Origin of the sequence: Imhoffiella purpurea, assembly GCF_000585215.1 — a bacterium.
GTDB lineage: Bacteria > Pseudomonadota > Gammaproteobacteria > Chromatiales > Chromatiaceae > Imhoffiella > Imhoffiella purpurea.
This window is the reverse complement of the sequence record NZ_AONC01000071.1, coordinates 1-47,736: the sequence shown is the minus strand read 5'-3', so window position 1 is coordinate 47,736 and position 47,736 is coordinate 1. Positions and strand designations below refer to the sequence as shown.

The window sequence follows — 47,736 nt, the reverse complement described above, 5'->3', positions numbered from 1 at the left end:
TGGTAGCTGGTAGCTGGTAGCTGGTAGCTGGTAGCTGGTAGCTGGTAGCTGGTAGCTGGTAGCTGGTAGCTGGTAGCTGGTAGCTGGTAGCTGGTCTCAGCCGCCGAAGGCGAGTTCGGTGGCGATCATCAGCAGCAGGACGCCGAACAGTCGCTTGAGCGTCTTGACCGGGAGGCTGTGGGCCAGTTGCGCGCCCACGGGGGCCGAGGGCATGCTGGCGAGCAGCATGGCCAGGACCGCCGGCCAGTAGACGAAGCCGGTGCTGAGCGAAGGCAGTCCTTCCCTATCCCACCCGGCCAGGACGAATCCGATGGCCCCGGCGATGGCGATCGGCAGTCCGCAGGCGGCGGATGTACCGACCGCCTGTCGCATCTCGACCCCACGGCTGCTGAGGAAAGGGACCGTCAAGGTCCCCCCCCCGATGCCGACCAGGGCCGAGAGCAGGCCGATCCCGCCGCCCGCCGCGATCATTCCCGGAGTTCCCGGGAGTTCGCCCGTGCTGGTCTGTCGCGGCCTGCTCACGAGCATGCGCGTCCCGACCACCGCGAGGAAGACGGCGAACATTCGCTTGAGCCATTCGGCCGGGATCCAGCCGATGACGGCCGCGCCGGCCCAGGCGCCGAGCACGATGCCCGGGACCAGCCGCACGAAGATCTCCCAGCGCACGCCGCCGCGCCGATGATGGGCGAGGGCGGAGGCCGCCCCCGTTCCGATGATGGTCGCGAGCGAGGTGCCGATCGCCAGATGGGGAATCCAGTCGCCTCCGATGGCGATCTGACCGAAGACGAGGATCAGGGCTGGAACGATGACCGCGCCTCCGCCGACCCCGAAGAGACCCGCGAGCAGGCCGGACAGTGCCCCGATGAGAAGATAGGCGGAGAGTTCGAGCGGAGACATGATGCGAACAACCTGCTGCTGTAAAGGAGATGCCTGAAGGGCGGTATGCCCTGGGTATCATAAGCGACGAGGATCGGCCGGAAGGCTGGCGATGGAGACGTCCTCAGTGCGGACCGCCGCTTTCTTCCTCTGCCTCGGAGGTGTCGTCGCTGAAGGATCGGCTGAAACGGATGATGAGGATGGCGAGGCTCACCAGGACGATGGCGCCGCTCTCATAGAGCAGGTTTTCCGGGGCGATGTTCTTGCCCTGGAGCACGATGAGTCTGGAAAGCGCCGTGACCGCGATGAACATGGGATAGGTGAAGGGCACGGCGCGGCGAACGAAATAGACGTTCGCCATCGCCATGATCTCGATGAAGATGAACATCAGCAGCAGGTCTTCGAGCAGGACCTCCTGGTTGAGATAGATGCCGTAGATGAGCTGGCCGATGCCGATGAGCGCCAGACCGCCGACCCCGACCAGGACGATTTTCTCGATGTAGTGGAAGAGGATGGACAGCCAGCGGTCGATTCGAGTTCTCGGGGTCATCGCTCGGTCTCCTTGGATATCCTGTCGGCCGGATGTCGTTGCGCCACGCACGCCTGCTGTCGCGAGGCGCGACCGTTTCTACGCAAAGGTAGGCGCGAGATGGTGGCTCCTCAATCGGATCCTTGGGGCTGAGGTTCCGCTTTCGGGGGGATCGGCTTCTCTTCTGCCTTGGTCGAGCGCATCTCGCTCGGCGAGAGCAGCATATAGAAGGCAGGAACCACGAAGAGCGTGAAGAGGGTCCCGATCCCCAGTCCGGTGACGATCACCAGCCCGATGTCGAACCGGCTCACCGCGCCCGGACCGCTCGCGGTGAGCAGCGGGATCATGGCGACCAGCATGGCGACCGTCGTCATGAGGATGGGGCGCAGCCGGATCGCCGATGCCTGCTCGATCGCCTCGCGCTTGGACAGACCCTCCTTCTCCCGCAACTGGTTGGAGAACTCGACGATGAGGATGCCGTTCTTGGCGATGAGTCCGATGAGCGTGATGAGCCCGACCTGGGTGTAGATGTTGACGCTCGCCAGCCCGAGGAAGAGGAAGGCCATGGCCCCGGCGATGGAGAGCGGCACCGACATGAGGATGACGAAGGGGTCGCGCCAGCTCTCGAACTGGGCGGCGAGCACCAGATAGATGACCAGGATGGAGAGGAAGAAGGTCACCTCCAGGGCCGCCCCCTCGGTCCGATACTGGCGCGACTCGCCCTTGTAGTCGAGCCGCGTGCCGCGCGGGAAGATGTCCCTGGCCTCCCGCTCCAGATAGTCGAGCGCGTCGCCGAGGGTCATGCCCGGCGTCATGACTCCGGAGAGGGTCACCGCGTTGAGCTGCTGGAACTGGGTGCGCTTGGAGGGCTCGACCAGATCATGGGTGTCGATCAGTGCGCTGAGCGGGACCAGCTCGCCGCTGGCGGTGCGGATCTGGTAGTCGAGGATCCGCGCGATGTCGCCTCGTTGGTCCTGGTGCACCTGCGGGATTACTTTATAGCTGCGTCCCTGCAGGCTGAACCAGTTGACGTAGTCGCCGTTGAGCATGGACGCGAGACTGTTGCCCAGGCTCTGCATCTCGATTCCGAGATCGCCCGCCAGATCGCGGTTCACCTCCAGGACGGTCCGGGGCCGCTCCAGCTTGACGTCCTTCATCAGGAACATGAACTTGCCGCTTCCCATCGCCTTGCCGAGCAGTTGATCCGAGAGCGCCGCGAGCTCCTCGAATCCGCGGTCGGACAGAATCACGAACTCGATCGGCATGCCGCTTCCGGGCGTCGGCAGGCTCGGGAGGGGAAAGACGACCGTATCGAGTCCGGTGATCCGGGACAGAGCCCCCTGCAGCTGGGGCTGGACCTCCATCTGCGAGCGTTCGCGCTCGTTGGAGGGTGGCATCTTGAAGCCGCCGAAGGTGGTGGTGGAGTCGCCGAATCCGATGAGGATGAAGCTCTCGTAGTATTCGGGGAAGGACTCGAAGATCGGGCGCATCTGGCCGACGTAGCGATCGTTGTAATCGATGGTGGCCGTCTGCGGCGATGTCGCCATGAAGAAGAGGATGCTCTGGTCCTCGGTCGGCGCCAGCTCCTTCTGGGTCATGGAGTACATGGCATAGATGGACGCCAGCACCACGACCGCGACCAGGATGGTGGCGCTCGGATATCTGAGCCAGCCATGCAGCAGGCGCCGATAGCCGCTGGCGAGCCCGTGGAAGAAGCCTTCGACCATTCGCTCGAAGCGGCCCTGCTGACCGCCGGCGCGCAGCGCCGTGGCCGAGAGCATGGGGGAGAGCGTGAGCGCGACGATCCCCGAGACCAGTACGGCCCCGGCCAGGGTGAAGGCGAACTCGATGAAGAGCGATCCCACCAGACCGCCCATGAAGCCGATGGGGGCATAGACCGCGATCAATGTGGAGGTCATGGCGAGGATGGGCAGCGCCAGCTCGCGTGCCGCCTCCACGGCGGCCTGGCGCTTGGATTCGCCCATCTCCAGATGGCGATGCACGTTCTCGACCACCACGATGGCGTCGTCCACCACCAGCCCGATCGCCAGCACCATCGCCAGCAGGGTCAGGAGGTTGATGGAGAAGCCCATCAGCAGCATCAGGAACCCGGCGCCGATGATGGACAGGGGCACCGCGACCGAGGGGATGAGCGCCGCCCGCAGCGAGCCGAGCGAGAGAAAGATCACCAGGAGCACGATGAGCACCGCCTCGGCGAGCGTCTTGAAGACCTCATCGATGGATTGGCTGATGAACTCGCTGGCGTCGTAGGCGATGGATGCCTCGAGCCCCTCCGGGAAGCCCGCCTCGAGCGTCGGGACGAGTGCATGCACGCGTTTGGCGACGTCGAGCGGATTGGACCCGGGGGCCTGCTCGATGCCGATGAAGATGGCAGGGATGCTCTTGTAGAGCGTGGTCGAGTCATAGTCGGCGGCGCCCAGCTCGATCTCGGCGATGTCCTCGAGCCTGATCAGTGCGCCGGCCTCCTCGCGGATCACCAGGCGCTTGAAGTCCTCGACCCGGCCGATGTCGGTGGTCGCCGAGAGGTCGATCTGGACCAGATCGCTCTGGGTGTGGCCGAGACCCGCCAGGTAGTTGTTGGCCTGGAGAACCTGGGCGACCTCCCGTCCGGTGACCTCGAGCGCGGCCATGCGCACCGGATCCAGCCAGACCCGCATGGCGTAGGTCTTGTTGCCGTAGAGTTCGGCCTTGGCCACGCCCTCGGCCGCCTGCAGCTGAGGCTGGACCACCCGCAGCAGATAATCCGTGACCTGCGGCAGGCTCATCTCCTTGCTGTAGAAGGCCAGGTACATGAGCGCCGTGCTGTCGCCCGTGGTGGAATCGATCACCGGGTTCTGCGCCGCCTCGGGCAGCACGTTGAGCTGACTGGCGACCTTGGCCTGGATCTCGGCGACGGCGGCGTTGGGGTCGAAATTGAGGCGCATGTTGGCCTCGATGACCGACACCCCTGCCGAGCTGGTGGAGGAGAGGAAGTCGATGCCGTCGGCCTGGGCGATGGCCTGCTGCAGCGGCTGGGTGATGAAGCCCTGGACCAGATCGCTGCTGGCGCCCGGATAGGCCGTGGTGACGGTGACGACCGTGTTCTTGGTCTCCGGGTACTGGCGGACCTCGAGGTCGAGGATCGAGCGGATGCCGAGCACCAGGATGAGCAGGCTGACCACGCTCGCCAGCACCGGGCGATAGACGAAGATATCGGTGAATTTCATGGCGCGCGGCTAGGGTTGCTGCTGTGTCTGCGGTTCGGCGGCTTCGGGCTTGTCCGCGTCCTCGTCCTTGATCTGAATCTCCTGGCCGTTGGTCAGCTTGACCTGGCCGGCGAGTACGATGCGATCGCCCTCGGCGAGTCCCTGGAGGATCACGACCTCGTCGTCGCGTGCCGCGCCGGTTCGGATCTGGCGGCGCTGTACCTTGGGCTTGCCCTCGACCTCCTGGATCAGGAACACCGAGTCGCCGTAGGTGTTGAAGGTCACCGCCTGGCGCGGGATGACGAGGGTGCGTTCCTCGACCGGCAGCACCGTGGTGGTGCGGGCGAACATGCCCGGACGCAGCAGGTGTTCGGGATTGTCGAAGCGGGCGCGGATCGAGAGATTGCGGGTCCTCTTGTCGAGGCTCGGGCTGATCGCCTCGATGCGTCCGTCGAAGGTTCGGTCCGGATGGGCGGCGACCCGGATGCGCACGCCCTGTCCGAGCTGGAGCTGGGACAGGTCGCGCTCGGGCAAGGCGTAATCGACATAGACGACGTCGAGCGAGACCAGCGTCACGATCGCCGCGCCCTCCGCGAGATACTGGCCGAGGTCGACCTGGCGGATCCCGAGCTGGCCGGCGAAGGGCGCCCGAATCTGTTTCTTGTCGATGGTCGCCTGCTTGGCCTTGACCAGTGCGCGCGCCTGGTCGAGCTGGGCGGTGGTCTCGTCCACGTCGCCCTGGGCCACGGCGCGGTCGCGGAGCAGGGTGCGGTTGCGCTTGAGCTTGATCTCGGCGAGCCGTTCGGCGGCGACCAGTCCCTCGAGATCGGCCCGGTCGACCTGATCGTCGAGCTGAACCAAGAGCTCGCCCTGTTCGACCTCGGCGCCGGAGGAGAAATGGATGGACGCGACCTGTCCGGCGACCTCGTTGCTCACATCGACGCCCTGAACGGCGCTGACCGTTCCGACGGCGCTCAATGTCGGCTCCCAGGTCTTGGCCACGACCCTCGTGGCGGATACCGTGGGGGGCGGCGGCGAGGTCGAGTACATCGCCATCTCTTTCTGGATCTGGGTGTATTTCAGAAAGGCCAGACCGCCGATGATTGCGGCGAGCGCCAAGAGAACGAGCGAAAGGCGTGCGAACATCTGTGCTCTGTATCCCTGTCTGCGAGATAGATGGATGGGCGCGAGAACGGCTGGATTCGCGCGTATCGAGTCGCTGCGAATGGCCGCCATAGCAGGTGAGCTCCCGCTGAACGAGGCGTAAGTATAGCTGCCTATGCTTCGGGTGTCTTGGGCGCCAGCATACCTTAAATCAATGGAGACGTATCCGATGCGTATCAACGATCCGACGGCCTATCGCCGATGCGGGGAACTGGAGGCGATCGAGGAGCTGGTGGATGTTGCGGGCCGCGAGGTGCTCGAGCTCGGCTGTGGTGCGGCCCGGATGACGCGGGCCTTGGCGACCCGGTTCGGTGCCGCCCATGTGACCGCGACCGAGGTCGACCGTATCCAGCTCGACAAGAATCTCGCCATCGCCGATCTGCCCGGTGTGACCTTCCGCTACGGCGGCGCCGAGTCGATCGAGGATCCGGACGGCACCTACGATCTGGTGTTCATGTTCAAATCCCTGCATCACGTTCCCGGCCAACTCATGCCGCGCGCGCTCGCCGAGATCCACCGGGTGCTGGCTCCAGGCGGGCGGCTCTATGTCTCGGAGCCCGTCTACTGGGGCGAGTTCAACGACCTGATGCGGCTGATCAACGACGAGCGCGAGGTGCGCCAGGCGGCTTTCTCGGCGCTGCGGGATGCGGTCGATTCAGGTCTCTTCCAGGTCGAGCGGGAGGTCTTCTACGAGGACGAGGGCGTCTATGCGGACTGGGAGGGTTTCGCCGCCCGCTTCATCCAGGTCACGCACACCGCTCTGGATTTCGACGAAAAGCGGATCGCCGCGATACGCGCCGCCTTCGAGCGGCATCTCACACCCGATGGGGCGCGATTCCTCAAGCCCCATCGGGTGGATCTGCTGCGTCGGATCGATTGAGCCCAGCTACCAGCTACCAGCTGGCGGCTCAAATCTCAGCCGTTCATGAGCATTCGTTTGGCCTCGTTGACCTTGGCGGCGAGGTAGTCCGAGCCGCCGCGGTCCGGATGGATCCGCTGGATCAGACGGCGGTGGGCGGTCTGGATCTCCTCCGGTCCGGCGTTGCTCTCGATGCCGAGGATGGCGCGGGCCTCGCTCTCGGTCATGGGTGCGGAGTCTTGCCGGGGAGGGGCCTCGGGGCGCTGGCGTGGCGGTGGCTCGGGAACCTGATGTCCGCGTTCGCGCTCCAGATAGACCTCCAGCGCCTCGGCCGATTCGGCGTCCGTGTGGTAGCAGGTGTTCAGCAGGTCCAGCAACTGGTCGGTCGGGATGCGTTCGAGCGACTGTCCCCGCAGTGGGCCGAGCAGGATCTCGCCGCTCATGGAACCTGAGAGATGGTCGATCGCCAGCATCACGTAGCGGGTCGCGACCCGCGACTGGTTGGCGCCCTGGTAGTTGCTGGTGTTGCGGAACTCACGCACCCACATGGCCGTGGCGCCGGCGACCGCGCTCGGCATCATGATGAAATTGACCACGGGAATCATGCCGAACCCGGCGGCGGTCGCGCCGAAGCTGAGGCTCAGGGTGCGGCGACTGCGAAGCTTCTGGCGCATCTCGCGGAATTTGATCCCGTGATTGCCCATCGGATAGTCGGAATATTCGACCGCGAGCATCCAGGCCGTGTAGAGGAACCAGATCGCCGGGCCCACGACCGGTACGAACAGCAATATCAGGAAGGGGATGGCCCAGAGGGCGGCATAGAGGATCTTGCGCAGCTCGTCGAAGAGGGTGGGAAGCAGCTCGGCCAGCAATCGGCGGAAATCGCCCTCCTGTTCGATCGGGCGTCCGGTCAGCATCAGCTCGACCTTTTCGGCCAGCAGGCTGTTGAAGGGCGAGGCGATGAGGTTGGCGATCATGCCGAAGGTGTAGAAAACGACTACCAGCAGCAGCACGATGAAGATGGGCCAGAGGATCCAGTCCAGCCAGCCGAGCCATTCGGGGACGCGCGACTGCATGGTCGTCATGAGGGCGTCGAACTGGGCGACGCCGAAATAGATTCCGGCCGAGAAGATGAGGATGTTGATCAGGAGCGGGATGAGCACGAATCGCCTGAGCCCGGGACGCGTGATGAGGCGCATGCCCTGCAACAGGTATCCGGCACCAGATACGGGATTGGTGACCATAGATGACTCTGAATGAATGTTGTCGATCATGAATCAGCGCCTGCTCCGGATCGGGCGGCGCGACGTGCCGACGCGCGCCTGGCTGGTTGCCTGGCGCGGCGCGGGCGATGGGTTGGCGAGCGAGCTGAATCCTGATGCTGAGGCACGATGCGGAACGGCTGGAGCCGCTTGGAATGGAACCCAGTATACCCGTCGAATTTGGCTAAATCAGGATTTGAATGGTCAGCTTTTCAGCCGCCAGCCGCCAGCCGCCAGCCGCCAGCCGCCAGCTCGAGGATCAGGCGGATAGGAGTCGGTTCAGACGCTCCGGCGCCTCGAGTAATGGATTGTGCCCGATGCCCTCGATCAGTCGGACGCGGGTCGATGGGCGGAGTTCGGCGACCTGGCGCGCGATCTGGACGAATTTTCGGTCCTCTCCGCCGACGATCCAGGTCAGGTCTCCGCGATAGCGGGCGAGTGCGTCCCAGGTGCTCGGCATCTCGCCCAGACCGAGAGAGGTAAGGCAGTGCGCCAGTCCCTCGGGGCGATGGGTGAGGCGGATACGTCGCTGGCGCTCCAGAGCGGCTGGATGCAGGACACTCTGACTGGCGAACAGCGGCTGGCGCTCCCAGGCATGGACGAAGGGTTCCATTCCCTCGTTGCGCAGCAGCCGAATCCAGATCTGGTCCGCCGCGCGTCTCTGTCTCTTCAGATCCGGATCGGTCAGCCCCGGATGCGAGGAGATGATGGTCGCCGAGCCGAATCGGTCGGGCGCGGCCTGTATGAGGCCCAAGGCGATGCGTCCGCCCTGGGAATAGCCGATCAGGGTGTCGATGCTCGGCGGGATAGCGTCCAGGAGCCTGCCGATCTCCTCGGCGAAGCTCCCGGTCGGATCCGGCGCCTCGCGGTGCCCCGGCAGGTCGATGGCGATCCGCGAGGCATCCTCCGGCAAGCAGGACTCCCAGTCCTCCGCGCAGCCGGTGAAGCCATGCAGCAGCAGCGTGCGCGGCACGGAGGGGCTGGGCTTCAGAGCGATGCCTCGGCCATGCGGGCCTCGCTCTGCTTATCCCTTTCGATCAGGGCATAGGCCGAGTGGTTGTGGATGGACTCGAAGTTCTCCGCCTCGACCACGTAGGAGAGGATGCGCTCGTCCTGGTTGAGCCGCTTGGCGACGTCGCGCACCAGATCCTCCACGAACTTGGGGTTGTCGTAGGCGTGCTCGGTGACATATTTTTCGTCCGGACGCTTGAGCAGTCCGAAGAGCTCGGACGACGCCTCGCGCTCGATCAGCTCAATGAGTTCCTCCAGCCACATGAATCCCTGCATGCGCACCTGGACCGTGACGTGCGAGCGCTGATTGTGGGCGCCGTAGGCCGAGATCTTCTTCGAGCAGGGACAGAGGCTGGTCACCGGCACCGCTACCTTGAGCTGCAGGCGCGGCTCGCCGTGGCGGATCTCGCCGATGAAGGTCACCTCGTAGTCGAGCAGGCTCTCCACGCCCGAGACGGGCGCCTTCTTGGAGATGAAATAGGGAAAGCGCATCTCGATGTGACCAGCCTCGGACTCCAGGCGGTCGGACATCTCGACCAGCATCTCCTTGAAGGAGGAGACGCTGATCTCGCGCTCGTGGTTGTTGAGCACCTGCACGAACCGGGACATGTGCGTCCCCTTGAAATCGTGTGGCAGATAGACGTACATGTTGAAGGTGGCGACCGTATGCTGTTCGCTGCCGCCACGCTCGCGGACCCGCACCGGATGGCGGATGTCCTTGATCCCCACCTTGTCGATGGCGATGCGGCGGGTGTCGGCGCTTCCCTGAACGTCGGCGATATCGGTCACCGCGCCGGTGGCGCGGCAGTTGGGTTCGAGCGCTTGCTCCATGGGTCGAGTTCCTCGGCGGATCTGCACGGCCTTCATGCCGGACGATTTTGGGTTCATTAGACCGAAAACAACGCAGGAGTTGCTCCCGCTGGCCGTGCGGTGCGGTCCATCGTGACCGCTAATCACTGTATTTGGGGTGCCCCCGGTCGGCTCGAGACCGGCGGGGGCTGTCTCTCGCGTCGCGCCTCAGCTCTTGCGTCCGAGCAGGGCGCTGGCGATGAAGCGCAGCGGATCGGCGCCGGCCGGGAACACCTCGATGGCCGACAGGGCCTCGGCGATGAGGTTGGCCGCCATCTCCTTCGCCTCGGTCAGACCGACCAGCGCGGGGTAGGTGGCCTTGTTGAGTGCCTGGTCGCGCCCGGCCGTCTTGCCGATCTCGGCGGTGTCGCCCTCGACGTCGAGCACGTCGTCCTGGATCTGGAAGGCCAGGCCCAGACATTTGGCGTAGCGGTCCAGACGCTCGGCGCGATCGGCGTCGAGCGCGCCGTGGGCGAGGATGCCCATCTGTACCGAGGCGCGGATCAGTGCGCCGGTCTTGTGGATGTGGATGTGCTCGAGCATGGTGACGTCGAGCGGCTTGCCCTCGGCCGCCAGGTCCATCGCCTGTCCGCCGACCATGCCGCGCGCGCCGCTGGCGCGGGCGAGCGCCTCGACCATGGCGACGCGGTTCTCGGCGGCGAGCCCGGGGGCCTCGGCCAGGGCCTGGAAGGCCAGGGTCTGGAGCGCGTCGCCGGCGAGGATGGCGGTCGCCTCGTCATAGGCCTTGTGGCAGGTCGGGCGGCCGCGGCGCAGGTCGTCGTCGTCCATCGCCGGCAGATCGTCGTGGATCAGCGAATAGGCGTGGATCAGCTCGACCGCGCAGGCCGGGCGGTCGAGCCGCTCGGGCTCGATCTCCAGCGCGGCACCGGCGGCGTAGGCGAGCAGCGGACGCAGCCGCTTGCCGCCGCCCAGCACGGTGTAGCGCATGGCCTCGTGCAGCCGTGCGGGCTCGACGCTCACCGGCGGGAGGAGCTCATCGAGGGTGATTTCGACGCGCGCTTGACAGCGCGCTCGGAAGGCGTCCAGGTTCTGATCGGTCATTGGGTGTCGAAGGGTTCGGGCTCGGCGTCTGGCCGGGCGTCGGTGAGGATTCGCACTCGCTGCTCGGCCGCGTCCAGCGACTGCTGGCAGAGCCGGTGGAGGCCAATGCCGCGCTCGAAGGCCGTCAGCGATTCCTCGAGGCTCATCTCGCCCCTTTCCAGGGCGTCGACGAGACCTTCCAGCTCGGCGAGGGCTTGCTCGAATGTCGGTTCGGGCGGGTTGGCGGTTTTTTTCATTGGGTTTGAATCTGACTTTGCAGGTACGGTACCGTAGGTCGTTTTATCGGTCAAACCAGCTGCGGTCGAACCAGCATCTCCGGCTTGGCCATTCCCACCTCATCCAATGTCCCCCTTAGGAAGATCACGCAGCGCCATGACCGGCAATTACGACGCTTCAGCCATCGAGGTCCTCATGGGTCTCGACCCGGTGCGCAAACGCCCCGGGATGTACACGGATACCAGCCGCCCGAACCACCTGGCCCAGGAGGTCGTCGACAACAGCGTCGACGAGGCGCTGGCCGGTCATGCGCGCGCGATCTCGGTGGTGCTCCATGCCGACGGCTCGCTCGAGGTCGCCGACGACGGTCGCGGCATGCCGGTCGACGTCCATCCCCAGCAGGGCCTGCCGGGCGTCGAGGTGATCCTCACCAAGCTGCACGCCGGAGGCAAGTTCAGCGGCGACAACTACCGCTTCTCCGGCGGTCTGCACGGCGTGGGCGTGTCCGTGGTGAATGCCCTCTCGCAGCGGCTCGAGGTCTGGGTCAAGCGCGGCGGGCACGAGTACCGGATGGCCTTCGAGAACGGCGACAAGGTGAGCGACCTGACAGAGGTCGGCACGGTGGGCCGCAACAACACCGGGACCCGGCTGCGCTTCTGGCCCGATCCGAAGTATTTCGACAGCCCCAAGTTCGCCACCCGCTCGCTGACCCATCTGCTGCGGGCCAAGGCGGTGCTCTGTCCCGGTCTCGAGGTGCGATTCCGCGACGAGGCGGCGGCGGACGAGCAGGTCTGGTGCTATCGCGAGGGGCTCAAGGACTATCTGGTCCAGGAGCTCAAGGGGGCCGAGAGTCTGCCGTCGGAGCCCTTCGTCGGCGATCTCGAAGGCGCCACGGCGGCGGCCAACTGGGCGCTCGTCTGGCTGCCCGAGGGCGGCGAGCCGGTGGCCGAGAGCTACGTCAACCTCATCCCCACCGTCCAGGGCGGCACCCACGTCAACGGACTGCGCAGCGGACTGACCGAGGCGGTGCGCGAGTTCTGCGAGTTCCGCAATCTGCTCCCGCGCGCGGTCAAGCTGGCGCCCGAGGACATCTGGAACAAGCTCAGCTACATCCTCTCGGTCAAGCTGCTCGATCCCCAATTCTCTGGCCAGACCAAGGAGCGCCTGTCCTCGCGCGAGTGCGCCGCCTTCGTCTCGGGCGTGGTCAAGGATTCCTTCAGCCTCTGGCTCAACCAGCACGTGGCCGAGGGCGAGCGTATCGCCGAGCTGGCGATCGGCGCCGCCCAGGCCCGTCTGCGCGCCGGGCGCACCGTCACCCGCAAGAAGGTCACCCAGGGGCCGGCCCTGCCGGGCAAGCTCGCCGACTGCACCGCGACCGATCCCGAGCGGGGCGAGCTGTTCCTGGTCGAGGGCGACTCGGCCGGCGGCTCGGCCAAGCAGGCGCGCGACCGCGAGTTCCAGGCCATCCTGCCGCTACGCGGCAAGATCCTCAACACCTGGGAGGTGGATCCGGCCGAGGTCCTGGGATCCCAGGAGGTCCACGACATCGCCGTCGCCATCGGTGTGGATCCGGGCAGCGACGACCTCACCCGGCTGCGCTTCGGCAAGATCTGCATCCTGGCCGACGCCGACTCGGACGGCGCCCACATCGCGACCCTGCTGTGCGCGCTCTTCCTCAAGCATTTCCGGCGCCTGGTCGCCGAGGGTCACGTCTATGTCGCCATGCCGCCGCTCTATCGGGTCGACGTCGGCAAGCAGGTCTTCTACGCCCTCGACGACGACGAGAAGAAGGGCATCCTCGACCGCATCGCCGCCGAGAAGATCAAGGGCAAGGTCAACGTCCAGCGCTTCAAGGGCCTGGGCGAGATGAACCCGGCCCAGCTGCGCGAGACCACCATCCACCCGGACACCCGGCGTCTGGTGCAGCTCACCGTCGAGCAGGACGACGAGAGCGACAAGCTGCTCGATATGCTGCTCGCCAAGAAGCGCGCGGCCGACCGCCGTGGCTGGCTGCAGGAGAAGGGGGATCTGGCCGAGGTTTGATCGGGGGCTGCGCCGCGTAGAATTCGGGCGATAAGGATCGATACGACCGCCGTCCGAATCCTACCTGGCGGCAGATCAGCCCGAGTCGAACCGCTACACCGACCGCTACGACGGCCACGCTGTGAAGGTGCCATAATCACTCGGACCATAGGGTAAGTGCATGTATGCCACCGCGCGGTACGCGGTCGGTTGGCGCGGCAAGCACGAACGAGACTCCGACATGACTACCTCCTACGAGCAGGATTTTTTCACCTGGACCCAGGAACAGTCGGCCTTTCTCAAGCAGGGGCGCTTTGACCTATTGGATCTGGAGCATCTTGCCGAGGAGGTCGCCGACATGGGCAAATCCGAACAGCGCGAACTGGCCCACAGGCTCGCCGTTCTCATCGGGCATCTGCTCAAGTTGCAGATTCAAAGGGACCGCACCCGCACCAATGAAAAGAGCTGGCGCAATACCGTCAAGATTCAGCGCAAATCGCTGTCGCGACATTTGGATCAAAACCCAGGACTACAAAACCCTGCGCAGATGACGAAGGCACTGGAAAGCGCTTGGGATGACGGTCTCGATCTGGCGATCCGCGAAACCGGCCTCGACCCCGACCTGTTTCCCGAAGACAACCCCTACAGTCTGGAGCAACTGCTCGATCCCGAGAGTTGGCCGCCAGCACCAGCCGATCTGAGCCCTTGATCGTCCGAAGTAGGGTTCAAACCGCCACCGTCGGCAGCGAGATCAGCCTCAGCGCCGATCGGCCAGCCCGGCGAGTTCCCAGAGCCGATCCAGCTCGGCGCGCAGGGTCGCGACCTCGGCTTCGAGCGCCTCGATCCGGTCCTGTGTCTCGGGCGATGCCGGGGCGGACCGGGATTGGGCCGGGGTCGGCATCTCCTCCGGATCCGGGCGTCCGCACAGCAGATGGGCGTAGCGCTCCTCGCGTTTTCCGGGCAGCCGGGGCAGTTCGGTGACGAGCGCGCGTTCGGGACCGGACATGCCCTGGACCGTCTTGGCGACCCTGTCTAGGTCGGCGAAATCGGCCAGACGGGCGCCGTTGACGCGCAGTTCGCCGAGCGTCTGAGGGCCGCGCAGCAGTAGAACGCAGAGAATGGCCTGTTCCTCCCGGCTGAGGAAATAGGTGCCGACGATCTTGTGATCGTAGCGCTCGGTGCGGCCGTTGAAGCCGACGTGGACCAGCCCCCGGTCGCGTAGGCGGTTGACCGTGTTCGCCACCTCGCCCTGGGTCAGGTGCATCACCGGATGACGCGCCGTCTTCTGGTTGCAGGCGTTGACGAGCCCGTTGAGGGTCAGCGGATACTGGTCGGGCGTGGTGCGCTGCTTCTCCATCAGGCAGCCGATGACGCGGGCTTCGACGGGCGTCAGCAGCGCTTCGTTCGAGGATGGGTCGGAGTGAGACATGGTTTCGCCTATTCGTTGGATATGTGCGCGGCGCGCAGGGTCGAGCCCTCGACCATTTCGATCCAGAGACATTCGCCGTTCTTGCGCTTCATCTCCAGCACCGCGGTTCTGGGCAGCTGCATGACGTGGCGGGTGATCACGTCCATCACCCAGCCGTGGGTGATGACCAGGATGCGCGATCCGGCATGCGTGCGACCGATCTCGGTCAGCGCATCCATCACCCGGTCGGCGAAACGATCGATCGACTCGCCGCCCTCGAAGTCGCATCTGGGATTGCGTCGCAGGATCTCCTCGTGCAATCCGGGGTGAGAGCGCGAGAGCTCGTCCTTGGGCATGCCCTGGATGTGCCCGAAATGGCGCTCCTTGAGACCCGGATGACGGAGCATGGGAGGCCGGCCCCAGGCGTCGGCGACGATCTCGGCGGTCTCGGCCGCGCGTTTCAAGGGGCTGGAGCAGATGAGCGAGAAATGCTGGCCTTCCAGCCGTTCGGCGATTTCTCTGGACTGTTCGCGTCCACGGGCGTTGAGCGGGACATCGATCCAGCCCTGGAGGATGCCGCTGAGGTTCCAGTCGGTCTCGCCGTGTCGGCTGATGCAGAAGAGCGTGCGATCGGTCATGGTGCGGTCTCCATCAGCCTTCCGGCCGCCTGGCGCAGCTGGATCAGGATCTGATTGCGGCCGCTGGCTCCCAGGATCCGGGTCAGCTCCTGCGGCGCGCGCAGCTGGAGACAGACGGCGGCCAGCAGCGCGGCCTCCTCGGTGGTGACGAGCCCGCGCTGGAGGGCGGACGGGAGCGCGCGGCCGGCGAGCTGATTGAGCGGTGGCAAGCTGACCTCCAATGTGCGATGGCCGGAGACGAATCCGCTGAGCTCCTCGCGCGTGTCCGGCGGGAACTCGAACCCCTCTGGCGGCGGCCGTTCGAGCGTACGGATGAGCGCGGCCGCGAGCCTCGGATCCAGCCGGCGCAGCGGTCCGGCGAGCAGCACGGGCAGGCGCGCCGCCAGGCGTTCCTGGGCGCGGCGGATGAGACGGTCGCCTGAGCCGCTCGCCGCCTCGGCGACCACGGCCGCATGCTCGCCGCTCGCCGCGTTGCGGCTGGTTCCGAACTGGAGTGTCGCATGACCGCAATGGTTCCAGAAGCGCAGCAGATCCAGGGTCGCGCCGAAGCTGGATCCGACCAGATCGAAGCCATCGCTCGCCGCTTGGCGGTGGAGCATCCGCAGCAGCATGCGCCCGAGACCCCGGCGGGTCGCCGCCGGATGGACCGCGATCCGGATCACCCGCAGATAGCGGTAGCGCGGCGCCTCCATGAGTCCGGCGTGCGCGGAGAGGGTCTGGGGCAGCAGATGGCCTCTGGGTCGGCGCCGTCCCATGAAGACGTCCTCGCGCAGGGCCGGATCCTCGAATCCGCCTTCCTCGGCCGCGAGCAGGGTCGCCGCGATCCGGCCATGGTGACGCAGGACCAGCACGCGGACGTTCGGGCCGTCCAGCAGCATGCGCAGATCCATCGGCCGGGTCTGATAGTGGGCGAGCACCAGCAGGCCGAACAGCTCGCCGAGCGTCGCCTCGTCGCTGGCCAGGGTGTCTCGGTCGAGCCGCTCGAAATGGCAATTCGAGGGGCTGGCCGAGATCAGCTCGGCATCGGGCGCCGGGGCCGCGTCGAGCAGCAGGGCGCGCAAGGTCAGGCGTTCCAGGGGGTCGTCCGGCGCCCAGCGGATCGGGGTGTTCAGCTGGATCGCGCGCCAGTCGGGCGTCAGCCGATCGAGCGTGGCGCGAAAGCGAATCTCGAATCCGCGCCCCGTGCCTTCGTAGCCGTGGACCGTGGTCGAGAAGACGATCCGGCCGTAGTGCGCGAGCAGTGCCTCGAGCAATGGGGTTGGAATGCCTGCCGCCTCGTCGACCAGCAGCAGGTCGGCTTCGGGGCGCTCGTCGAGGATGGCGTCCGGGGAGAGGAAGCGCAGCCGTTCGCCGAGCTCCGGACGGCCGGCGTCGCGCGAGACCGACTCCAGGTGGACGAAGACGCTGTCGACGCTCGCGCGTCGCGGTGCCGTGAGCAGGATGCGCGTCTCGCCGTCGCGCAGCAGGCGTCCTGCGGCGATGCCCAGCGCGGCGCTTTTGCCGCGTCCGCGATGGGCGGTCATCACCAGCGGTCGGCGGGCGCGCCCGCGCGCGGTCTTGAGCACGGCCTCGACGGCCCCCGCCTGATCGGGCGTGGTCGGCTGGCTGCCGGCCGGACCTCTGGGTCCCTCGGTCGGTCCGGAGAGCGGGTCGGTCCCGATTCGGCGGCCATCTCCCCGGATGGCAGGCCCATCGGACTGGTCGATCCGGAAGACGCCGTCCTCCTCCCGGAGCGTTCGGACCAGACGCGCCAGGAATCGGCCGCCGACCGATTCGGCGGCGTGGGGCCAGACCGCGATCCGCTCGGCCTGGGGATCCGGGATCTGGGGCCAGTGGTCGAGCGGAGGGGTGATGAGGACTAGTAGGCCGCCGCCGCGGACAGCGCCCGTGGCGGCGCCGAATCCGTCCGGATCGAATCCGCTATGGGCATCGAAGACCAGCAGCTCGAGATCCCGGCCCAGCAGGCTGGTGGCCGAGCGCATGGGGAGGACTTGGGGGACGATGGGCCGATCGGCGATCCAGGCCGCCTCGAGCCCGGCCGCCCTCTCGTCGAGCGCGCGGGCGCATTTCGCCGTCCAGTCCATCGAGCCGCTGAGGATCAGGGTGCGTCTCTGGTTGGTCGCCCGCGCCTCGGCGAGGAGCGATCGGATCCGATCCATGCGGCTCAGCGGCCCGGTTCCAGGGTCTGTCCTAGATCGCCGGTCACCGGGACGAAGCGGACCGGGAGCAGTGTACAGCCACTCAGTCCGCCGTCCGGCATCCTGGTCTGGAGCTGCAGCTGCTGGATGCCGCGGGCCTCGCCGACCGGGATCAGCAAGCGGCCGCAGGGCGCGAGCTGATCGGCCAGGGGACGTGGAATGCCCGGGGCCGCGGCGGTGACGATGATGCCCTCGAAGGGGGCGGCCTCCGGCCAGCCGTTCCAGCCGTCCCCGACCCGGATATGGACCCGCTCGCCATATCCCAGCTCCTCGAGAGTTGCCGAGGCGCGCTCGGCCAGTTCGGGGATGATTTCCAGCGAATAGACCTCGACGCCCATGGCGGCGAGGATGGCGGCCTGATAGCCGGATCCGGTCCCCAGCTCCAGGACTCTGCCGCCGGCCTCGACGCCGAGCAGATCGCTCATCACGGCGACGATGTAGGGCTGGGAGATGGTCTGACCGCAGCCGATCGGCAAGGGGTGGTCGGCATAGGCCAGACCGCGCTTGATCTCGGGCACGAAGAGCTCGCGCGGCACGGCGCGCAGCGCCTCCAAGACCTCGGGGCGCAACCGCTCGATACCCAGATAGGCGGCGGTCGAGCGAACCTCCTCTTCGACGAGTTGAACGAGTCGGTCGTGTTGAGCGTTCATCTCCGGTTCGGTCGGAATGGCTATTTGAACAGGTCCTCGGCGGCGCGCAGCAGTTCACCGGCCTCCGTTCCGGGATCCTCTGAGGCGGCGGGCGATGTGGGCTCGAACAGCTCGCAGAAATTCGCCCCTGTCTTGTCCAGCACCCGTTCGACCATGGGCTCCACGCATTCGTTCGCCCGTCCCGGGGCGTAATGCCTGCAATTGCGGCAGCAACGGGTCGGCTTGCCGCATCCCATGCAGCTCACCTCGCGTCCGTAATCGGACGCGGTCAGGGCGCGGCCGCAGTTCCAGCAGTGACCCAGGATCGGCTCTGGCATGGTTCGATCTCCTGCGCGATTCGTCGAGCGGTCTCGTTGTCCCTCATGATCCTCCAAGAGGCGCTCGGCTTCCAGCGATGGATCTTCAGCGGCCCAGACAGCGTCCGAACCCGGAAAAGGTGAGGCGATCAGCAGACCGACCAGCGCGAACACGGCGCCCTCGACGGCCGCGGTGTCTCGAGGATCGGCGGGGGCGAACGAAGGATGGGAGTGGATGATCGCCCTGTCGCTTCGATCATTGGGGCTCAAGTGTAAGTTGAAGCCTGATCTTCGTCACCCGCCGGCCATGCTCGACCATCGGCTGTCGGCATGCAGCGGACTTCAGGCGGCGTCGAGCATCCGCCGGATCCGGGTGTGGATGCCGAATGCGACGGCTCCTGCGAGCAGGCCGGCCAGTGCGTTGATGGCCAGGGACGAGGTGACCGACAGGACAGGTCCGATCGCCGACATGCCGTGCAGGATCTCGCTCAGATGGTCGGTGAAATGGTGTGTGAAGGGGAGGCCGTGAAGAATGATGCCGCCGCCGACCAGGAACATGGCGATGGTGCCGGCGATCGAGAGCCCCTTCATCAGCCTCGGCGCGGCTCGGAGCATCATGTGTCCGGTCTTGCGCACGGCATCTCCGAGGAGGCCCTCGCGCGTGCTGCGGCTCAAATGGAGACCGGCGTCGTCGAGCTTCACGATGGCGGCGACCAATCCGTAGACCCCGGCCGTCATGAGCAGAGCGATGCCGCTGAGGACCAGCAGTTGGGTGAGGAGCCCCGCGGACTCGACCGTGCCGAGTGTGATGACGATGATCTCGGCCGAGAGGATGAAGTCGGTGCGTATCGCCCCCTTGACCTTGGTGCGCTCGAGCGCGGCCAGGTCGGTCTTGGGATCGGAAAGCGCGGCCTTCAGTTCGGCGCGATGTGTCTCGTCGCCCTCTTGGCCGCGGTGGAAGGCATGGGCCACCTTCTCGGCGCCCTCGAAGCAGAGATAGAGACCGCCGACCATCAGCAGCGGCATGATGGCCCAGGGGGCGAGGGCGCTGATGGTCAGCGCGAGCGGGACCAGGATCGCCTTGTTGACGAGCGATCCCTTGAAGACGGCCCAGACCACCGGCAGCTCGCGCTCGGCACGGACGCCCTGCACCTGCTCGGCGTTGAGGGCGAGATCGTCGCCGAGCACGCTGACGGTCTTGTGGGCCGCCACCTTGGTCAGGACCGAGACGTCGTCGAGGACGGTGGCGATATCGTCGAGCAGCGCAAGCAGGCTGGTGGCCATGATTTTGGGGCTTCCATGGGATGGCGTGGCTTGGGATCGGAATCTGTCACAGTGCGGCGACTTGTGTCGAGAGAGCGGAGGCGAGAAAATCCGCCGTTATTTTGCGAACGATTCCATCGAGACGACGACCATGCCTGAACCACGACGTTTTTTGTATCCCTTGGCCTTCCCGCTGCGGCTCGTGCCCGGGGTGATGCACAGCCGGGCGCTCGCCGGCATTCTCAACCAGGTCATGAAAGAGGCATTGGCGGATGGGGAGCTCGATTTCCTCGAGGGGCGTCGGGTCGCGATCGAGATCGACGATATCGGCGTGGGCTATCGGCTCGGGCTGACCGAGGGCCGGATTCGCGGCTATGGCAAGGATACGCCGCCCGATGCCAGCATCGCTGGCGGCTTGCATGAATTCCTGCTGCTGGCCGCCCGCCGCGAGGATGCCGACACGCTCTTCTTCCAGCGGCGGCTGCGGATGTCGGGCGACACCGAGTTGGGTCTCTATCTCAAGAACTTCCTCGATGCCTTCGAGCCGCCGGAGAAGTATCGGCCGCTGATCAAGGGGCTGGAAAAGATGGCGGACCTGCGTCTTCCGGGCAAGTCCTCGAAGTAAGCCGCTTTCCCTGCGGCGCTCTTCCGGCTCGGTGGACAGCCTCCGGCCGGAAGGGTCCCGGTTTCACCTCGGATGCGTGAGCCGACCCGCATTCGATCGGTTCGTGAGGCGAGGGCGTCATGAACGCATCCTCGCCCGCAGGCGCTCTCCATTCGACTCAGGCATCCCTGCCGTCTGCGAATCCCCGCGTCCTCAGCGGATGACCCCGGGCTCGTCCTTCAGCAGATAGGCCTCTTCCTCCGGCGACAGGTCCACGTCGTCGAATCCGGTGATCATGGGCATCACGTGCTCCTTGAACGAGTGTCCGGTGGTGAGCATGTAGACGTGGATCATGACGAAGACCAGGATGGTGAAGGCAGCGCCGGTGTGGATCAGGGCGACGCCGTCGAGCAGCTGGCTGGCGTGCGGGATGTCTCTCCACAGGAAATAGAAGAGATAGACCAGCCCCGAGATCCAGATGAGCGGGAAGAGGACGATCTTCAGCATCAGGTAGGCCAGCGCCTGCAATGGATTGTGCTTGCGCCAGTAGGCCTTGCGGTAGGGGTGGTGCTCGCCCTGGAAGATGCCGAAGCTGTAGAAGCGTAGCACCTGCCACATCCCCTTGACGGTGGGAATGAAGTGGCGCCAGTTGCGGGTCGTGAACAGCCAGAAGATGCTGAAGGCCCAGAGCAGCAGCAGGAGGAAGGCCGACAGGGTGTGCAGGGTCACCGCCTGCTCGAAGCTCAGCCAGTGATGGAATCCGTGCAGCCCGAATCCGGTGATCATCAGCATCACGATCAGCAGCATCTGGCCCCAATGCCAGAAACGCTCGAACAGACTGAAGATTCTTACGCGACGAATGGCCATTAGTGCTGCTCCTGCTTGTTCTTCATGGTGGAGAAGATGCGGATCAGGGCATGGCCCAGAATCACGAGAAAGGTCCCTAGAACCGCGATGATCCCGATGGTGTCCAGCCAGGGGTTGTGATCGCGGCCAGGCATGTAGACGCCCTCCACGTTCTCCAGGCGTCCGTCGTCGGCGTGGCAGTCGCTGCAGGCGAGCGCCTCTTCCTTGGGGGCGACCATGTGGGTGATGGGCCAGTAGGAATAGGTCTCGACGTAGCCGTATTCGCCCGAGTAGGGCAGGTTGAACTGCTTCATGCCGTGGGCGATGGATTTGCCCATGTCGTAGTTGCCCCAGTAGGAGTCCTCGTCCTGGCCCCAGAGGTGGTTGTAGACCAGGGTGCCGTTGCCCATGTCGGCCGGCATCCAGGTGGTCATGCGTTTGAACGGCCAGATCCGCGACCTGGGGTCCTCGCGCGAGCCGGTGAAGTCGTTGATGGCGACCGGCTTGGTGACGTCGAACTTGGTATCGATGGTCGTGTAGTTCATCTGACCGTCGAACCAGCGGTAGAGGGGAACCAGATTCTCGCCGTAGGTGAAGGTGCCCTTGATCGACTTGTAGGTATAGCGCTCCTCGCCGTTGCCCTGGGTATAGCCGTGCTCGTGGTAGCCCTCGCCGTTGCGGGTCTTGCCGGCGGTGCGCCAGTCCCAGTCGGTCTCGGTCGCCACGCCGCCGCGCGCGAACTCGGGGATGTGGCAGGTCTGGCAGGCGACGCTCGAGATATGGTCGTTGAGCTTGAAGGCGGCGAGCGAGTCGACCGGATGGGGCTCGTTGCCGTGACAGGACTCGCAGGTCGCCACGTCGCGCCGTTCGCCTGGTTTGCCCGTGCCTTCCTTGTCCTTGGCGATGACGCGGTATCGGCTGCCGGCCCAGATATGCGATTTGGTGATATGGCAGGCGGTGCAGGCGAAGTTGAGCCCTTGGGCGTCCATGTGGACGTCCAGATCGCGCGGTGGATTGGTCAGCGCGCTGGAGAGGTCGCCATGCTTGACGTTGTCGCCGCCTCCACCGTGAAAGTGGCAGGTTCCGCAGTTGGCGCGCTGAGGCAGGCCGACGCTCTGGGCGACCAGATTGTAGTCGATGGGCGCCATGTCCTCGAACATGACCGAACAGGCCGGGCTACCCTCGCTGTTCGGGGTCTTGTAATAGGTCCCTGTCGTTTCGTGGCAGACCAGACAGTCGATGTTGGTCTCGTCGCTGAAGTCGAAGCTCTCGTCCTTCCAGCCGTAGCCGGCGTGGCATTGGGCGCACATCCCCTCGTTGCCGCGGGCGTTGGTGCAGAAGTTGTTGACCAGATGCTTCTTGCCGAGCAGCTGGCCCGTATCCGGATTGCGGTATTCCCAGGTCCAGTGAATGTTCTTCATGAAGTGCTTGCCGGTCTCGGTATGACAGCTCAGGCAAGCCTTGGTGACCTCGGGGCCGGAGGAAAAGGGCTGTTTCAGGGCCTCGTACTTGGTGTGATCGCCGGTTCCTCCGCTGAGCGGACCGGAGACCTGGTCGGGCGGCTTGGTCGCGGGCGGCGTGGGCCATTGACCCGAAGACGCCTGGGCCGAGGTCACTAAGAGCGTTCCCAGCAGGATTGCCAGGAGATGTCCGAAAAAGGATCGCATAGCGCGTGCTCCGCAGGTGATGGTCGTATGGACCTGGCGCATCGACGATCTTTGGTGCCGTCTCGTTCGCGCGCAAAACCGCCCGAATGCTGAAGAAATGTTGCGGACTTGTCCATGACGTACGACAAGCCGAGATCGCTCGATCCGCTACCGAGCGGATGTCATCCGGGCGGTCGCTCGGCTCCAGGCCGGAGCCATGGGAGAGGGCCGGCGGAATCCGGGGTATAATTCCCGCGATAAGCAGAGTTGGCTCGTATCTTAGAGCGCATTGCGCCGACGCCGGTCCCATATCGACCGGCGTCGGCGTCTATCCAAATACTGATCGGAGATCGAATCCAGGTGCTCGAACGTTTCATCGAACGTCTGCTCTATGGCAGCCGCTGGTTGCTCGCGCCCCTCTATCTCGGCTTGGCCCTGGTGCTGATGGCGCTCACCGTCAAGTTCTTCCAGGAGATCTATCACCTTCTGGCGCATATCCTCGAGATGTCGGAGCCGGACATGGTGCTCCTCATCCTCGGACTGATCGATCTGTCTCTGGTCGCCAGTCTGGTGGTGATGGTCATGTTCTCCGGCTACGAGAACTTCGTCTCCCAGATCGATATCGACGAGGATGACGACAAGCTGAACTGGCTCGGCAAGCTGGATGCCGGGACCCTGAAGCTGAAGGTGGCGGCCTCGATCGTGGCCATCTCCTCGATCCATCTGCTGCAGGTGTTCGTCAACATCCCCCAGGTTCCGAGCGACCAGCTCATGTGGTACGTCATCATCCACCTGACCTTCGTGGTCTCGGCGCTGCTGCTGGGCGTGCTGGACCGCATCTCATTCGCTGACCATCGCGAGCATCCGACGAAAGAGCATTGAGGAAGCGCGCCCGCGGGTCTCTCCACGGCTCGCGGGCCGGCCGCCGTTCAGCCGCTCGACCCTTGACTGGTGACGATGCGGTCCCGTCCCTCGCCCTTGGCCTGATAGAGGGCCGCGTCGGCGGCGCTCAGCCATTGGCTGGGCGTGGCCTTGGGATCGAGTTCGGCGACGCCGATGGAGAGGGTGATGCGTATGACCTCTTCCACTTCCTCATGCTCGATCTCCATATCGCGAACGACGTCCAGCAGCCGGTCGCCAAGCTGGAACGCCGTTCGCATCGGGGTGTCCTGCAGCACGACCGCGAATTCCTCGCCGCCGTAGCGGGCGACGAAATCCGTCTTGCGCGGAAAGCTCTGCAGGCAGCATTTCGCGATCCGTTTCAGCACCAGATCGCCGACCGGATGCCCATAGTCGTCGTTGATGCGCTTGAAATGGTCGGCATCGATCATCATCAGGCAGGCCGGCTGGCCGGAGAGCCGACACAGCTCGAAGACGCGCTCGAGCTGGATGTCGAACGCCTTGCGGTTGTAGAGCCGGGTGAGCGAGTCGATCTCCATCTCGCGCTGGGCGGCGTCGAGCTCGCCGCGCAGCGACTGGAGCTTGCCCGTCAGTTCCTGCAGCAGCCCCTGATGACGTTGGCTGCGCTCCTGGGCGATCTCCCTGATGAGATCGATCGCCAGTATGGCCTCCTGACTCACCACCTCGAGCGGCCTGTCCTCCTCGATGGCGAGGCGCAGCTGATCGATGGCCGACAGCACCCGGGCCTGCTCGTCCTGATCCTCGGCCAGGACGCGCCCGAGCGTCTGGACGAAATCCCCCATGACCTGACGCGTCCCCACGACCTGACGCTTGACGTAGGCCTGCTCGCCGCGCCTCAGGGTCGCCACGAATTTCTGCAGTCCGGCCCAGTCGCGGCGCGCGGTGGCTTGGGTCTTCCGATCCTCGTCCGCTTGGTCTTCATCGTTCTGCTGAGGTGTGGCCATGAGGATGTGCCGCACCCAGATCTCGACCTGATCGCCGATGGCGCTGGCCTTGATCTCGTCCAGGTCGAAGGCGTATTTGCCCAGGGTCCGCATCACCGCGGCCAGCTGGTCCAGGGCCGTTTGCTCGAGGAGCGGGTCCGAGTGGCCTGGGGTCTTGTTCTCTTTGGAGAGATCGATCGGCGGGTCGCCGTTCTCGGGTTGGCTGGGGCGCTTCCAGAATTTCGCCATCGGTTGTCGTGCCGCGGATAGAGTCGTTTCTTGGCGTCGAAGATTAGCGGGTATTGCGACTGGCGACGAGCCCCATGCCTATGGCGCGGGCAAGGTTCCGATAGGCGGGGAGAGGATAAGAGGGTGACACGTCCCTGTGTCTTGGTCTTGCCCGTGCCGCGAGCGATCGGCGAACTCTATCGCCGATCGCGCCACGAGATCAGCGGGTCGTGTCGATATCCATGGGGATATAGACCGGGCAGAAGCGGAAATAGGCGGTTGCCAGCACGACGAATCCGATCAGACCCAAGGCGTTGGCGTTCGAGACGCCCCAGAGAAGGATCAGGACGCCCGCGATCGCGCGATACATTCTGTCTTTGTCACCCATGTTCTTTTTCATTTCGATGCTCCAGTCAGGTCGTCTGGTATGAATTATGGGCCCGCGGGCCGCGAGCGGCGCCGCAAGCCAACCTGGATCGGTTGCTTCGTTCTCTGTGACCCGGTCACAGGGCAGTAACCATAAAACAAATGGGGTATCAGGAAAAGCATGTCGATGCGCCAACGTCGTCTCTCGGGCCGACTCGGTCCCGATCAGCCGTGATCGGCGGCCCGGTCCGGTCGGAGCGTCTCCCGGCAGAGCGTGGAGAAGACGAACAGTCCCATGAGTCCGGAGATGCCCATTCCGACCAGGAGCGGAGTGGCGGTTCCATCGTGGCCGATGCTGGCGAACGTGCCCATCAGCGCCCCGGCGCCGAATCGCGAGGCGCCGGCGAACGCCGAGGCCGTACCCGCGGATTTCGAGAAGAACGCCATGTAGCCCGCCATGGCATTCCCGAGCACGACCCCGGTTACGCCCAGATAGAGTGCCGTCATCAGGATGATGGACCAAAAGGGAGCCTGGTCGAGCGCGATCAGCGAGAGCGCCACGATCGCGGTCAGTCCCTGGACCCCGAGCGCCCAGCCCAGCAGCCGGTCGGCCCCCAGGCGTGGGGCGAAGCGGGCGTTGAGCGAGGAGACGATCATCGAGAGTCCGACGTTGCCCGCGAAGACGAGCCCGAACCAGGTCGCCGGCAGCTGGTACAGCTCGATATAGACGTAGGGCGAGGTGACGATGAAGGTCATCATGCCGGCGAAGCTGAAGGCCCCGGCCAGCAGGTAACCGATGGCGGCGCGATGCCGCACGATCCTCAGATAGTTGCGCAGGATCAGACCCAGATCGAAGTCGTGCCGATGCTCCCGGTGCAGTGTCTCCTGCAGGAGCGCGAAATAGAGCAGGGTGGCGATGCCGGCGATGGCGAACAGGGTCAGGAAGACGATTCGCCAGGTGACGAAGCCGATGATGAGCGAGCCCAGGCTGGGTGCGATCAATGGTGCCAGGGCCATTACCAGCATCACCAGGCTCATGACGCGGGCGTAATCGTCCTTCTCGTAGAGATCCCGCACCAGGGCGGGGATGGTCACGGCGACCGCGGCGCCGCCAAGCGCCTGCAGCGCGCGGGCCGCGAGCAGCACCTCCATGCGCGTGGCCAGCATGCAGACGAGCGCGGCGACCAGGAAGAGGATCAGTCCTCCGCCGATGGTCGCGCGCCGCCCCAGCACATCCGAGAGCGGTCCGAGGAAGAGATGCGCCCCGGCGAAGACACCGAGATAGACGGTGACGCTGAGTTGGGCCATCTCGATGGACGAGCCCAGATCCTGGGCGATCGACGGCAGACTCGGCAGATAGAGATCGATGGCGAATGGTGTCAGACCGGACAGGAGTCCGAGTACGATCAGAAGGCTGGGGCGTATCTGCATCCTTGGCTGGTTACCTCCCTGGATCCGGATAGAAGAGGCCGCGCAGGCCGCTGCGATCGAAGGGGCTCCAGCTTCCCTCCGGCTGTGCGAGCCGATCGGCGATCGCGTGAAGCGAGGCCGGATTGACCGCCAGGCCGAGATGGCTGGATTCGACCTCGATGTTTTCGGTCAGTGCCCCTGGCTGCGTCTGGCTGCAGGTCCAGGGTACGATGCCGTCGCTGCGGCTGAAGATGGAGGTTGTGGGTACCTGGGGGTCCTCGGCAAGCGAGCCATGCTCATGCGGCAGGCCCATATGATCGCCGGTCAGATCCCGATAAAAGTCCCAGATCTGGGTCGGAGTGGGATGACCGGTGAAGGGCGATCCGAGCGTGATCACCTGTCGTACCCGCTCGGGGGCCTCCTTGGCCAGCTCTCGCGCGTAGAGACCGCCCAGGCTCCAGCCGATCAGACTGACCTTGCGTCCGGAGCGCTTTTCCAGTGCGATGAGCCGGTCCATGCAGGCGTCCAGGATCCCGGTGCGGGGTCCGACGTTCAATCCCAGGCCCCAAGTATGGCTCTCGTAGCCCATCTGTGTCAGGAAGGTGCGCAGCGGCTGGGTCGAGAGGTCGCAGCCGAGCAGTCTCGGCAGCACCAGTACCGGATGTCCGTCGCCGTGAGGTGCCAGCGTCAGCCACGGCTGGCTCGCCATGAGTGCGCCGAATTCCCAGCCGGCCCGGCTTTCGAGCGCCAGGCGCCAGGGGCTGGTCGCCAGGTTCCAGAGATCGTCGATGGCTGTCGAGGCCGGGCGGTCGAATCGAGTCGGATGGGTGTCAGATGTGGATTGCGGTTCTTGAGTATGCATCGTCATTGGGATCGGTCGGTGCAGTGCGCACCTGTCTTGGGTGGGGTGGCCATTGGCGGCCGGGACCGGCATATCATCGACGTCGGGCCGATCGGATCGGCTGAAACCCTTGCGGCCCGGATCATGAGGTGGTGTCGGCGGATGTTCGAAGCAGAGGCGCGATTATGCGCCCTTCACCGCGATTTGTGCAGTCGCAGCATCGGGATGAGAATGCACGGCTTGGATGAGACCCCGTTCGAGGTGCGGTGACCCATGGGCCGAGACACGCTGACCGAATGTCTGGAATGCGGCTTGCTGCAACGCAATCCGGCGCTTCCGCCCGGCGGAACGGCCGTCTGCGTGCGCTGCGGCAACGTGCTGCACCGGGACCGCCCGGACAGCCTCAATCGCACCCTGGCCCTGACGGTCGCCGGCATCCTGCTTTTCGTCATCGCCAACGCCTTTCCCTTCCTCGCCTTCGAGATGGGCGGTCAGACGACCTACACGACGCTCATGACGGGCGTTCTGGACCTATGGGAGGGAGGCAATCTCTTCATCGCCTCGGTGGTCTTCTTCACCAGCATCCTGGCGCCCGGGCTGCAGCTGGTGCTGCTGCTGACGGTACTCGTCCCCTTGAGTTTGGGCCGCATGCCCTTCTGGCTGCCGGAGCTGTTTCGCTGGGTCCGCACCCTGACGCCCTGGGGGATGACGGACGTCTTCATGCTGGGCATCCTGGTCTCGGTGGTGAAGCTCTCCGAGATGGCGACCATCCTTCCCGGGGCGGCGCTCTTCGCCTTCGGCATCCTCATTCTGGTGCTGGCCGGTGCCCAGTCGGCGTTGGATCCGGATCTGGTCTGGTCGCGGGTGCCCTGGATGCGCGAGCCGGTGAGACCGCCGAGGCCGGGCGATGGACACCTGGCGTGCGATGTCTGCAAACTGGTGATCCATCGCGATTCCGCCCTCTGGGACGGGCGCCATCTGCGCTGTCCGCGCTGCGCCGATGTCCTGCACGGGCGCAAGCCTAATAGTATCCAACGCACCTGGGCCCTGCTGCTGGCGGCGGTCGCCTTCTATATCCCGGCCAATCTGCTGCCCATCATGACCGTGACCTCGCTCGGCAAGAGTCAGTCGGATACCATCCTGAGCGGGGTCGTGTTTCTCTTCGAGAACGGAATGTGGCCCCTGGCCGTCATCGTCTTCGTCGCCAGCATCTTCGTCCCGATGCTCAAACTGCTGATTCTGCTGACCTTGTTGCTCTCGGTACAGCTCGGATCCCGGTGGAGTCCGCGCGAGCGGACCCGGCTCTATCGCATTACCGAGGCGATCGGGCGCTGGTCGATGGTCGACGTCTACGTGGTCACCATCCTGGTCGCCCTGGTGCGGCTTGGCAACCTGGCCTCGGTCCAGGCGGAGGCGGGGGCGATCTATTTCTGCGCCGTGGTCGTGCTGACGATGCTCGCGGCGATGTCTTTCGATCCCAGACTCATCTGGGACGGTTTGGAGCGGAAGCATGTCTGAGACCTCGGGAGGTCCGAACGAAGGGAGCGGGGGTGAGACGGGTGTCGTGCCCGAGGCGGCGGTCAAATCGGCCCCGCGCCTGTCTCTGGTCTGGCTGATTCCGCTGATCGCGGTGGTGGTGGGCGGCTGGCTGGCCTTCAAGACCCTGAGCGAGCGTGGACCCACGGTCGTCATCGAGTTCAAGACCGCCTCCGGGCTGTCCTCGGGACAGACCAAGGTCAAGTTCAAGGACGTCGAGGTCGGACAGGTCACGGCGATCGACGTGGGCCCGGATCTCAAGACCGTGCTCGTCACCGCCGAGCTCAAGCACGGTTTCGCCGAGCATCTGAGCGAGAACACCCGCTTCTGGGTCGAACGTCCCAGGGTCAGCGCCAGCGGGGTCTCGGGACTGGACACCCTCCTGTCCGGGGCCTATATCGCAATGGATCCGGGCGATCAGGGGCGTGACCAGCGGCGTTTCGAGGGGCTGGAGGAGCCGCCGCTCTTCACCACGGCCGAGCCGGGCCGGCAGTTCGTGCTGCGCTCGCCGACGCTCGGCTCGCTCAACATCGGCTCGCCCGTCTACTACCGACAGATCCAGGTCGGTCAGGTGGTCGGCTACGCACTGGATGACGACGGCCAGGCCGTCAGCATCGAGGTCTTCGTGTCCGCGCCCCATGATGCCCTGGTGTCCGGCAATACGCGGTTCTGGAACGCCAGCGGGATCGATTTCTCCATGTCGGGCAGCGGCTTCAGCCTGGATACCCAGTCGCTGCTATCGGTGGTCGTCGGCGGGATCGGGTTCGATACCCCGGAGACCATCGATTCGGGCGACGGCGGCCGGACCCTGCCGGAGACCTTTCCGCTCTATCCGACCCGGGAGGCGGCGCATGCCAAGACCTATTCGCGCAAGGAGCGCTATCTGCTCTTCTTCGAGGGCTCGGTGCGCGGGCTCGCCATCGGCGCCCCGGTGCTGCTCAAGGGCATCGACATCGGCAAGGTGCTCGACATCCAGCTGCAGTACAGCATCGAGGATTCCGAGTTCCAGATTCCGGTGCTGATCGAGGTCGAGCCGGATCGGATCGCCATTCGCGGCGATGCCGCCTCGCTGGAGGGAGTCAACCTGATCGAGCGCCTGGTCTCGAGCGGACTGCGCGGCCAGCTCAAGTTCGAGAGTCTCCTGACGGGCGGTCTCTACGTGGATCTGGACATCTATCCGGACGCCGGGCCGGGGGTCGTGGGAACCTACGGCGATTACGATCTGATTCCGACCATCCCGACGCCCCTCGAGGCGCTGACCACCAAGGTCACCCATATTCTCGACAAGATCGACGCCATTCCGCTCGATCGGATCGGACGCGACCTCGGCACCACGGTGGCGGGCGCCAGCGCGCTACTGAACTCGGGCGAGCTCGAACAGACCCTGGGCGCGCTGCGCGCGACCCTGGAACAGGTGCGCGGGACGGTCGAGCAGCTCAACCACAGCATCGCCCCGGAGCTCGCCAGGACGCTGGAGGAGGGGTCGCGGGCGCTCGAGAAGGCCGGCTCCATGCTCTCGACGAGCTCGCCCTTCCAGGCGGATCTGCAGCGCATGTTCCAGGACGTCTCGTCCGCCGCGCGCGCGGTTCGGCTGCTGGCCGATTATCTGGAGCGCCATCCCGAGGCGCTGCTCAAGGGCAAGGGGAGATGAGATCGATGAGCAGGATCCGCACCGGAGCGATCGGACTATCGGTCGCCGCTATGCTGCTCGGCTGCGCGAGCACCCCGCCGTCGAGCTTCTATACCCTGGCGCCCATGGCGCCCGCCGCCGGGGAGGCGGAGCGCTCGTGGCAGGCGTTGAGCGTCGGGCTGGGTCCGGTCACCTTTCCGGTCTTCCTCGATCGCCCCCAGATCGTGGCGCGCGAGACCGGCAATCGGCTTATGATCGACGAGTACCACCGCTGGGGCGGGACGCTGCAAGACGATTTCCTGCGGGTCTGGAGCGAGAACCTGGGCAGGCTGCTCGGGAGCAGCCGCATCCTGGTGCTGCCGAGCGACATCCGCTATCCGCTCGATTACCGGGTCGGCGCGGAGGTTCTGGCATTCGAGGGCACGGAGCGAGGAGAGGCCGTGCTCAAGGTGCGCTGGGTGGTGCTGGAGCCCGCTCGCGATCGGGTACTGCTGGTGCGCGAGGACCGATACGCGCGTCCCTGGAGCGGCGCGGAGACCGATCGGGACGCCCTGATCGAGGCGCTCAGCGGCGTCCTGGCCGATTTCAGCCGCGACGTGGCGCGGGCGCTGAGCGCGCTGCCGCCGCCGGCCGAGGCGCTCGGGGATCCGGCGTCCGCCGATCAGGCGCGATAGCCGATGCGGCACCCGCCCCAGTGACGTCCCCGGACGTAGACCGGAGCCGAGATGTCGTGGACGATCTCGCCCGTGTCCCGGCGATAGGTCTGGATCAGGAACGACAGCTCGTGCGCGCCGCAGCGGCGCCCGACCGTATCCTCGAAGATGCGCTTGGTCCGGTTGGCGAGCAGATCGATGTCCGGATCGCCCGTGAGCGGCTGCGAGAAGCGCCGGTTGTGGGTGGGGACGTAGCCCTTGAGATCGCAGCCGATGACATAGACCAGCTGCGGGTTGCGTTCGAGGATCGGCTCCTGGATCGGCGGGAAGAGCCGGTCGGTCAGGCCGTCGAATCCGGTCGTGTATTTCTGCGGCCTGGTGTTGGGGATGGGCTCGTAGCGCGACTCGAAGAGCCGCTTCTCGTCCAGCTCGCCCTTGTCCAGTGCCGCTTCCAGCGCCCGTCCGAGCTCGCCGGCGGCGCGCTGGACGATCTCGGGCATCCGCTTGTGGAGGCCGATGGCCTCGGTGCCGGCGCTGCCGAGCTTGAAGACCGTGCTGATCTCGTCGATGTTGACCGCCAGGCTCTCCAGCTCCTGCGCCTCCCGCAGGGTCTCGGAGGCACCGGCGGTATTGGTCTCGATCATGGACATGATCTCGTGGACGTGTCCGACCACCTGTTCGCTCTCCCGGCCCTGCTCGGCGATCAGGGTCGCGATCTCGTCGACCCGCTCCATGGTCTCCTGGGCGCCCTGGTTGATGCGTTCGAGCGACGCGGCCGCCTGGCGCGCGAGCTCGGCGCCCGCGTGGGCCTGCTCGCTGTCGCGGCGGATCGCGCCGATCGCCGCCTGGGTCTCCTGCTGGATGTTAGAGATCATGGTGGCGATCTCGCTGGTCGAGGTCGAGGTGCGCTCGGCGAGATTGCGGACCTCGTCCGCGACCACGGCGAATCCGCGGCCCTGCTCGCCTGCGCGCGCCGCCTCGATCGCCGCGTTCAGGGCGAGCAGGCTGGTCTGGTCGGCGATCTCGCGGATGACGTTGACGATTCCGCCGATCGCCTGGGAGCGCTCGCCGAGCGCGGCGACCGTCTGCGCGGAGGACTCGACCGAGCGCGCGATGCGCTCGATCTCGTCCGAGGCGTTGGCGACCGTGCGCGCCCCTTCTTGGGAGAGGTCACGCGCGTCCTGGGCGTTCTCGGCGGTCCGGGTGGCGTGCTCGGCGGCACTGTTCACCCCGGCGGTCATGCGTTCCAGTCGCTCGACCAGACTGACCGAGGTCTCGCGCTGCGCGTTGGATCCGTCGGCGACGGTGCTCGCGTGCCTGGCCAGTACATCGGCGGTCGCCGCGACCCGTTCGGCATCGAAGATCACCTTGCCGATGATGCCCTGGAAGCTCTCGATGAGACGGTTGAAGCCCGTCGCCGCGCCTTGGACCGGACCCTTGGCCAGGTGCGCGCGGCGGGACAGATCCCCGTCGCCAAGCATGCGCAACATGGTGGATTCCAGGTCGGCGAGCGCGCGGCCCAGGGTCTGCCTGAGGAGTATCGCCGTGATGACGGCGATCGCCAGGCCCATCATCGCGTGCGAGGCGGCGGCCAGGATCGAACGATCACCGAACAGAGTCGTCGAGAGCATTCCACTCAAGCCAGAGAGGACGCCGACAAGGGCGCCGATCGACCAAAATCCCATAGCGTTCACCACATTGCACCAGACTCGAATCGAATTTCCATCCGCATGACGTCATTCCGATACAGCCTGGATGCTCATGCCCGCTCAGAATCTCCAGCTTGCCGCCGATCCTCGTGGGTGGATGATCGACGGCATCCTATGCGCCTTATGTCACAATTCGGTCCCGATCTTCCAGGCTCAGGCATCCATCGTCCGTATTGTGCTATATGGCATCACGATATGTGGATGCATCGCGCGTTCGCAACACCACTGCGCGCAACTTTCGTCGTGCGTCAATGAAATACGAGGTCGCCGGATCCTCGTCGCTCGGTTGGTGCCGAGCGCTAGCCTTTCGGTCGTTCTAGCCTTTCGGTCGTTGAAGAGTCTTTGATTGTGCCGCTTGGTTCTGAGAACCAGGACGCATCGTCGCGCATCGGTTCTCCATCATGATGCGTCCGGAATCGGACGCCGAATCGCTCGGGGGCCGAATCCGTACATTGATCTATGCTGGCTGTATCCCGATCCAAATCCCCCGGAGGTTGGACGATGAATCTGGTCTGGATGCAAACGGGTGCCTGCAGCGGCGATTCGATGGCGCTCCTGTGCGCGGAGCAGCCGAGCCTCGAGTCCCTGCTGGATCAGGGCCGTCCACGTCTGCTGTGGCATCCCTCGCTGACGTCGGAACGGCGCTTCGGCGCGGTTTTGGATGCACTGCTTTTGGGCCGAGAGCCGCTCGATATCCTCTGTATCGAGGGCAGTCTCATGACGGGGCCCAGTGGCTCGGGTCTCTTCGATACCTGGAGGTCGCGTCCCAAGATCGACATCGTGCGCCAGCTCGCCTCGATCGCCGGGCATGTGATCGCCATGGGTACCTGTGCCGCCTTCGGAGGGGTCCATGCCGCGACCCCGAACCCGACCGACTGCACCGGTCTGCAATTCATGCAGACCAGGCCCGGCGGTCTCCTGGGGGAGGCATGGCGCGGAGGCGCCGGGCAGCCGGTGATCAACGTCTCCGGATGTCCGGCCCATCCGGACGTCATGACCAAGGTGCTGGCCATGGTCGCGGCCGGCGTACCGATCGATCTGGACGGCTTCAATCGTCCGGCCGCCTTTTTCTCCACCCTCATCCATCAGGGCTGTACCCGCAACGAATACCACGAATACGATGCCGAGGACGAGGTGCTCGGCGGGCGCGGCTGTCTCTTCTTCGCCCTCGGGTGCCAGGGACCCATGACCCCGGGGATCTGCAACGCCGCCTTGTGGAACGGGCGCAGCAGCAAGACGCGGGCCGGCGTACCCTGTCTGGGCTGTACCTCGCCCATGTTCCCGCCGGACCGGGATCTCTTCGTCACGCCCAAGATCGGCGCCGTGCCCAAGCGGCTTCCGCTCGGGGTCTCGCGCGCCAAGTACATGGCCTACAAGAACCTGGCCAAGGCGGCGGCACCCGAGCGCATCCTCAACCGCGACATGGAGCCCTGAGTCATGGCGCGCCGCACCGTCGAGATCGATCTGAATCGGGTCGAGGGCGATCTGGAGATCCAGGTCGATCTGGAGGACGATGTCATCGTCGACGCCCGCTGCATCGGCACGCTCTATCGGGGCTTCGAGCAGATCCTCATCGGCCGCGCCCCGCGCGACGCGCTGGTGATCACGCCTCGCGTCTGCGGGATCTGCGGCACGGCCCATCTCTATGCGACGGTGCGCGCGCTGGAGCGGATCGGCGGCATCCGTCCACCCCGGCACGCCACCCACATCCGCGATCTCTGTCTGATGGCCGAGAATCTGCAGAGCGATCTGCGTCAGACCTTCCTCTTCTTCACCCCGGATTTCTGCCATCCGAGCTATGCCGGTCATCCGCTCGCCGATGATGCCGCGAGATCCTTCGCACCCTTCCAGGGGGACGTGGCACGGGGATGTCTGGAGACCAGCCGCAAGGTCCTGCGCATCGTCGCCATCTTCGGCGGCCAATGGCCGCACTCCAGCTACATGGTGCCGGGGGGCGTGACGCTGCCCGCCAACGCCGGTCGCTTGCTCGATGCGCGTTATCTGGTGGCGGAGACGCGCGCCTGGCTCGAACGCAGCGTGCTTGGCGATAACCTGGATACCTGGCTCGCGCTGGACAGCGGCCCCGCCTTCTTCGAGTGGCTGGAATCCTCCGCCGCGCATCGCGATGCCGGACTGGGACTGCTGTGCCGCTTCTCGCGCTCGATCGGGCTCCAGTCCCTGGGGCGGGGCACGCCGCACCTGATCAGCTTCGGCATGAGACCGGATCCGGTCGATGGGGGCGGGTTCCCGGCGGGCTTCTACGATGGCGACGCGGACCGGGTCGAGCCGCTCGACCAGATGAGGATCAACGAGCATGTCAGCCACAGCTGGTTCATGCCCTATCCCGGCGGACGTCATCCCTGGTCGGGCGAGACCATCCCGGATCATATGTCCGGCCAGGGCCGCTACACCTGGGCCAAGGCGCCGCGCTACGGCGACAAGGTGGCCCAAACCGGTCCCCTGGCCGAGCTGCGGATCGGTGCCGAGCCCCTGATCACGGATCTGCTCGCGGCCGAGGGCGACAATACCTGGCTGCGCCAGTTCGCGCGGCTGCGCCGGGCGGCCTGGACGGTGCGGGCCATGGCCGAGGAGCTGGACGCGCTGCAGCGCTGCATGGACGAGCCGCACTTCGTCGACCCCGGCATCCAGGACTGGCCGGACGGGGAGGGCTGCGGTCTGGTCGAGGCGGCGCGTGGTGCGCTCGGGCACTGGCTGCGCATCGGCAATGGCGTGATCCAGGGTTATCAGATCGTCACCCCGACCGCCTGGAACGCCTCGCCTCGCGACAGCGCGGGCCAGCCGGGCCATTGGGAGCGCAGTCTGATCGGGCTGCGTCTGGAGGATCCCGAGGACCCGGTCCAGATCGGGCACGTCATCCGCTCGCACGACCCTTGTCTGGTCTGCACGGTGCATTTCATCGGTCGCTCCAGGAAAACCTATCCTTGTGTCTGAGCGGCTGCGCATTCTCTGCTTCGGCAATCCATTGCATGGCGACGACGCCTTCGGGCCGGCCGTGGCCATGGCGCTGCGTCGCTCGGCGGTGCCGCGGGACGTCGGGATCCATGAATGCGGCAGCCCGGATCTGCATGTCCTCGATCTGTTCGAGGATTGCGAGGAACTGCTGCTGGTCGACGCGATGGAGGGCGAGCGTCCGGGCCGGGTGCGCCTGATCCCTTCTGATGCGATTCCGTTCGAGTCCGATATCGCCGGCGCGCATGGCGCCGGGATCGGGCATCTGCTGGCCAATGCGCGGACGAGCCTGGCGAGACTGCCGCACATCGCTTGTCTGGTGGCCGAGGTGGATCGCATCGAGACCTTCCGGCCGGGTCTGTCACTGGAGCTCGCCGCCGCGGTCGGAGAGGCGACCGGCCTCATCCGCGAGCGCTGGCTGCAGCCAGCGACCAGCGACCTCGATGTCGAACTGGCCGACGAGCTTCAGGTCCTGCGCCAGGCCAACGAGGCCCTGGAAAGCGAGCTGCTCAAGAGCGCCGATGCCCTGGATCTGATGATCGGCGAATACGAGCATCAGCAGGACGAGCTCGGGAGACGCTCCCAGGAGATGTCCCAGCTCAACGGGACCATGGAACGGGCCATCGATACCATGGACGAGATCTTCGTCCTAATGGACGACAAGGGACGCATTACCAAGGTCAATCGGCTGTTGCAAAAGGAACTGGGCTATTCGCCCGCGGAGACGCTCGGAACCTTTCTCGAGGAGCGTCTCGGTCCCGACGGCAGACAGGCATTGAAGGATCTCCTGCCCGAGGGGAGCAGGGGACCGCGACTGCTCGATGTCATTCGTGCCCATGGCGGACATCTGCGTGCCGAGCTCGGATTCCGTCATGCCCGCGCCGAGCGGGGCGAGGCCGGGGTTCGGGAGGTGCCCTATCTGGTCAACGCCAGTCTTCTGCACGGCGTCTCCGGAAAGCTGGAGGGTGCCATCCTGGTCGCGGCCAACATCTCGGCCATCAAGCAGCGCGAACAGGATCTGCGCGACAATCAGATCAGGCTGGCGCAGACCGCCGAGGAGCTGAAATCCCATCGCGACAACCTCGCGGCCCTGGTCGAGGCCCAAACCCACGATCTGAGGATCGCCAAGGAGCAGGCGGAGAGCGCCAATCGGGCCAAGAGCGCCTTTCTCGCCAATATGTCGCACGAGATCCGCACACCGATGAACGCCATCATGGGGTTCGCCTATCTGCTGCGCACGGAGCCATTGACCCCGAATCAGCAAGACAAGATCGGGAAAATCATGAATGCGGCCACGCATCTGCTCCGGGTCATCAACGACATACTCGACTTCTCCAAGATCGAGGCCGGTCAGGTCCGGATCGAGCGGGCGCCCTTGAGCGTGGCCACCCTCGTCGAAGAGACCTGCAGCATGATGGCCGAGCGGGTTCGGGACGGCGAGGTGGCGCTGCTCCATGAGGTGGATCCCGATCTCTACGACCTTGAGTTCCTCGGCGATGCCCTGCGGATCAGTCAGGTCCTGATCAATTTTATCGGCAATGCGGTCCGCTTCACCGAGCGGGGTCGCATCCTCCTGCGCGTCAGGCTCGAGGCGTCCGTCGGCGATCGGTTTCAGCTCCGGTTCGAGGTCGAGGACACCGGGATCGGCATCGCCGAGGAGGCGCTCGAGCGGATCTTCGTGGCCTTCGAGCAGGCCGAGAATTCGACCACGCGCAAGTACGGAGGCACCGGATTGGGCCTGGCGATCTCGAAGCGGCTCGTCGAGCTCATGGGCGGCGATGCGGGCGTCGGCAGCGTCCTGGGGCAGGGGAGCTGCTTCTGGTTCACCCTGACGCTGGAGACCGCGGCCCCGCAGCTGGATCAGCCGTCCGCTCATGCACCGACAGGAATGCGCGCCGGAGCTCGTATCCTGGTCGTCGAAGACAACGAGATCAACCAGGTGGTGGCGTCCGAGCTGCTGCACCACCTGGGGGCGAGCGTTACCCTCGCCGGCCATGGGGGCGAGGCCGTCGAACTGGTCGAGCGCGAGCGCTTCGATCTCGTCCTCATGGACATGCAGATGCCGGTGATGGACGGTCTGGAGGCGACGCGCCGCATCCGCGGGCTCGGGGTCCGAACCCCCATCATCGCCATGACCGCCAATGCCTTCGATGAGGACCGTCATCTCTGCGAGGAGGCAGGAATGGACGATTTCGTCTCCAAGCCCGTCGACCCGGACCGGATGCAGGCCACCCTCTCCAAATGGCTCGCCCCACTGGACTGAAACCCGGCGCGGCCCTAGATTCCCATCTGTGGATCATTAGGACCGCCAGGGCAGGTTCCAACCTTCAGGAGCTACAGATGCGATTCGAGCAGTCTATTCATCGAGAGGTCGGGCAATGAACCCTGAGCGCGAGATAGTCACCGCCAGGCCACTTTCATCCCGGAAGGCGTGCCACACCAACCGGTCAACCTGAGCGCGACCGAGGAGGCGATCGCCATCGTGGCGCGCAACGACCCCAACGAGCAGGAGAGCGTGCAGCTCTATCCGCGGGAATGAATCCCCCGCCGAGGAGCGCGATCGGCTGCGCCGGGTTCAGCGAGAGACCTCGCCAATCCTGGACCGCCAGCGTTCGAGGGTGCCGACCAGGGTGTGCGGGTCGATCGGTTTGGACAGGAAATCGTCCATGCCTGCCTCGAGGCAACGCTCCCGATCCTGCGAGAAGGCGTTCGCCGTCATGGCGATGATGGGTGTTCGAATCCCGAGCGCGCGGATGCGGCGCGTCGCCTCCAGACCGTCCATCACCGGCATCTGCATGTCCATGAGGATGAGGTCGTAGGGGTTTCGCCGCACCAGTTCCAGGGCCTCGGCGCCGTTGCCCGCGCTATCGACCCGGAGTCCCAGGTCGGCGATGAATTCCTGTGCCACCTCGAGGTTGACCGGCTCGTCCTCGACGATCAGGAGACGGCGTGCCGCGTGTTCCGGCGGCGGCTCCGGCCGGGGTCCCGTCACGGCGCGGGCGGCTTCTGCGCTATCCATGGCGGGCGCGCCGCGCCTGAGGCAGATGTCGAACCAGAAGGTGCTGCCGACCCCGGGCGTGCTCTCGAGCCCCGCCTCTCCACCCATGGACCGCGCCAGCCGCTTGGTGATGGCCAGGCCCAGTCCGGTGCCCCCGTAGCGGCGGGTGATCGAGCGATCGGCCTGCTCGAAGGCGGTGAACAGGCGGGACCCTTGCTCCGGCGCGATGCCGATTCCGGTGTCCTCGACCTCGAATCTCAGCACGATGGTCTCGCCCCGATCCTCTTCGATGCGCGCACGCAGCGTGACGGATCCGCGTTCGGTGAACTTGATGGCATTGGACAGATAGTTCAGCAGGGCCTGCTGGATGCGCGCCGGGTCGCCGATGAGGCCGGGCGGCAGATGCGGCAGCTGGACCCGAAGCGCCAGCCCCTTGGCATGGGCCTTCTCGGAGAGGATGGACAGCAGGTTGCGCACGATCGCGCTGATCTTGACCTCGGTCTCCTCCAGGATCACCTGGCCGGATTCGATCTTGGAGAGGTCGAGGATCGCGTTGATGATGTCGAGCAGGTGCTGTCCGGCGACCTGGATCTTCTCGAGCCGATCCTCCTGTTGCGGCGTCACGCCGTCGCGGCGGATCAGATGGACCATGCCGAGCACGGCGTTGAGCGGGGTGCGGATCTCGTGGCTCATGTTGGCCAGGAAATCGCTCTTGGCACGGTTGGCCCGCTCCGCCGCCTCGTTGGCGACCTCCAGCTCGGCCGTCCGTTCGGCCACCAACTCTTCCAGATGATTGCGATGCTGCTCGAGCTCGGCGGTGATCCGCTTGCGCTCGGTGACGTCGCGGCCGACCGACTGGAATTCGACGCAGCGCCCCCCGGCGTCGAGCAGGGGGACGTCCACCCACTGGATCCAGTAGATGCTGCCGTCGTGCGAGATGACAGGGTGTTCGTAGCGGATCGTGCGCGGTCTTGCGGCCAGTTCCCGGCAGCGAGCGACCACGGGTGGGCGGTCGGCCTCGGGCACGAGATCGAACCAGCAGCGTCCGATCAGATCCTCCCCCGGGTCGGCGAACAGGGTGCGATAGGCGCTGTTGACGAAGGTCAGGGTACCGTCCGCAAGCCAGCGGCAGACGGCATCGTCCTGGCTCTCGACGATCGCCCGGTAGCGCTCTTCGCTCTCGCGCAACGCCTGTACGGCCAACTGGCGATCGGTGATGTCGAGGATGAGTCCCTCCAGTGCGATCAGGTTCCCATGCTCGTCGAAGACGCCTCGTCCCTGTTCCCACACCCAGCGTTCCGATCCGTCGGCGTGAAGGATGCGATATTCGGTGGTGAAGGGCCGCTTGGCCTGGATCGGCAGCTGGATCCGCTTCCACACCAAGTCGCGATCCTCGGGATGGACGATGTCGCTATAGCGGGTGGCTCCGTCGAGGAACGCCTTGGCCGGGCGTCCGGTGAGCATGAGCGTCTGCTCGCTCATGAAGATCATCGGCCATCCGGGCGCGTTCAGACAGCGATAGGCGATGCCGGGCAGGTTGGCGACCAGGGTGGAGAGTCGCTGCTCGCTCTCGCGCAGCGCCGCCTCGGTCTCTCGGTGCGTACCCATGTCGCTCGACAGCCTGGCCGCGCTGGCGGCGAGCGCCTCGGCCTGGGTCTGGTGTTCGCTGTGATCGCGTTTGAACAAGCGGCTCGGCCAACCGGAGAAGAGCAGCGAGGCCGTGAGCCCCAAGGCCAGGGTGACGCCGAGCGCGAGCGTCGGATTGCCGAGATGCCAGGGCAGAGTCCGGTCATGATGGACCTCCCGGTCGATGACCGCCCGCAGGCTGTTGTCGTCGTCGCTTGCGATCAGTACCCAGTCCCAGGGTTGGAAGACGCCGATGAAGGCGTTTCGGGGGAGGGGGGGAGCGCCATCGGTCGGCCAGTCGTAGCGGACGAGTCCTCCGTCGTCCGCCCGAGCGAGGATCGTCGCGATCGCATCGCGTCTCCGCGGAGCGAGCTCATCGAGGGAAAGACCCTCCATGTCCGGATAGGCCGGCGACAGCAGGCATCGCCCATCGCGCGTAAAGACCCAGAGAAATCCGCTTTCGGCGAGGCGCAGGCGGCGCAGATACTCGAGCGCCTGGCCCTTTTGAGACCGCTCCCCGTTCGCGACATGGTCGGCCTTGGTGCCCGAGCGTGCGAGCGCGATGAAGCCGAGGGCGGTGTGCGTCGCGGCCTCGAGCCGAGAGGCGGCATGACGGGCCGCCGCCTGCTCGATGCGCTCCAGCGTGACGCGTTCATCCTGCAGTGCCCACCAGGAATAAAAGGCGCTCAGCCCCGAGGCGATGAAGAGTATGGTGAGCAGGGTGCCAACCAGATGGATCTTCGAAACCGTCGTTTCGTCAGCGATGAGCGTCAAGGGGATGTCCGGTTGCCGTGATCTGCCGGGAAGTCCTATGCACTATATATCGAGATTTCGCCGTGTCGATCCAAGCGGATCGCACCCAGGTCGATGCGACTTGCATGGGGCAGGGTGCTCTTCACCAGAGGCTGGAGGGTGGCCAGATGCGCCTTCCTCGGCATCCATGCCGCACACGGTCTATCCTTGGGGCGGGTACGCTCGCGCGTCCCGCTTCGGTTCTCACGAGCGACACCCTAGGAGTATGACGATGGTTTCCGATCTGAACATCCGCGCCATGACCCGCCCCGAGCTGGATACATTGGTGGATTGGGCCGCCGCCGAGGAATGGAATCCCGGCCTCAACGACGCCCAGATCTTTTGGGATACGGATCCGGAAGGCTTCATCGCCGCCGAGCGGGATGGCGAACTGGTCGGCGGCGGCTCCATCGTCGCCTACGGCGGGCGCTTCGGTTTCATGGGATTCTTCATCGTGCGTCCCGATCAACGCGGTCAGGGGCTCGGCCGCCAGCTCTGGCTCGCGCGCCGCGACCGCCTGATCGCCAGGCTGCAGGAGCCGGCGGCGATCGGCATGGACGGCGTCTTCGCCATGCAGGACTTCTATGCCCAGGGCGGTTTCGCGCTGAGCCACCGGGATCTGCGCTTCGAGGGTCTCGGCTTCTCGGTCAAGCGCGACGAGCGTCTGGTCGATCTGTCCGAGGTGCCTTTCGACCTTCTGCTCGACTATGATGCCGCCCATTTCCCCGCTCCGCGCGGCGATTTCCTGCGTGCCTGGATCGCCCAGCCCGGGGCGCTCGCGCTCGGGGCGATGCAGGACGACCGGTTCCTGGGGTATGGCGTCATACGGCCCTGCCGCCAAGGTTTCAAGATCGGCCCACTCTTCGCCGCCGACGTCCAGATCGCCGAGGCGCTCTTCTACGGACTCGTGGATCATGCGCCCGGGGAGCCCATCTTCCTCGACGTCCCGGAGAACAACCCGCAGGCGCTGGCGCTCGTGGCGCGCCATGGGCTCCATGAGGTCTTCGGCTGCGTCCGCATGTACTACGGTCCCTTCCCGGAGCTCCCGGACGCGGAGATCTTCGGGGTCACCACCTTCGAGCTGGGTTAGCCGTGGACCCCTGGCATCCGCGCGATCTCCGCGGATACGGCCGCAATCCACCGCATCCACGGTGGCCCTTCGGCGCGCGGATCGCCCTGCAGTGCGTCGTCAATCTGGAGGAGGGTGCCGAGCGTACGATCCTCAACGGCGACGACGGCTCGGAGGACTATCTGCCCGAGCTGGCCGGCATGCGGCGGCGTCTCGGTCGGCGTCACTACAGTGCCGAGGGGCTCTTCGACTATGGCGCACGGGTCGGCTTCTGGCGTCTGCTGCGCCTCTTCGACGAGCGCCAGATCCCATTCACCGCCTTCGCCTCCGGGCGGGCCCTGGAGCTCGATCCAGAGGCCGGCGCCGCGCTCGGGCAACTGGGGCACGAGGTCGCGGGGCATGGCTACCGCTGGATCGACTATCAGGATGTCGACGAGACGACCGAGCGCGAGCACATCGCCCGTACCTGCCGGATCATCGCCGAGACCAGCGGTCGGCAGCCGGTCGGTTGGTATACGGGGCGGGTCAGTCCCAACACCCGTCGGCTGCTGGTGGAGCAGGGCGGTTTTCTCTACGACTCGGACGCCTACGACGACGAGCGGCCCTATTGGCTGACCGATGGGGATCGATCCCATCTGGTCGTCCCCTACAGCCTCGTCACCAACGATATCCGCTATCTTCTGTCACCTGGATGCGCCACGGCGGAGGACTTCTTCATCCTGCTGCGCGATGCCTTCGACATGCTGCGGTTCGAGGGCCGGGAGCGTCCGGCCATGATGAGCGTCGGGCTGCATTCCAGGATCAGCGGACATCCCTCGCGTGCCCGGGCCGTGGCCCGATTCCTGGACTATGCCTCCGGGTTCGACGCGGTCTGGTTCTGCCGCCGACAAGAGATCGCCGAGCATTGGATCGCACACTTCGGCCAGCCCCACCGGGACTCCTCCGAGACGCCATGACCGATACAGTGATCATCGTCTGTCTGCTGGCCGTCGCGCTCGTCGGCTGTGCATCGCCGTCCCGATCGGGGCTGGAGTCGATCGGCCTGAGCATCGGCGCCCCCATCGAGATCCCTCCCCAGCGTGCCCATGCGATCCTGCAGAACGGGCGCCTGGCCGGATCCAGCAACAAGATCGCGCCCTATTGCGAGCTGGAGGTCCGCCGGGTCTCGGGCGAGGAGCCGCAATGGATCAGGCAGGGCACATTCCGGATCGGCCGTGTCTCCGAGCGGATCCTGATCGATCCGACCACTCGCATCCCCGCGTTCTTCCAGGTCACCAGCTGCTCCGATCCGCTCTTCCAGGAAAGCGTCTGGTGGCTCGAATCGCAGGCGCCGAGCCAGGTGCTCTTCCTGCGCTGCATCGCCCCCTATTACAACTGCAGATTCGGGCCGCCGCTCTCGGTCGAGCAGGTCCGGCAGGTGGTCGGCGACCATCTGATCATCGATACCGCCGAGCCGGCCGGTCGCTCGTCCGGGCGATGAGCGGCTGTCTGATAATCAGGTGACAGAGCTTGGGTCCGCACCGCGGACCCTACCGAGGCGTCGACTGTAGGGTCCGCTGTGCGCCGAATCGCCGGAGGCGGTTCGCTGTCAGCCGAGGGCGCTTTCTTTGAGATACACTTTTGCGCCTGGCACACCGCAATCGAGCCAAATCCCATGTCAGAGACGGGTCAGTCATTCGGATTCACCCCAGCCGCGCGCTTTCTGCTGGTCGCCGCCGCCTTCGTCGTGGTGGTCGCCGGGCTCAAGGCCGCCGCGAATCTGGTCACACCCTTCCTGCTCGCGGTCTTCATCGCGGTGGTGCTTCAGCCGCCCATCCGCTATCTGCGCAGGCGCGGTCTGCCCGGCTGGGCCGCCATGCTGCTGGTCGTCGCCGTGCTCGTGGGTGTCGGAGGCGGCATGGTCGGACTCTTCAGCAGCTCGCTGAACGACTTCAACCAGAGTCTCCCCGACTATCAGGAGCGGCTCAAGGTCATGACCGGAGAGGCGGCGAGCTGGCTCGATGCCGTCGGCCTGCACATCCGCAAGGATGCGTTGAGCTCGATGATCGATCCCTCGCGCATCCTCGGCTTCGCCAGCGATCTCATCAAGGGGCTGGGCGGGGCGCTCGCCAATGCCTTTCTCATCCTGCTGACGATCATCTTCATCCTGCTCGAGGCCAACAGCCTGCCCGAGAAGCTCCGGGCCGCCCTGCGCACGCCCGAGGTGTCCATGGACCGCCTGCGCCAGGTGCTGGAGACCATCAACGGCTACATGTTCATCAAGGCCAACACCAGTCTGGCCACCGGTCTGCTGATCTGGGTCTGGCTGACCATTCTGGGGGTCGACTTCGCGGCCATGTGGGCGACGCTCGCGTTCCTGCTCAACTTCGTGCCCACCATCGGCTCGATCATCGCCGCCATCCCCGCGGTGCTGCTGGCGCTGGTTCAACTCGACCTGGAGTCCGCGCTCCTGGTGGCCATCGGCTACATCAGCGTCAACGTCCTCATCGGCAACTTCGTCGAGCCTCGCGTCATGGGGCGCGGACTCGGACTCTCGACCCTGGTCGTCTTCGTCTCCTTGATCTTCTGGGGCTATGTCCTCGGCTCCGTCGGCATGTTCCTGTCGGTTCCGCTGACCATGGCGCTCAAGATCGCGCTCGACGCCAATCCCCAGACGCGTCCCTTCGCTATCATGCTCGGCCCCGAGGTCGAGGCCAAGCGCGCCTATGACTCGGCGCGGGGCAAGGGCGCCGAAGCCTAACAGGCGGGCCAGACCCGGGGTTCGAGCTGAAGACCGGACGCCCGGTCGAACCCGCCGCAAGATATTGACCCTGATCTCATTTCGGAAAGGATCCAGTTGCAATTGGACCCGTGAATATTAGAATTCAGTTATGAAGTAATGATTGAGATGAGACCATGAACGCCTGCACGACCATACGGACCAGCGTTACTCTTTCCGCCCTTCTTCTGGTGTCTGGGCTGTCGCTCCTCCCGATCGCCGAGTCCTTCGGGATCATGGTGCCCGTTGCCCATGCCGCATTGCTGATGGTTCTGGCGGGAGCCGCCGCGCTCGCATTCGCCTTCCTGATCGCCGTGCTGCCCGGAGGCGGGCAGCGACTGGGACGATGCCTGCATTGAACGATAGGCCGCCAGCGCGCTGACGGCCACCCTCCTCGAATCCTGTGCTCCGCCTCAATCTCCCCGCGCATGCCGCCCTTGCTCCAGCAATCGCGCGGCCTCACCCGGTTCCAATCCCAGCTCCTCCTCGACCATCGCGTTCCAGGCCGCTCTCTTGAAGGTCCGCTCGCTGGGTACCCGGCGGTGGACCAGGTTGTAGTGACAGTCGATGCAGGTCTTGTCCCGCGCCTCCTCGCGGTGGATGGCGGCCGTATTCGCGCGCTCGCCCAGTATGGCCTCCTGGGTGTGACAGCTTCGGCAGGTGGCCGAATCGTTGCGGCGGAACCAGGCGCGCGCCGCGAAGGCCGCCTCCGGCAGATGAACCAGATGGATCGCCGGGTCGCCGTAATCGGGGCCGAGGATCTCCTTGAAGAAATCGCGGATGCCGACCATATGATCCCAGGTCCCCCGGATGAGACCCGGCGACACGTGACAGTCGCCGCACGAGGCGCGAACGCCGGACGGCGAGTCGAAATGGAGCGACTGACGGTAGCTCTGATCCGCGAAGCGCATCGAATGACAGCCGGTGCAGAACTCGGTGTGGCTGGTCGCGGCGTCGAACTCGATGAGGAAGAGCATAAACAGGAGTCCACCGAGACCGCCGATGACCAGAGCGATCAGCGTATGGCGTGTGATCGCGAGAGGGAAGGCCGTCCGGATGCGCATCAAGGCGTCTCCTCGTCATCGAGGCCCAGGATCGGGCTCGGCCGATCGGGATCGGCGAGCCATGCGTGCGCGCTCAGGCCTTCCAGTACCGAGTCGACCAGCTCGGCCGATCTCGGACCGGCCGCGGCGCGGGCCTGGATCAAGAAGTCCGAGTAGAAATTGCGCCCGACCCGATACATGCCCTCCCACCAGGCATGGTTCGGGCTCATCATGGCGGCTCCATGCCGTGCCCTGGCGCCCTCGTCGTGCCACAGTTCCCAGTAGGCGAATTCGATCGGCTCGTCGAATGGGGTGGGCGTCAGCAGACCCTCGGCATAGAGCCGAGCCATGATCCTCTTGGCCGGGATCCCGAACTTGTCGTTGAAGAGCTCCACGACCCCGTCGAACTGGTCCATGAATCCGCGCGTGAACCCCTTGCCGTGGCACTCCAGACAGACCATCGACATCGCCTGCCGGCGCCGTTCGGGCGTCACCACGACCTTGACCTTGGCGACGCGGCCGTCCGCTCGGGCCAGCTCGCTTCCGCGCCTGGGCACCTGGGCCGTCGAGGGAAGCTCCATCTTGGATCCGTCCTCGAGCAGAACCAGATACTGACGCTCCGAAACGGGCGCGTTCAGGCTCCAGACATTGCGCATGCCCACGTCATGACTGGGCGGAAGCTTGCCAGCCCCGCCCATGTGGCAGGTCACGCAGGTGGGGGCGGCCGTGTAGTCGCGGCCCGCGACCCAGGTGTCGGCCGTGAGATTCATGGCGTCCTTACGAGCGGCATAGATCATCCCGTGCTTGGATGCCTCGAAGATCTCCTTGTCCGGAGAGTCCGGGCCCGAATGACAGCGCACGCAGGCATCCGGTTCTCTGGCCTGGGCCTTGGAGAAGCCATGCCGGCCATGGCAGGCGGAGCAGGAACCCTTGGACCCGTCTGGATTGATGCGTCCGATTCCCGAGTTCGGCCAGGTCGCCGTGTCCAGGGAGCCGTCACCTAGAACCTTGACCCGGGAGCCGTGGCACTGATCGCAGGACGCGATACGCATCGCCGGTCCGCCGACGTTGTCGGCCAGGGCCGGCAGACGTGTCTCGATGAGGGCGAACGCCTCGGCATGGACCGATCCCTGCTGTTCCTCGAACTCTTTCGTATGGCAGCGGCCGCAATCCCGGGGGGAGACGATGGTCGCGATGATCTGTCCCTCATGCTCGATGGCATCCGGGTCCGAGCGCTCCGCCCGATGACAGTCCATGCAGTTCACGCCGGCCTCCCGATGGGCGCTGGAACGCCACTGACCGGTGAGTCCGGCCGAGGCCTTGGCATGGCAGCTCACGCAGTCGGCTCCCGCCTCGTGTCCCCAATTGGCGGGATCCAGCTTTACCTTCTCCGCCGCTATCGGGCCGGAGAACAGCATCCCGAGCAGGATCGCAATCACCTCGCGTGAAAGAGATATACGGGTTTTATTATTACCCATGGCAATGGCCTTGATCTTTATTATTGAATCCAATTGTGTCGAGCGACCGAGTCGTCGTTCATTATGAGCCGGTCGATGGATATTGAAGTCGTATCCGTTCGGTTCCCCCCTGCTCTCACGCCGCAGCAGGTGGCGGCAGAACGGGAGCCGGTCGCCCCTGACGACGCTCGCGCATAACCT

41 protein-coding genes are annotated in these 47,736 nt (G+C 65.6%); 16 read left to right on the top strand and 25 right to left on the bottom strand.

Annotated features, from left to right (window positions below):
- Positions 1-96 precede the first annotated feature (96 nt).
- The 4 genes from D779_RS18965 to D779_RS18950 form a co-directional block, all read right to left on the bottom strand.
- Complete coding sequence (locus tag D779_RS18965) at positions 97-897, bottom strand: sulfite exporter TauE/SafE family protein (RefSeq protein ID WP_043757304.1); 801 nt, start codon at positions 895-897, stop codon at positions 97-99.
- A 103-nt stretch (positions 898-1,000) separates the two neighbouring features.
- A complete protein-coding gene (locus D779_RS18960; protein WP_043757302.1) occupies positions 1,001-1,426 on the bottom strand; it encodes a phosphate-starvation-inducible protein PsiE in 426 nt (141 codons plus the stop codon).
- Between the two features lie 110 nt (positions 1,427-1,536).
- Positions 1,537-4,632, bottom strand: a complete 3,096-nt coding sequence (locus D779_RS18955; protein WP_043757299.1) for an efflux RND transporter permease subunit — start codon at positions 4,630-4,632, stop codon at positions 1,537-1,539.
- Positions 4,633-4,641: 9 nt separating this feature from the next.
- Positions 4,642-5,757, bottom strand: coding sequence for an efflux RND transporter periplasmic adaptor subunit (locus D779_RS18950; protein WP_043757296.1), 1,116 nt, complete (start codon positions 5,755-5,757; stop codon positions 4,642-4,644).
- A gap of 187 nt (positions 5,758-5,944) precedes the next feature.
- Between D779_RS18950 and D779_RS18945 the strand changes: the two genes are divergently transcribed.
- Positions 5,945-6,655, top strand: a complete 711-nt coding sequence (locus D779_RS18945; RefSeq protein ID WP_052348279.1) for a class I SAM-dependent methyltransferase — start codon at positions 5,945-5,947, stop codon at positions 6,653-6,655.
- A 35-nt stretch (positions 6,656-6,690) separates the two neighbouring features.
- Here the strand turns inward: D779_RS18945 and cysZ are convergent, their stop codons facing one another.
- From cysZ to D779_RS18920, 5 genes are all read right to left on the bottom strand, one after another.
- Positions 6,691-7,878, bottom strand: a complete 1,188-nt coding sequence (gene cysZ / locus D779_RS18940; RefSeq protein ID WP_043757292.1) for a sulfate transporter CysZ — start codon at positions 7,876-7,878, stop codon at positions 6,691-6,693.
- 277 nt (positions 7,879-8,155) lie between these two features.
- Complete coding sequence (locus D779_RS18935) at positions 8,156-8,869, bottom strand: alpha/beta fold hydrolase (RefSeq protein ID WP_232424246.1); 714 nt, start codon at positions 8,867-8,869, stop codon at positions 8,156-8,158.
- 14 nt (positions 8,870-8,883) lie between these two features.
- A complete protein-coding gene (gene folE2, locus D779_RS18930; RefSeq protein WP_043757290.1) occupies positions 8,884-9,738 on the bottom strand; it encodes a GTP cyclohydrolase FolE2 in 855 nt (284 codons plus the stop codon).
- Positions 9,739-9,924: 186 nt separating this feature from the next.
- On the bottom strand, positions 9,925-10,818 hold the full coding sequence (gene ispA, locus D779_RS18925; RefSeq protein ID WP_043757288.1) for a (2E,6E)-farnesyl diphosphate synthase: 894 nt from the start codon (positions 10,816-10,818) through the stop codon (positions 9,925-9,927).
- Complete coding sequence (locus D779_RS18920; RefSeq protein ID WP_043757285.1) at positions 10,815-11,054, bottom strand: exodeoxyribonuclease VII small subunit; 240 nt, start codon at positions 11,052-11,054, stop codon at positions 10,815-10,817. Before D779_RS18920 ends, ispA begins: the two co-directional genes overlap by 4 nt.
- Positions 11,055-11,190: 136 nt before the next feature.
- Here D779_RS18920 and parE point away from each other — a divergent pair, with 136 nt between their 5' ends.
- On the top strand, positions 11,191-13,077 hold the full coding sequence (gene parE, locus D779_RS18915; protein WP_043757284.1) for a DNA topoisomerase IV subunit B: 1,887 nt from the start codon (positions 11,191-11,193) through the stop codon (positions 13,075-13,077).
- Positions 13,078-13,297: 220 nt separating this feature from the next.
- The gene (locus D779_RS18910; RefSeq protein WP_043757330.1) at positions 13,298-13,765 is read left to right on the top strand and encodes a DUF29 domain-containing protein; all 468 of its coding nucleotides are present in this window, start codon (positions 13,298-13,300) and stop codon (positions 13,763-13,765) included.
- A 48-nt stretch (positions 13,766-13,813) separates the two neighbouring features.
- Here D779_RS18910 and D779_RS18905 read toward each other — a convergent pair whose 3' ends face one another.
- The 6 genes from D779_RS18905 to D779_RS18880 all read right to left on the bottom strand — a co-directional run bounded on the left by D779_RS18905 (position 13,814) and on the right by D779_RS18880 (position 19,530).
- Positions 13,814-14,485, bottom strand: a complete 672-nt coding sequence (locus D779_RS18905; protein WP_052348278.1) for a YceH family protein — start codon at positions 14,483-14,485, stop codon at positions 13,814-13,816.
- 8 nt (positions 14,486-14,493) lie between these two features.
- Positions 14,494-15,102: a histidine phosphatase family protein gene (locus D779_RS18900; protein WP_043757281.1), complete on the bottom strand. Its 609-nt coding sequence runs from the start codon at positions 15,100-15,102 to the stop codon at positions 14,494-14,496.
- Entirely contained in the window at positions 15,099-17,261 is a 2,163-nt protein-coding gene (locus D779_RS18895) for a tRNA(Met) cytidine acetyltransferase TmcA (RefSeq protein ID WP_043757280.1), read from the bottom strand. Before D779_RS18895 ends, D779_RS18900 begins: the two co-directional genes overlap by 4 nt.
- 5 nt (positions 17,262-17,266) lie before the next feature.
- The gene (locus tag D779_RS18890) at positions 17,267-17,950 is read right to left on the bottom strand and encodes a protein-L-isoaspartate(D-aspartate) O-methyltransferase (protein WP_043757277.1); all 684 of its coding nucleotides are present in this window, start codon (positions 17,948-17,950) and stop codon (positions 17,267-17,269) included.
- Between the two features lie 20 nt (positions 17,951-17,970).
- Positions 17,971-18,267 (bottom strand): hypothetical protein, encoded by a 297-nt coding sequence (locus D779_RS18885; protein WP_043757325.1) that lies wholly within the window; start codon positions 18,265-18,267, stop codon positions 17,971-17,973.
- Positions 18,268-18,588: 321 nt separating this feature from the next.
- A complete protein-coding gene (locus D779_RS18880; RefSeq protein WP_043757273.1) occupies positions 18,589-19,530 on the bottom strand; it encodes a DUF808 domain-containing protein in 942 nt (313 codons plus the stop codon).
- Between the two features lie 130 nt (positions 19,531-19,660).
- Here D779_RS18880 and ubiT point away from each other — a divergent pair, with 130 nt between their 5' ends.
- A complete protein-coding gene (gene ubiT, locus D779_RS18875; RefSeq protein ID WP_043757321.1) occupies positions 19,661-20,134 on the top strand; it encodes a ubiquinone anaerobic biosynthesis accessory factor UbiT in 474 nt (157 codons plus the stop codon).
- Between the two features lie 192 nt (positions 20,135-20,326).
- On the opposite strand, the gene D779_RS18870 is transcribed toward ubiT, so the two are convergent.
- Positions 20,327-20,980, bottom strand: coding sequence for a cytochrome b/b6 domain-containing protein (locus tag D779_RS18870; RefSeq protein WP_043757270.1), 654 nt, complete (start codon positions 20,978-20,980; stop codon positions 20,327-20,329).
- Complete coding sequence (locus D779_RS18865; protein ID WP_043757267.1) at positions 20,980-22,626, bottom strand: tetrathionate reductase family octaheme c-type cytochrome; 1,647 nt, start codon at positions 22,624-22,626, stop codon at positions 20,980-20,982. The genes D779_RS18870 and D779_RS18865 overlap by 1 nt, the downstream gene beginning before the upstream one ends.
- Positions 22,627-22,965: 339 nt before the next feature.
- On the opposite strand from D779_RS18865, the gene D779_RS18860 reads away from it, so the two are divergent.
- A complete protein-coding gene (locus tag D779_RS18860) occupies positions 22,966-23,487 on the top strand; it encodes a TIGR00645 family protein (RefSeq protein WP_043757265.1) in 522 nt (173 codons plus the stop codon).
- 47 nt (positions 23,488-23,534) lie between these two features.
- Here D779_RS18860 and D779_RS18855 read toward each other — a convergent pair whose 3' ends face one another.
- From D779_RS18855 to D779_RS18840, 4 genes are all read right to left on the bottom strand, one after another.
- Positions 23,535-24,698, bottom strand: a complete 1,164-nt coding sequence (locus tag D779_RS18855) for a GGDEF domain-containing protein (RefSeq protein ID WP_052348277.1) — start codon at positions 24,696-24,698, stop codon at positions 23,535-23,537.
- Between the two features lie 199 nt (positions 24,699-24,897).
- Positions 24,898-25,065, bottom strand: coding sequence for a YgaP family membrane protein (locus D779_RS18850; RefSeq protein ID WP_232424245.1), 168 nt, complete (start codon positions 25,063-25,065; stop codon positions 24,898-24,900).
- A 203-nt stretch (positions 25,066-25,268) separates the two neighbouring features.
- Positions 25,269-26,474, bottom strand: a complete 1,206-nt coding sequence (locus D779_RS18845) for a Bcr/CflA family multidrug efflux MFS transporter (protein WP_043757259.1) — start codon at positions 26,472-26,474, stop codon at positions 25,269-25,271.
- A gap of 10 nt (positions 26,475-26,484) precedes the next feature.
- The gene (locus tag D779_RS18840; protein ID WP_081763605.1) at positions 26,485-27,315 is read right to left on the bottom strand and encodes an alpha/beta fold hydrolase; all 831 of its coding nucleotides are present in this window, start codon (positions 27,313-27,315) and stop codon (positions 26,485-26,487) included.
- A 252-nt stretch (positions 27,316-27,567) separates the two neighbouring features.
- Between D779_RS18840 and D779_RS18830 the strand changes: the two genes are divergently transcribed.
- Genes D779_RS18830 through D779_RS18820 form a run of 3 tightly spaced genes read left to right on the top strand, consistent with a single transcriptional unit; the run spans position 27,568 to position 31,134 of the window.
- Entirely contained in the window at positions 27,568-28,812 is a 1,245-nt protein-coding gene (locus tag D779_RS18830) for a paraquat-inducible protein A (protein WP_043757253.1), read from the top strand.
- Entirely contained in the window at positions 28,805-30,481 is a 1,677-nt protein-coding gene (locus D779_RS18825; RefSeq protein WP_043757250.1) for a PqiB family protein, read from the top strand. The genes D779_RS18830 and D779_RS18825 overlap by 8 nt, the downstream gene beginning before the upstream one ends.
- Before the next feature lie 5 nt (positions 30,482-30,486).
- Positions 30,487-31,134 (top strand): PqiC family protein, encoded by a 648-nt coding sequence (locus tag D779_RS18820; RefSeq protein ID WP_052348281.1) that lies wholly within the window; start codon positions 30,487-30,489, stop codon positions 31,132-31,134.
- Here the strand turns inward: D779_RS18820 and D779_RS18815 are convergent.
- A complete protein-coding gene (locus tag D779_RS18815; protein WP_232424244.1) occupies positions 31,122-32,744 on the bottom strand; it encodes a methyl-accepting chemotaxis protein in 1,623 nt (540 codons plus the stop codon). The genes D779_RS18820 and D779_RS18815 overlap by 13 nt on opposite strands.
- Positions 32,745-33,323: 579 nt before the next feature.
- On the opposite strand from D779_RS18815, the gene D779_RS18810 reads away from it, so the two are divergent.
- From D779_RS18810 to D779_RS18800, 3 genes are read left to right on the top strand one after another with little or no spacing between them, the layout of a single operon-like run.
- On the top strand, positions 33,324-34,256 hold the full coding sequence (locus D779_RS18810) for an NADH-quinone oxidoreductase subunit B family protein (protein ID WP_043757243.1): 933 nt from the start codon (positions 33,324-33,326) through the stop codon (positions 34,254-34,256).
- Between the two features lie 3 nt (positions 34,257-34,259).
- Entirely contained in the window at positions 34,260-35,774 is a 1,515-nt protein-coding gene (locus D779_RS18805) for a nickel-dependent hydrogenase large subunit (RefSeq protein ID WP_043757241.1), read from the top strand.
- Positions 35,767-38,055 carry a hydrogenase maturation protease gene (locus tag D779_RS18800; protein ID WP_052348276.1) on the top strand — a complete coding sequence of 763 codons (2,289 nt, stop codon included), beginning with the start codon at positions 35,767-35,769 and terminating at the stop codon, positions 38,053-38,055. Before D779_RS18805 ends, D779_RS18800 begins: the two co-directional genes overlap by 8 nt.
- Positions 38,056-38,367: 312 nt before the next feature.
- Here D779_RS18800 and D779_RS18795 read toward each other — a convergent pair whose 3' ends face one another.
- Positions 38,368-41,190 (bottom strand): response regulator, encoded by a 2,823-nt coding sequence (locus D779_RS18795; RefSeq protein ID WP_052348275.1) that lies wholly within the window; start codon positions 41,188-41,190, stop codon positions 38,368-38,370.
- A 250-nt stretch (positions 41,191-41,440) separates the two neighbouring features.
- Between D779_RS18795 and D779_RS18790 the strand changes: the two genes are divergently transcribed.
- The 5 genes from D779_RS18790 (at position 41,441) to D779_RS18770 (ending at position 45,394) form a co-directional block, all read left to right on the top strand.
- Positions 41,441-42,298, top strand: a complete 858-nt coding sequence (locus D779_RS18790; RefSeq protein WP_043757308.1) for a GNAT family N-acetyltransferase — start codon at positions 41,441-41,443, stop codon at positions 42,296-42,298.
- A gap of 2 nt (positions 42,299-42,300) precedes the next feature.
- The gene (locus D779_RS18785; protein WP_043757239.1) at positions 42,301-43,233 is read left to right on the top strand and encodes a polysaccharide deacetylase family protein; all 933 of its coding nucleotides are present in this window, start codon (positions 42,301-42,303) and stop codon (positions 43,231-43,233) included.
- Positions 43,230-43,757: a hypothetical protein gene (locus D779_RS18780; protein ID WP_052348274.1), complete on the top strand. Its 528-nt coding sequence runs from the start codon at positions 43,230-43,232 to the stop codon at positions 43,755-43,757. The genes D779_RS18785 and D779_RS18780 overlap by 4 nt, the downstream gene beginning before the upstream one ends.
- A gap of 174 nt (positions 43,758-43,931) precedes the next feature.
- On the top strand, positions 43,932-45,017 hold the full coding sequence (locus D779_RS18775; protein ID WP_043757236.1) for an AI-2E family transporter: 1,086 nt from the start codon (positions 43,932-43,934) through the stop codon (positions 45,015-45,017).
- Positions 45,018-45,172: 155 nt separating this feature from the next.
- A complete protein-coding gene (locus D779_RS18770; RefSeq protein WP_043757233.1) occupies positions 45,173-45,394 on the top strand; it encodes a hypothetical protein in 222 nt (73 codons plus the stop codon).
- Positions 45,395-45,448: 54 nt separating this feature from the next.
- Here the strand turns inward: D779_RS18770 and D779_RS18765 are convergent, their stop codons facing one another.
- On the bottom strand, positions 45,449-46,099 hold the full coding sequence (locus tag D779_RS18765) for a NapC/NirT family cytochrome c (RefSeq protein WP_043757229.1): 651 nt from the start codon (positions 46,097-46,099) through the stop codon (positions 45,449-45,451).
- The gene (locus D779_RS18760) at positions 46,099-47,496 is read right to left on the bottom strand and encodes a multiheme c-type cytochrome (protein WP_052348280.1); all 1,398 of its coding nucleotides are present in this window, start codon (positions 47,494-47,496) and stop codon (positions 46,099-46,101) included. Before D779_RS18760 ends, D779_RS18765 begins: the two co-directional genes overlap by 1 nt.
- Between the last annotated feature and the right edge of the window lie 240 nt (positions 47,497-47,736).

Bases quoted from the DNA above. Each gene is read 5' to 3' on its own strand.
- D779_RS18965 (WP_043757304.1), bottom strand. From the start codon at position 897: ATGTCTCCGCTCGAACTCTCCGCCTATCTTCTCATCGGGGCACTGTCC.
- D779_RS18960 (WP_043757302.1), bottom strand. From the start codon at position 1,426: ATGACCCCGAGAACTCGAATCGACCGCTGGCTGTCCATCCTCTTCCAC.
- D779_RS18955 (WP_043757299.1), bottom strand. From the start codon at position 4,632: ATGAAATTCACCGATATCTTCGTCTATCGCCCGGTGCTGGCGAGCGTG.
- D779_RS18950 (WP_043757296.1), bottom strand. From the start codon at position 5,757: ATGTTCGCACGCCTTTCGCTCGTTCTCTTGGCGCTCGCCGCAATCATC.
- D779_RS18945 (WP_052348279.1), top strand. From the start codon at position 5,945: ATGCGTATCAACGATCCGACGGCCTATCGCCGATGCGGGGAACTGGAG.
- cysZ (WP_043757292.1), bottom strand. From the start codon at position 7,878: ATGGTCACCAATCCCGTATCTGGTGCCGGATACCTGTTGCAGGGCATG.
- folE2 (WP_043757290.1), bottom strand. From the start codon at position 9,738: ATGGAGCAAGCGCTCGAACCCAACTGCCGCGCCACCGGCGCGGTGACC.
- ispA (WP_043757288.1), bottom strand. From the start codon at position 10,818: ATGACCGATCAGAACCTGGACGCCTTCCGAGCGCGCTGTCAAGCGCGC.
- D779_RS18920 (WP_043757285.1), bottom strand. From the start codon at position 11,054: ATGAAAAAAACCGCCAACCCGCCCGAACCGACATTCGAGCAAGCCCTC.
- parE (WP_043757284.1), top strand. From the start codon at position 11,191: ATGACCGGCAATTACGACGCTTCAGCCATCGAGGTCCTCATGGGTCTC.
- D779_RS18910 (WP_043757330.1), top strand. From the start codon at position 13,298: ATGACTACCTCCTACGAGCAGGATTTTTTCACCTGGACCCAGGAACAG.
- D779_RS18905 (WP_052348278.1), bottom strand. From the start codon at position 14,485: ATGTCTCACTCCGACCCATCCTCGAACGAAGCGCTGCTGACGCCCGTC.
- D779_RS18900 (WP_043757281.1), bottom strand. From the start codon at position 15,102: ATGACCGATCGCACGCTCTTCTGCATCAGCCGACACGGCGAGACCGAC.
- D779_RS18895 (WP_043757280.1), bottom strand. From the start codon at position 17,261: ATGGATCGGATCCGATCGCTCCTCGCCGAGGCGCGGGCGACCAACCAG.
- D779_RS18890 (WP_043757277.1), bottom strand. From the start codon at position 17,950: ATGAACGCTCAACACGACCGACTCGTTCAACTCGTCGAAGAGGAGGTT.
- D779_RS18885 (WP_043757325.1), bottom strand. From the start codon at position 18,267: ATGCCAGAGCCGATCCTGGGTCACTGCTGGAACTGCGGCCGCGCCCTG.
- D779_RS18880 (WP_043757273.1), bottom strand. From the start codon at position 19,530: ATGGCCACCAGCCTGCTTGCGCTGCTCGACGATATCGCCACCGTCCTC.
- ubiT (WP_043757321.1), top strand. From the start codon at position 19,661: ATGCCTGAACCACGACGTTTTTTGTATCCCTTGGCCTTCCCGCTGCGG.
- D779_RS18870 (WP_043757270.1), bottom strand. From the start codon at position 20,980: ATGGCCATTCGTCGCGTAAGAATCTTCAGTCTGTTCGAGCGTTTCTGG.
- D779_RS18865 (WP_043757267.1), bottom strand. From the start codon at position 22,626: ATGCGATCCTTTTTCGGACATCTCCTGGCAATCCTGCTGGGAACGCTC.
- D779_RS18855 (WP_052348277.1), bottom strand. From the start codon at position 24,698: ATGGCGAAATTCTGGAAGCGCCCCAGCCAACCCGAGAACGGCGACCCG.
- D779_RS18850 (WP_232424245.1), bottom strand. From the start codon at position 25,065: ATGGGTGACAAAGACAGAATGTATCGCGCGATCGCGGGCGTCCTGATC.
- D779_RS18845 (WP_043757259.1), bottom strand. From the start codon at position 26,474: ATGCAGATACGCCCCAGCCTTCTGATCGTACTCGGACTCCTGTCCGGT.
- D779_RS18840 (WP_081763605.1), bottom strand. From the start codon at position 27,315: ATGCATACTCAAGAACCGCAATCCACATCTGACACCCATCCGACTCGA.
- D779_RS18830 (WP_043757253.1), top strand. From the start codon at position 27,568: ATGGGCCGAGACACGCTGACCGAATGTCTGGAATGCGGCTTGCTGCAA.
- D779_RS18825 (WP_043757250.1), top strand. From the start codon at position 28,805: ATGTCTGAGACCTCGGGAGGTCCGAACGAAGGGAGCGGGGGTGAGACG.
- D779_RS18820 (WP_052348281.1), top strand. From the start codon at position 30,487: ATGAGCAGGATCCGCACCGGAGCGATCGGACTATCGGTCGCCGCTATG.
- D779_RS18815 (WP_232424244.1), bottom strand. From the start codon at position 32,744: ATGCTCTCGACGACTCTGTTCGGTGATCGTTCGATCCTGGCCGCCGCC.
- D779_RS18810 (WP_043757243.1), top strand. From the start codon at position 33,324: ATGAATCTGGTCTGGATGCAAACGGGTGCCTGCAGCGGCGATTCGATG.
- D779_RS18805 (WP_043757241.1), top strand. From the start codon at position 34,260: ATGGCGCGCCGCACCGTCGAGATCGATCTGAATCGGGTCGAGGGCGAT.
- D779_RS18790 (WP_043757308.1), top strand. From the start codon at position 41,441: ATGGTTTCCGATCTGAACATCCGCGCCATGACCCGCCCCGAGCTGGAT.
- D779_RS18780 (WP_052348274.1), top strand. From the start codon at position 43,230: ATGACCGATACAGTGATCATCGTCTGTCTGCTGGCCGTCGCGCTCGTC.
- D779_RS18775 (WP_043757236.1), top strand. From the start codon at position 43,932: ATGTCAGAGACGGGTCAGTCATTCGGATTCACCCCAGCCGCGCGCTTT.
- D779_RS18770 (WP_043757233.1), top strand. From the start codon at position 45,173: ATGAACGCCTGCACGACCATACGGACCAGCGTTACTCTTTCCGCCCTT.
- D779_RS18765 (WP_043757229.1), bottom strand. From the start codon at position 46,099: ATGCGCATCCGGACGGCCTTCCCTCTCGCGATCACACGCCATACGCTG.
- D779_RS18760 (WP_052348280.1), bottom strand. From the start codon at position 47,496: ATGCTGTTCTCCGGCCCGATAGCGGCGGAGAAGGTAAAGCTGGATCCC.